Below are 56,570 nucleotides of genomic sequence, written 5' to 3'. Positions count from 1 at the left end.
GAGGGATGCGTAATGCCCAATATTCGGTTTACGGAGAAGCCGCTAAGTGACTGGATGCGTGGTGATGCTGCGGATTCGGAGATTGTCATTAGCAGCCGGGTAAGAATTGCGCGTAACTTGCAGCATCTGCCTTTTCCCATGCTTGCTACCAATCAGCAGTCGGCAGAAGCACTTCAGCGCTTGACGGATATCCTTCAGTATGATGATTTAGGCGGTTTTGGTACTTTTCATACGTTGAAAATATCCGAGTTGGATGAGATCGACAAGCAGGTGCTGGTTGAGAAGCATTTGATTAGTCCTAATTTGGCGAACGAATCTCGTAACGGTGCTGTCTTAATTAGCGATGATGAATCGGTTAGTGTTATGATAAACGAAGAGGATCATCTGCGTATCCAGTGCTTATATCCGGGATGTCAGGTTAGAGAAGCTTGGGAACGCGCTATGGTTATTGATGATGCATTTGAAGCGCATGTTGATTATGCATTTGATGATCGGAGAGGTTTTCTAACCAGTTGTCCAACGAATGTCGGCACAGGTATGAGAGCTTCGGTGATGATGCATTTGCCCGCATTAGTCATGACTCATCAAATCAATCGTATATTGTCTGCTGTTTCACAGGTAGGTCTTACAGTTCGCGGCATTTACGGTGAAGGCAGCGAAGCGGTCGGAAATTTGTTTCAGGTGTCTAATCAGATTACACTGGGACAAACCGAAGCGGAGATTATTGAGAATCTACATGGCGTGGTGCTACAAATTATTGAGCACGAGCGTTCTGCCAGAGAAAGGCTAATGAATGAATCTATGCTGCGAATTACAGATCGGGTGATGCGTTCATTCGGTATTTTGTCGTATGCAGCAGTATTGGATTCCAAGGAGGCTGCACAGCGGCTGTCTGATGTACGTCTTGGCGTAGATTTGGGAATTTTGGAGCGTCCTTCCACCGCAGCGATGAATGAGCTGAATGTGATGACACAACCCGGGTTCCTGCAAAAAAGCTTTGGGGATAAAATGAATACCGAAGAGCGCGATATGTACCGGGCGAAGCTGATCCGGCAAAAATTAGGCACAACCCTTTAATATATAAAATGATCTGAAATACACACTGTGGAGGTGCAGGATATATGATGTTTGGAAGATTTACGGAACGTGCACAGAAAGTGCTTGCTTTGGCTCAGGAAGAAGCAGTTCGATTGGGACACAACAACATTGGTACAGAGCACATTTTGCTAGGCCTCATTCGTGAAGGTGAAGGAATAGCAGCGAAAGCCTTAATCGGTTTGGGCCTGGGACTGGAAAAAATCCAGGATGAAGTGGAAACGTTGATTGGACGCGGTCAAGAGCAACCGACGAACATTGCCTATACTCCACGTGCCAAAAAAGTCATCGAACTGTCTATGGATGAAGCCCGCAAACTGGGCCATACCTATGTAGGTACAGAACATATTTTGCTGGGTCTTATTCGTGAAGGCGAAGGCGTAGCAGCACGGGTACTGAATAACCTGGGCATCAGTCTGAACAAAGCGCGTCAGCAAGTGCTTCAATTGCTCGGCAGCAGCGAGGCTGTTTCCAGCCATCACGGTGCTCCAGCTAATGTCAGCACGCCAACCCTGGACAGTCTGGCACGCGATCTGACGGCATCTGCGAAGGAAAACAACCTGGACCCTGTTATTGGGCGTAGCAAGGAAATTGAACGCGTAATTCAGGTGCTCAGCCGCCGTACAAAGAACAATCCGGTTCTGATTGGTGAGCCTGGGGTAGGTAAAACGGCGATTGCCGAAGGATTGGCTCAAAAAATCATAGCGAATGAGATTCCCGAAACGTTGCGCGACAAGCGCGTAATGACACTGGATATGGGCTCTGTGGTAGCAGGCACCAAGTATCGTGGCGAATTCGAGGATCGTTTGAAAAAGATTATGGACGAGATTCGTCAAGCGGGTAATATCGTGTTGTTCATTGACGAGCTGCATACGCTGATTGGTGCTGGTGGAGCGGAAGGCGCAATTGATGCGTCCAACATCCTGAAACCTGCTCTGGCACGTGGCGAGCTGCAATGCATCGGTGCGACCACGCTGGATGAATACCGCAAATATATTGAGAAAGATGCTGCTTTGGAGCGTCGCTTTCAACCCATTACAGTGGATCAACCTTCTCCAGAAGAGGCGATTCAAATTCTGTATGGTCTGCGTGACCGTTACGAAGCGCATCACCGTGTAAAGATCACAGATGAAGCTATTGAAGCGGCCGTAAAATTGTCAGATCGTTATATCACCGACCGCTTCCTTCCAGATAAGGCTATTGATCTTATTGATGAAGCGGGCTCCAAAGTAAGGCTGAATTCTTACACTGTACCGCCAAACCTGAAACAGCTGGAAAACCGTCTGGAAGATATCCGGAAGGAAAAGGATTCAGCGGTACAAAGTCAGGAGTTTGAAAAAGCGGCAGCCCTGCGCGATACAGAGCAAAAAATCCGCGAAGAGCTAGACGTGACGAAAAACCAATGGAAAGAACAACAGGGGCGTACAGATTCTGAAGTTACCCCAGAGGATATCGCTCAAGTCGTTGCAATCTGGACAGGTGTTCCAGTCAGCAAGCTGAAAGAGGAAGAAACACACCGCTTGTTGAATATGGAAGAGTTGCTGCATGAGCGGGTAATTGGACAGGACGAAGCAGTTAAGGCAGTAAGCCGGGCGATTCGCCGGGCACGTGCCGGACTGAAAGATCCGAAGCGTCCAATTGGGTCCTTTATTTTCCTCGGTCCAACTGGGGTTGGCAAAACAGAGTTGGCACGCGCCTTGGCTGAATCCATGTTTGGAGATGAAAATGCGGTTATCCGTATTGATATGTCTGAATATATGGAGAAACACTCAACGTCTCGTCTGGTAGGAGCGCCTCCAGGGTACGTTGGATATGAGGAAGGCGGTCAACTGACCGAGAAGGTACGTCGTAAGCCTTACTCTGTTGTATTGCTGGATGAAATTGAAAAAGCACACCCAGAAGTATTCAATATTCTTCTGCAAGTACTGGAAGATGGTCGTCTGACAGATTCCAAAGGTCGTGTCGTTGATTTCCGTAATACACTCATCATCCTAACATCAAATGTTGGTGCACAGGCGATTAAACGTAACTCCACGCTTGGTTTTACAGCTGTAGTGGACGCTGGAGCGGATTACGATAATATGAAGGGCAAAGTGATGGATGAATTGAAGAAAAGTTTCCGTCCTGAGTTCTTGAACCGGATTGATGAAATTATCGTTTTCCATTCTCTCGAAGAAAAACATATTGCTGAAATTGTGTCACTCATGTCTGAGGAGCTGCGTAAGCGCCTGAATGAGTATGAAGTGGACTTCGAGTTGACAGACAATGCTAAAAAATTCCTTGCCAAGGAAGGCTTTGATCCAGCGTATGGTGCGCGTCCATTGCGTCGTGCAATCCAGAAGCATATTGAAGATCGCCTGTCCGAGGAACTATTGACTGGCAACATCACTAAAGGTGACTCTCTTTTCATTGATGAGGAGAACGGTGCATTGACTGTAACGAAAAAGGATAATGTATCTGCCAAGTCCTAAGGCAGTTTACTAAATAAATAGTAGAAAAGGGTGTCTCGCAGGCTGGAAAGCTATTGCGAAGACACCCTTTTTGTGTATAAAACACGGTGAAAAGGTTGGGTAAATGCTTTGGGAAAGTTTGTGATATTGCTTTACGTCCGCCAAGCTTCAATGGTAAACTTTTATTGTTACAGCTCTTTCTGGGCTGTATGAACATAAATTTGACATCATCGTCGTCAATAAGGAGCCAAGGAACAAAGTATGGCTAAAGTGAAAACTAAGTTTTCCTGTACGGAATGTGGATATGAATCGCCCAAATGGTACGGAAAATGTCCTGGATGCCAGGCATGGAATTCCATGGTCGAAGAAACGGAAAGCGTTGTAAAAACTCAAGGAATGGGGTCTTCCCTTCTTACTCATAGCACAAAAGACAAGCCACTCCCTATTATAGAGGTGGAGAGTGGCAAAGAAACACGAATTTTGACGGGGATTGGCGAATTGAATCGAGTACTCGGTGGAGGTGTGGTGCCGGGTTCACTCGTTTTGGTGGGCGGTGATCCGGGAATCGGTAAATCTACGCTTATGCTGCAAACATCTAATGAGCTGGCTTTAACTGGTTTAAAGGTGCTGTACGTGTCTGGTGAGGAATCTGTCCGTCAAACGAAACTACGTGCAGATCGACTCGGTGCCTTGTCCCCCAGCCTATACGTATTATGTGAGACGAATTTGGAGACGATTGAAGAAGCGGTGGACAGCTTGAAGCCGGAGTTTTTGGTCATCGACTCGATACAGACTGTATATTTGCCTGAGGTGACGAGTGCACCAGGTAGTGTGGCTCAGGTGCGGGAATGTACTTCACGCTTTATGCGAATTGCCAAGGGGCTAGGTATTGCTACGGTACTGGTAGGGCATGTGACCAAGGAAGGTGCCATTGCAGGTCCGCGTTTGTTGGAACATATGGTTGATTGTGTGCTTTATTTTGAAGGAGAGCGTCATCATACGTATCGGCTTTTGCGTGCAGTTAAAAATCGTTTTGGTTCTACAAATGAAATTGGTATTTTTGAAATGGCTGAAAGCGGTTTGCGTGAGGTATCCAATCCTTCCGAGTTGTTTCTGTCTGAACGCCCACTAGGGGTGGCGGGTTCTACTGTTGTAGCCAGTATGGAAGGAACCCGGCCTGTATTGGTTGAACTGCAAGCATTGATTGCAGCTACGCATTTTCCATCTCCACGCCGGATGGGCACAGGAGTCGATCATCATCGAATGGGATTAATCATAGCCGTGCTAGAAAAGCGGATGGGCATGTTTTTGCAAAACCAGGACGCTTATCTCAACGTAGCCGGAGGTGTAAAGTTGGATGAACCGGCGGTAGATTTGGCTATAGCTGTGAGTATTGCTTCCAGCTTTAGAGATGCTCCTACAAAGCCGTATGATGTGATTTTTGGCGAGGTGGGACTGACAGGTGAGGTGCGCGCGGTATCCCGAGCAGAACAGCGAGTACGAGAAGCGGAGAAACTAGGTTTCAAACGGGTGATCATGCCGGAGAAAAGCTTGAAGGGTTGGACACATCCGAAAGGGATACAAATTATAGGAGTAGGAACGGTGGCAGATGCACTAGCAGCCGCATTAGATTAGGGGGCATTGAGAATGAAAGAAGCGAGCCAACTGGATAAAATGAACGATTTGCTGCGGCTTGTGGCACCGGGAACTCCCTTTCGCGACGGGTTGGAAAACGTTTTGCGTGCCAAAACGGGTGCTCTTCTGGTCGTTGGCTATAGCCCAGAAGTTATGGAAGTCGTGGATGGCGGTTTCTCCATCAATTGTGATTTTTCACCGAACTATTTATATGAGTTGGCTAAAATGGACGGCGCAATCATATTAAGCGAGGATTTAAAACGAATTTTATATGCCAATACGCAACTGATTCCGGACTCCTCCATTTCTTCAATTGAAACAGGAATTCGGCACCGGACAGCAGAACGAGTTGCAAAGCAGACTGGCAAATTAGTTGTGTCTATTTCCCAGCGGCGTAATATTATTACCTTGTATCAGGGGACATTACGGTATGCGCTCAAGGAAATCGGGGTTATTTTAACGAAAGCCAATCAGGCTATTCAGACGTTAGAAAAATATAGATCTGTGTTGGGGCAAGCCTCTACGAATTTGACAGCATCTGAATTTGAAGAGCTGGTTACCATGCCGGAGGTCGTTAATGTCATCCAACGGATCGAAATGGTGCTGCGCATCAAAATGGAGATCAAACGATTTATTAACGAGCTCGGAAATGAGGGCCGTCTAATTAGTATGCAGATGGAAGAGCTTGTCAGCAATATTGAGGAAGAAGCATGGTTGTTGTATAAGGATTATGCCAAAGACGATAGCGACGAAAAGATTCGTGAAATTATATTGGGACTCAAACGTTCTACGGACGACGAATTGTTGGATGTGAATCATATTGTACGTTTACTAGGCTACCCTTCTTCAGCTGCGACATCAGAGGAGTATATTGCTGCACGCGGCTATCGGGTACTGAACAAGATACCGCGTTTACCGAATGTGATTATTCATAATCTGGTAGAGCGGTTTGGACGTTTTCCACATGTCATCACAGCAACGATAGAAGAACTGGATGAAGTGGATGGTATTGGAGAGGTTCGTGCGCGTACGATTAAAGAAGGTCTTAAACGTTTGCAGGAACAAGTTTTCATTGACAGGCAAATGTAAATGTAATACAGTGAAAGGATTATAATGGAACAATTCATACATTGAGGTGAAGAGATGATTACCAAATCAATTCCGAACTTGTGTACCTTAGGTAACTTGTTTCTCGGAATGATCGCCATTTTATTGGCTGTAGACGGAAAATACAGTCTTGCCGCTATTATGGTTATTGTCGCCATGTTGTTGGACGGACTGGATGGAAGAATGGCCCGGGTCCTGAATGCCCAAAGCGAATTCGGTAAAGAACTGGACTCCTTATCAGATATGATATCTTTTGGTGTTGCTCCCGCAGTTATTATGTACATGGTTGCTTTTCATGATGCGAATTCGGCTCTCGCTTGGACGGTTACTGCCATTTTCCCGATGTGCGGAGCGTTGCGTTTGGCTCGATTTAACGTACGTCCTGGTGTACCAGGTTATTTTACGGGTCTACCAATTCCGGCAGCAGGTGGCGTATTAGCCACTTTGTCCTTATTCCATAACGATATTTCTTTGTTATACATGTCGATTGCCATGTTGCTGGTCTCTTATTTGATGGTCAGCTCCATGAAATATCCAAATTTTAAAAAGGTTGGCCTCCCGAAAAAAGCAATTTGGGTGGCTCCATGGGTCGTAATTGCAGCGGTGGTGTTGGCTGTTAAATTCCCTGACCAGCTGTCGAAGCTGATTTTTGTGCCACTGGTGCTGTATGCATTGTATGGTATGAGGCTGAACATTCGTAAACTATCACGCAGACGTGGGCGTGATCGGGATCGTTCCAGTCAGGAAGAACAGGACGATCAATATCGTCATTCACAGCGGTAGTATCAAGCAAGTATAAGCATTTATTTCCTTGAATTATTTCAAGGAGATAAATGCTTTTTTTATGCATAAAAAGTGAAAACACAGGGTTAGTTATGTGGGAAATGGATCATACTGGTAAGAGAAATGCTATGTATCCAATAAATAGCAGACTAATGAAAAGAAAATAAAGGAGGTATAGAGATTCAATGTGGAGAAAGGCTATTTTAACTTTTACAGGATTGTGCGGAGCATGGTTTGGCTATACGTTATACCAGCGGGTAGGGGGCATTGTATCGTGGATGCCAGAATGGTTGAGTGATGGGTCTTTACCGGGAATGGTTGTTTGGATGATGGCGGGAGCAGTGTTATTTATGGCCGGGTGCTCATTCGCAGGAGCATCCGTGGCGAACCGGTTGCAACAGGGCATTGAAGGCTTGGTACGAATTCCGATGAACGAGATGATGGCAGGTGTGATTGGTTTAGCGGTGGGATTGATACTTTCCTTAGCAGTCTATCCGCTTTTTTCATGGTTGGGGGCCCCGGGTCAACTTATCCAGACGGCTGTTACCGTGATATGTGGATATGTGGGATTAATGGTTGGACTAGAAAAGCGGGACGAGCTGTCATCCTTTTGGAGTTCTGGCTTTTTTGGTCGGGGAACGGGTGCAGAAGAACGCAAGCTGGAGGAACATAAAATTTTGGACACCAGCGTCATTATAGATGGGCGTATTGCAGATATCTGCAAGACAGGTTTTATTGAAGGAACGATTGTGATTCCTGAATTTGTGTTAGAGGAGCTTCAGCATATTGCAGATTCATCAGATTTACTTAAGCGTAATCGTGGACGACGGGGCCTGGATATTTTGAATAAAATCCAAAAAGAGCTGGATGTGAATGTGCTCATTTACGAAGGTGATTTTGAGGAAATTTCAGAGGTTGACAGTAAGTTGGTCAAGCTGGCAAAGGTGTTACAGGGTAAAGTTGTAACTAACGATTTTAACCTGAATAAAGTATGCGAACTGCAAGGTGTATCAGTGCTGAATATTAACGATTTGGCGAATGCAGTGAAGCCTGTCGTACTACCCGGTGAGGAAATTATGGTGCAGATTATTAAAGACGGCAAGGAGCATGGGCAGGGTGTAGCCTATCTGGATGATGGTACGATGATTGTTGTGGAAGGCGGACGTGACTATATTGGCTCTCTTATGGAGGTGCTGGTCACGAGTGTACTTCAGACCTCTGCCGGACGTATGATCTTTGCCAAACCGAAATTATTGGAAAAAGCTCAATAAACGCGGTATGATGAAGTAGATGTGTTATCATACGGATCGTCCAAGTGCGATCAGGGCAGGAGTTATTTGAATGAACAATCGGGTAGGAGTTGTCATTGTGGCAGCAGGGCGCGGCTCCCGTATGGGGACGCAGGAGAGCAAGCAATTTCTGCTTTTGCGGGACAAGCCCATCTTCATACATACACTTGAAATATTCGCAGCTATGCCCGAAGTGGATGAAATGGTGATGGTGACTGGGACAGCAGATGTGGAACGCTGCCGAGATTGGATTCATCAATACAAAATCGGTAAAAATGTACGGGTGGTAGCTGGTGGCAGTGAACGCCAGCATTCGGTCTATCGCGGTCTGCGCCACTTACAAGCGGATTGGGTGATGGTGCATGATGGTGTGCGTCCACTCATTCAACCTGAGCTTGTACGTTCATGCCTTGAGGCAGCCCAGCGTACTGGTGCTTCTGTAGCGGCAGTACCTGTAAAGGATACGGTCAAGCAAGTGAACGGGGATGGTATCATTACAGCAACGCCGGATCGCCGAAGTCTGTGGAGTATTCAAACGCCACAGACTTTTCGTCTTTCCGATCTGCTGCGAGCCTATGAGGAAGCGGAGCAGTCGAGATTCTTGGGAACAGATGATTCTATGCTGATAGAGCGGCTAGGCATTCCGGTTACTGTCGTTCAAGGCAGCTACAAGAACATCAAAATTACTACACCGGAGGATTTGGATATGGCGGCGCTATGGGTGAAAACAGAGGGAGAGGATATCAAATGATCAGAGTGGGACAGGGATTTGACGTCCACCAGCTGGTGGAAGGAAGGCCATGCATCATCGGAGGTGTGAATATTCCGTATGAAAAAGGTTTATTGGGCCATTCCGATGCAGACGTACTGCTGCATGCCATTAGCGATGCTATCCTGGGCGCGCTTGGCTTGGGAGACATCGGGAAGCATTTTCCGGATAATGACCCAGAATTTAAGGATGCTGACAGTCTTAAGCTACTGGAGCATGTGTGGGGGCTAGCTAAAGAGCGAGGATATCGCTTGGGGAATATCGATTCTACGATTATCGCACAAAAGCCCAAAATGGCATCGTATATTCCGCAGATGAATGAAGTCATCGCTCGGGCGCTGGAAGCAGAGGAGCTATCCCAGGTGAACGTCAAGGCGACCACGACAGAGCAACTCGGGTTTCCCGGCCGGGGTGAAGGAATCGCGGCTCAATCGGTTGTCTGTCTTATCAAGTAAATGCTATCATCTTGAGTAATTCAATTTGGAGGAGATTATATGAGCACGGAAGTTCGTGTACGTTATGCACCAAGCCCTACAGGGCATCTGCACATTGGAAATGCCAGAACGGCATTATTTAATTATTTGTTTGCCCGCAATCAAGGTGGGAAATTTATTATTCGAATCGAAGACACAGATGTGAAGCGCAATATTGAGGGCGGAGAAGAAAGCCAACTTAAATATTTGAAATGGTTGGGTATGGACTGGGATGAGAGCGTAGACGTGGGAGGAGAGTTTGGACCTTATCGTCAGACTGAACGCTTGGACATATATAAAACATACTGGCAGGATTTGCTGGATCGTGGTTTGGCTTACCGCTGTTACTGCACTGAAGAAGAGCTGGAGCGCGAGCGTGAAGAGCAGACGGCACGTGGGGAGACACCGCGCTATTCTGGAAAACATCGTGATCTAACAGAAGAACAGTGCCAGGCATTTGAAGCAGAGGGCCGTGTACCAAGTATTCGTTTTCGTGTACCGGAAGATCGTGAATATACGTTTGACGATATCGTTAAAGGACAAATTACGTTCAATTCCAAGGAAAGCGGCGATTTTGTTATCGTCAAAAAAGACGGTATTCCGACATATAACTTCGCTGTAGCAGTTGACGATTATTTGATGAAAATATCGCATGTACTACGGGGCGAAGACCATGTTTCCAATACACCGCGGCAGTTGATGATCTTTGAAGCTCTCGGGTGGGAACCGCCACGCTTCGGTCATATGACGCTGATTGTAGGTGAGGATCACAAAAAGCTCAGTAAACGTAACGAATCCATTATTCAGTTTATGGAGCAGTATGACAAGTTGGGCTATTTGCCAGAAGCTATATTCAACTTCATCGCACTGCTGGGTTGGTCCCCAGAAGGCGAAGAAGAGATCTATGATCGGGAACAACTGATTTCGATTTTCGATCCTAATCGTTTGTCCAAAAGTCCAGCTGTGTTTGATACAAATAAGCTTGCTTATTTGAACAATCACTATATTAAAAAGGCTGATCCTGAGCGAATTGCCAGCATGGCGATTCCACATCTCCAGACAGCGGGGCTGTTGCCTACTGAGCTGTCTGCGGAACAACTGGATTGGGCTAAGGCCCTTGTTCGCTTATACCAGGAACAGATGACATCTGCGTCCGATATTGTAACGTTGTCTGAGTTGTTTTTCCGTTCACATCTGGAACTGGATGCTGAAGCAGCAGCTGTATTGGCCGAAGAGCAGGTTCCTGAGGTACTTAGAGCTTTTGCAGGTAAAGTTGAAACGAGTGAGGAATTTACAGCTCCACAAATGGCTAAGCTGATCAAAGAAGTTCAAAAGGAAACCGGTTTTAAGGGGAAACAATTATTCATGCCGATTCGTGTGGCTCTTACAGGCCAAACGCATGGACGGGATCTGAATGAAACTATCTTTTTGCTTGGACGTGACAAGGTACTGGATCGTCTCAAGGCACAAATTAAAGGCTGATATTTCTTGTCAATTTGTTGTCTTTTCGCTATAATGACTCCATTGATACGGATTGATATTTACGTGTAAAGGCTGCGAACAGGAGAAGTACACTGCATAAGGGCATCTGCCAGAGAGGACGGTCGAGGGGAAACCCCAGGCTGAGAGCCGTCCAGTTGACCTGCGGAGGAAATGCGCCTGGGAGCCGTGCGCCCGAACCCTCATTAGCATCAAATGCTGATGTGACAAGGGCGTGCCGATTCGTTCCCGTTACAGGACGCCAAAGACGGATTATCTGCTTTTTATGCAGCAGATATGTTCGAAAGCAGAGTGGGACCACGTTCATGCGTCTCTGCAGCTTAGGCTGCGGAGGCGCTTTTTCTTTTTTATCAGACTCAGACTCGTTATAGATAGAAAAATGTCGAAGAGTGCTGGTGGATGCGAAAATTGGCGGAACGTGAAGTGTTGTGATGATGCGGCAAGGATATGAAGGGAATAGGAGGGCGACATGTTCAGACATTTCAAATCCGACATTCAGACTGTTTTGGATAATGATCCGGCCGCCCGGAGTAAGCTGGAGGTCATTTTTACGTATTCCGGTGTTCATGCCCTTTGGGCACACCGAATCGCACATTGGTTTTATTTGCGAAACTGGTGTACTCTAGCCCGTGTTATATCCCAGGTATCAAGGTTTATGACAGGCATTGAAATTCATCCTGGCGCTCGTATCGGAGATCGGCTGTTCATTGACCATGGCATGGGAGTTGTCATCGGGGAAACCTGTGAGATTGGCGACGATGTCGTATTGTATCAGGGGGTCACACTCGGCGGGACTGGGAAAGAGAAAGGTAAGCGCCATCCGACCATTGGGAATAATGTTGTTATCGGCTCTGGTGCGAAGATATTAGGCTCTTTCACGATTGGGGCACAATCCAACATTGGCTCTAACTCGGTTGTGCTCAAAGAAGTTCCACCAAACAGTACGGTGGTGGGCATCCCGGGGCGAGTTGTCAGACAGGATGGTAGGCGTCCAGACCGACTTAGTCATCAGTTGCCTGATCCGGTTGTGGATTCTATGCGAGAGCTTCAACGGGAAATAGAACGTTTGCGTGCAGAAATGTCTGATTTGAAGGATGGGCCAACCGCTCAGAAACATCAGGTGGCCCAAGAGAATAAATTAGAAAAATGATTTTCATGAGGGAGGAACATAACAATGCCGCTTCAAATTTATAATACAATGACGAGGAGTCGGGAGCCCTTTGTGCCACTGGAGCCTGGAAAGGTTAAAATGTATGTATGCGGACCTACCGTGTATGATTACATTCATATTGGTAATGCACGGCCTGTAATTGTATTTGACGTGGTGCGCAGCTACCTGGAGTATTTGGGCTATGATGTAAACTATGTGGTGAACTTTACAGATGTTGATGATAAACTAATCCGCAAAGCTAGGGAACTTGACATGAATGTTTCGGCAGTTGCTGAGAAATTTATTGCCGCCTACCATGAGGATCTGGCAGGATTGAATGTTCCTGCTGCCAGTATGAACCCTCGTGTAACAGAGAGCATGGATCTGATTATTGATTTTATTAAGGAATTGGTAGACAAAGACTATGCCTATGAGAATGATGGCGACGTGTTCTATCGGACCAAAAAGTTCAAAGATTACGGACAACTGTCAGGTCAAAATCTGGAAGAGCTTCAGTTCGGAATTCGTATCAATGTGGATGAACGCAAGGAAAATGCCGAGGACTTTGTACTCTGGAAGGCAGCGAAGCCGGGCGAAATTCATTGGTCGAGCCCTTGGGGAAATGGACGACCAGGCTGGCATATCGAATGCTCTGCTATGGCTCGCCATTATTTGGGGGATACACTGGATATTCATGGGGGCGGACAGGATCTGCAATTTCCGCATCATGAATGTGAATGCGCACAATCCGAAGTGATTACAGGTAAGCCATTATCTCGCTACTGGATGCATAACGGATATATTCGCATAGATAATGAAAAAATGTCGAAATCACTCGGTAATGGTATTTTGGTTAAAGATTTGCGCGCTCATCACAAGCCTGAGGCTATACGTTATTTTATGTTGTCGACGCATTACCGAAATCCGTTAAACTACAACCAAGAGACTATGAGTCAGGCGGAGAACAGTGTCGAACGGATCGCCAATGCAGTTGCCAATGTGAAGCATCGTTTAGCTAATGCGCTGAAAGGTAATGAGGGAGTATCGACGGAACTGCAAACGAAGCTCGACGGAATTTTGCAGCAGTTTGGCGAAAAAATGAATGATGATTTCAACACACCTGATGCGATTACTGCTGTATTCGATTGGGTTAGCGAAGCAAACCATTTGTTGCAACGAGATGTCGTACATCAGGCAGAATTACAAGCTGTATTGCATACCTTTCATTCGATGAATAACGTGCTTCGCATTTATTCGGAGCCGAGTGAAGAGTTGCTGGATGACGAAATTGAGCAGTTAATTGCTGAACGTGTCGAAGCTCGTAAGACCAAAAATTGGGGTAGAGCTGACGAAATTCGCGATCTGTTGGCTGCAAAAGGCATTGTGCTTGAAGATACGACGCAGGGGATGCGGTGGCGGCGAAAATGAATGAAAAGCCACTGAACTCAGGAGCATCGGAAGGTACGGGGAACTGGTTCCCGTACCCTGCGTCCAAGCCAGCACGTTTGATGCCCCCCATTGCACTAGCTTACATTGGTGATGCAGTGTACGAGGTAGCTGTCCGGCAATATTTGTTGGCACAGCCTAACCTGCGTCCAAATCATCTGCATCGGCGAGCCACAGGGCTAGTCTCCGCCAAGGCGCAGAGTCGCATGTTGGGGCTATTGGAAAATGTACTGACGGAAGAAGAACGCGATATTGTCCGACAAGGAAGAAATGCTAAATCAGGAAGTTTGCCCAAAAATGCTGATGTGCTTGAGTATCGGCACGCCACTGCACTGGAGGGGTTGATTGGATCTCTTTATTGTGATGGACATTTGGACAGATTAAGAGAGTTGATTACGTACGGAATTGCACAAATGGAAAATACAGGAAAATCATAAATGGGAATGGACTGGATGGAACAAGTATCAGCCGTTTCCCGGGAGGAAGCTAGAGATGGAAGAAGAATGGATTGCCGGTAAGCATTCGGTAACGGAGGCATTGCGTTCAGGCAGAACAATAAATAAAATTTGGATTGCGGATAATGCGCAAAAACATTTGACACTGCCGATTACAGCTGAGGCGAAAAAAGCAGGAATTATTGTTTTGCAGGTGGACAAGCGTAAGCTGGATCAAATGGTTCCGGGCATTCAACATCAGGGAGTGGTCGCGCAAGCTGCGCCTTTTGCCTATGTTGAAGTGGAAGAATTGCTCGCAACTGCTCGTGATAAGGGAGAAGAGCCGTTTTTGATTTTGCTGGATGAGATTGAAGACCCTCATAATTTGGGCTCCATCCTTCGTACAGCGGACTGTACTGGAGCGCATGGTGTTATTGTGCCGAAAAGGCGTTCTGCAGCTGTAACTGTAACGGTGTCCAAAACATCGGCAGGTGCTGTGGAGTACGTTCCGGTGGCGCGTGTAAACAATCTGGGACAAACCATTGATCGTCTTAAAGAAGAAGGTGTATGGGTAGTTGGCACGGATGTTACAGCGACAGACCCTGTCTTTGGGAATGGAGTATTCACGGGACCAGTAGCCATTGTCATTGGTAACGAAAATAAAGGTATGGGCCGTTTGATTCGTGAGAAATGCGATGTACTCGTCAAGCTGCCAATGGCGGGGCAAATTAATTCCCTTAATGCTTCTGTAGCTGCAGGTGTTGTCATGTACGAAGTATTGCGCGGACGACAGGCACGGGGCTAACGATATGGCTGACACGCGGGATGTTCTGCTTGTGGACGGTTACAACATGATTGGAGCCTGGCCCGAACTTTCCGCACTGGTACAATCTGGTATGCAGGAAGCGAGGGACAGACTTCTTGAACGACTGGCGGATCATCAGGCGTATTCCGGCAGAAGAGTCATCGTCGTATTTGATGCTTACAGGGTGCCAGGATTAGGTAAAACTTTTGCTCAGAGCAAAGTCCAGATTTATTTTACCAGAGAAAAAGAAACTGCTGATGAGTGCATCGAGCGATTGGTTCGGGAGCTGAGCAGTAAAAGAAGAAGTATTTACGTAGCGACAAGCGATCAGGTAGAGCAACATGTCGCATTTGGGCAAGGTGCACTTAGGGTGTCGGCGCGAGAATTACTGATCGAGATTGAGGAATCCGAAAGAGAAGTGCAGAAGCGAATCCAGCAGGATAGTGCTAAATTGTCCCGTAACTCGCTAGATGCCAAACTGAGCCCGGAGCTTCGAAAGTTGTTTGAACGATGGAGAAGAGAATAAACCAATAATTGGACGCCACTCCATTTTGAAACCATTGACAATTTTGTTAGCGCTCTTCTTTTTTAGGTTGTTGTGGTTGACGGTATCAGGTTACATCGCGTATACTTGTCGTATATTTGAGAGAGTAACGGGTACCTTGCGTTGCAGCCGGAGGGATTGTTAGTGAGTGTGGACCTCAAGGATATCATGTTGTCAAAGTTTGATTACAAAAATGATGAAGACATTGTCGGAGCAGTCCATGAAGGTGATGGGGAAGCGCTGGAGTTTCTGATCAACAAATACCGGAACTTTGTGCGGGCCAAGGCCAGATCCTACTTCCTGATTGGTGCTGATCGCGAGGATATTATTCAGGAGGGCATGATTGGTCTCTACAAATCCATTCGTGATTTTAAAGGAGACAAGCTTGCTTCGTTCAAGGCTTTCGCCGAGTTGTGCATTACACGACAGATTATTACGGCAATTAAGACGGCTACACGACAAAAGCACATTCCTCTGAACTCTTACGTGTCTCTGGACAAGCCCATCTATGATGAAGAGTCAGACCGGACGTTGCTCGATGTGATTTGCGGAACACAAGTAAGTGACCCTGAAGAGCTGATCATCAATCAGGAAGAATTTGTGGGCCTTGAGGACAAGATGTCCGAGATTCTGAGCGAACTGGAACGCAAGGTACTTATGTTGTATCTGGACGGACGTTCGTATCAGGAGATTGCAGAGGATCTTGACCGCCATGTGAAATCCATTGATAACGCGCTGCAACGGGTCAAGCGTAAACTTGAAAAGTATCTGGAAGTAAGAGATAGTTGAAAGTAGAGGCTGACAGGGAAAAAGGCTCGAGTCCGAGTCTTTTTTTATTCGTTATAGGTAGGCTATGCAGGTTTATAAGTGTTACAAATGATTTATACTAAAAAAGACGAATAATAGATATCGCCTTGATTTTTGAAGCGGCTTTTCAGAGAACAGTTTAAAAGGATGCACAGATGTTAAAATGCACCACAGTCGGGACTGCGAATTGTATGCAAACATTCGTTGACATGGAAAACCCCGTGTGATAAAGTGTTTTAGGTAGGCCTAAATTCGCGGTTTTTTTTAGGATCAATTATGAGACTTCCGGTGTTGGATGTCTTCGGGAGGTGCACATCATGCGGGTAATTATTACTTTGGCTTGTACAACATGCAAACAAAGAAATTACACAACGACGAAAAACAAGCGTAATCACCCCGACCGCATGGAGATGAAGAAATTCTGTAAGTCCTGTAACGAACAGACTTCTCATCGGGAAACCAGATAGTTTTTGGAGGTGTAGTCGGCGTGAAACGCAGTTTCAAGTCTCTGTTTTCCTTTTTCTCTGAAAGCTGGGCTGAACTCAAGAAGGTTCGCTGGCCCAATCGTAAAGAACTGACCAACTATACGCTGATTGTCATAGGGACAATTGCGTTCGTCACGATTTATTTTTGGGTTCTCGACATCGGCATTTCCGCTGTGATCGAAGCGATTATCTAGGAAGGGTTCCAGGTGGCTTGATATGGAAAAAAGATGGTACGTCGTTCATACCTATTCAGGGTATGAGAACAAAGTCAAAGCCAATTTGGAAAAACGCGTTGAGTCCATGGGCATGGAAGACAAGATATTCCGTGTTCTTGTTCCTATGGAAGAAGAACTGGTAACCAAGGACGGTAAGAAAAAAACCGTTATGCGTAAAGTCTACCCTGGTTATGTCTTAGTCGAAATGGTCCAAACCGACGACTCTTGGTATGTTGTACGCAACACACCAGGTGTTACGGGATTTGTAGGGTCAACAGGCTCGGGTTCCAAACCGACGCCATTGCTTCCAGAAGAAGTTGAACAGATTCTGAAGCATATGGGCATGGTAGAGCCGAAACCGAAGATTGAATTCGATGTTAAGGAATCCGTGCGAATTAAAGTTGGTCCTTTTGCGAATTTTGTGGGCTCCGTGGAAGAAATTTTGGTTGAGAAGAGCAAGCTTAAAGTTCACGTCAACATGTTTGGACGGGAAACCCCGCTTGAGTTGGATTATACTCAAGTGGAGAAAATATAGATTTTTCTTACAGGTTTCTTGTGGGAGGATCGATAGGTCCGTCTACCACTATTGAGTCAAGGAGGTGTCATCCATGGCAAAAAAGGTAATTAAAATGGTAAAACTGCAGATTCCTGCAGGGAAAGCTAATCCAGCGCCTCCAGTAGGTCCAGCTTTGGGTCAAGCAGGTGTCAACATCATGGCATTCTGTAAAGAGTTCAATGCTCGTACTGCTGATCAAGCAGGCCTGATTATTCCGGTTGAAATTTCGGTATTTGAGGATCGTTCTTTTACGTTCATCACCAAAACTCCACCGGCTGCTGTTCTGTTGAAAGTTGCTGCTAAAATCGAAAAAGGTTCCGGTGAACCGAATAAAACGAAAGTTGCAACTGTAAATCGCGCTGCTGTTCGTCAAATTGCAGAGCAAAAAATGCCTGACCTTAACGCAGCTTCCGTAGAATCGGCAATGCGTATGGTTGAAGGTACTGCTCGCAGCATGGGTATCACCATCGTAGATTAATTTTATTAATCTACGTGTGCCGGCAGTTTGACTGTCCGGCAAGTGTGGGAGGAATATCCGCTAATACCACATAAGGAGGAAAACATTATGGCTAAACATGGTAAGAAGTACCTGGAAGCTGCTAAGCTGATTGACAGCGAAGCAACTTACGAGCCTTTAGAAGCCGTTGAACTGGTGAAAAAGGCTGCGACTGCTAAATTCGACGAAACCGTTGAAGCTGCAGTTCGTCTGGGCGTAGATTCCCGTAAACAAGACCAGGCTGTTCGTGGTGTTGTTGTCCTGCCGCATGGTACGGGTAAAACACAACGCGTTCTGGTATTTGCAAAAGGTGACAAAGTGAAAGAAGCGGAAGCTGCTGGCGCTGATTTTGTTGGCGATCAAGATATGATCAACAAAATCCAACAAGGCTGGTTTGAATTCGACGTCTGCGTTGCGACACCTGATATGATGAGTGAGGTTGGTAAACTGGGTCGTTTGCTCGGTGGTAAAGGTTTGATGCCTAACCCTAAAGCAGGCACAGTTACTTTCGACGTTGCCAAGGCTGTTCAAGAAATTAAAGCCGGTAAAATCGAATACCGTCTCGACAAAGCCGGTCAAATTCATGCGCCAATCGGCAAAGCTTCCTTCAGTGCTGAACAGCTGAACGAGAACCTTAAAGCCTTGGTTGAAGCCTTGAACCGTGCGAAGCCAGCGGCTGCTAAAGGTGTATACCTGAAAAACATCGCTATTTCTTCGACTATGGGACCAAGTGCACGTGTGAACGCATCTGTTTACAGATAATATTTTGATTGACATGTTCAATCAAAATTGTTATTCTATAAAAGTTGTGAGTCCTTGTGACTGACCATTAAAGTTGAATATGCTTACCGTAGACAGTAGGTGCCTTAGGGCTTAATTTCCTACCGAGGTGTTATGATAGAACGTTTCATGTGACGGGCTTGTCCCGTCCATGTAGATTTATCAAGCCTTCGTACTCTACGGAGGCTTTTTTCATGCTTATGAAAGCAAGCTTTGTGAGATCACCAGATCGGGTGCTTCGAACAAAGCGGATAAATTGATCAGGAGGTGTACAGTTTGGCAAATGCAAAGGTGATTCAAGCAAAACAAGAAGCTGTTGAAGTTGTAGCTGCGAAATTGCGTGAGAGCGTAACGACTGTGGTTGCAGACTATCGCGGTCTGAATGTTGCCCAAGTAACTGAGCTGCGTAAGCAGCTTCGCGAAGCCGGAATCGAATTTCAAGTGCTGAAAAACACACTGCTCCGCCGTGCAACTGCGGCAGCAGAATTGACTGAACTGGACGCAGTATTGACAGGTCCTACTGCAATCGCGTTCGGCAAAGATGATGCAGTGTCTGCAGCTAAAATCTTGAACGATTTCGCTAAGAAGAACAATGCACTGGAACTGAAAGGTGCAGTTGTAGAAGGTCGCGTTATCGGTGTTGAGGAAATCAAAGCACTGGCAGAACTGCCATCCCGCGAAGGTCTCCTTTCCATGCTCCTCAGCGTGCTTCAAGCTCCTGTGCGCAACTTCGCGCTTGCAGTTAAAGCTGTTGCAGAAAAAGAAGAGCAAAGCGCATAAGTTAGGGATTAAACCTGCTGTATAGCAGTTGAGAACAAAAAAATACGAATTTAAATGGAGGTTCAACCATGAGTAAAGAGCAAATCTTGGAAGCAATTAAAGGTATGTCCGTATTGGAACTGAACGATCTCGTGAAAGCAATCGAAGAAGAATTCGGCGTAACTGCAGCAGCTCCAGTAGCTGTAGCAGGTGGCGCAGCAGGTGGCGCAGCTGAAGCTGAGCAATCCGAGTTCGACGTAATCTTGACAAGCGCTGGCGGTTCCAAAATCAACGTTATCAAAGCAGTTCGCGAAATCACAGGTCTTGGCCTGAAAGAAGCAAAAGAACTGGTTGACAACGCTCCAAAACCACTGAAAGAAAAAATCGCTAAAGAAGAAGCTGAATCCATTAAAGCAAAATTGGAAGAAGCAGGCGCTTCTGTAGAAGTGAAATAATTGACTGCTTTCTAGCAGACAATGAACTAAAACAAACCCCTTGAGGTGATCTTCAAGGGGTTTGTTGCTGTAAAACGGTAGTGCCAGCATGTCTGAAAGGTAATTGTAAAGGCTATGATGGTAGTACAACCGAAAGAGGTGGGCATGAATGGCTGATCATTACTACTCCAAGCGGCCAGAGACGGCGCATGAAAGACGGAGCCTGGAAACAGTGCTGCGGGGGCGGTCATACCGTTTTGTCAGCGATTCAGGCGTTTTTTCGAAGCAGGGCATTGATTATGGGAGTCGCGTGCTGATTGAAGCGATGCAGCTTCCTGCACAAGCCTCGGTATTAGATGTAGGATGCGGTTACGGGCCGATTGGTTTGGCGGCAGCCGCGCTTGTCCCAGAAGGACACGTCACAATGGTTGATATTAATGAGCGAGCCGTTCAACTAGCGATAGAGAATGCGGAACGTAATGGGGTTAAGAATGTCACCGTTAAGCAAAGCGATTTGTTTGCGGAAGTGAAGAATGAACGTTTTGACGTAATTTTGACGAATCCTCCTATACGTGCAGGAAAAGAAACAGTGCATACCATTTTTGAACTTGCTTATGAGCATTTAAATGAGGGTGGAACTTTGTGGGTAGTCATTCAGAAAAAGCAGGGGGCCCCTTCGGCGAGTGCTAAGATAGAGAGTCTTTTCGGTCATGTGGAGGAAGTTACAAAGGATAAGGGCTATCGAATTTTGAAGGCCAAAAAAAGTTTTTAAGAAAATGCAATAGGACCATTGACTTGAATCCTGGTCTGTGATATCATTATAAAATGTCAGTATTAGGATGCCCTCCATGGCTTTAGTTTGTTGAAATGTCAATAGATTTATGCGTAGTAGGTATAGTATTTATCGCTATTACGTATAATACAACCATTTTGGGCAAATCTACAAGTGATGAAGATCTTCCGGTAAGAGGATTCTGCAGATACGTTGCTCTTTTTTCGAATGCATTCGAGTAAGGGCTTTTCTGTATTTGTAAGATTGAATCTTCTGTATGTGTCTTATTATAAGGTCACAAACAGAGGTTCGCAATGTATTTTTAAAGTGAGTAGACATGAGGGGTGAGTTTAAGTTGGCAGGACATCTTGTTCAATATGGTCGACGCACTCGGCGCAGTTATGCACGTATTAATGAGGTACTCGAGGTTCCGAACCTGATTGAGATCCAACAAAAATCCTATGATTGGTTTTTGGAGGAAGGATTACGGGAAATGTTTCGGGATATTTCACCAATTCAAGATTTCACTGGAAATCTGATTTTGGAGTTTATCGACTATTCTCTCGGAGAACCCAAATATACCGTTGACGACGCAAAGGAACGCGACGTTACGTATGCAGCACCGCTTCGGGTAAAAGTCCGGCTTATTAATAAAGAGACCGGGGAAGTGAAAGAGCAGGAAGTATTCATGGGAGACTTCCCGCTGATGACTGAAACGGGTACGTTTATTATTAACGGTGCGGAACGGGTTATTGTCAGCCAGTTGGTTCGCTCTCCCAGCGTCTATTTCAGCACAAAAGTCGACAAGAATGCGAAAACAACATACACCGCAACGGTAATTCCTAACCGGGGGGCTTGGCTCGAACTGGAGATGGATGCGAAGGATATTATCTATGTCCGGATTGACCGTACCCGTAAAATTCCGGTTACGGTGTTGCTGCGTGCACTTGGCTTTGGCACTGATGCTGAGATTCTGGATTTGCTCGGCAATGACGAATATATCCGCAACACACTTGATAAAGACAATACGGATTCCACGGAGAAAGCGCTGATTGAAATTTATGAGCGTCTTCGCCCGGGTGAGCCACCTACACTGGATAACGCAAAGAGCTTGCTTGTTGCACGCTTCTTTGATCCAAAACGTTATGATCTGGCCAACGTAGGCCGTTACAAAATCAATAAAAAGCTTCACATCAAAAACCGTCTGTTCAATCAACGTCTTGCTGAGACATTGATTGATACAACAACTGGTGAAATTATCGCTGAAGCAGGACAAATGGTGGATCGTCGCCTGTTGGACGAGATTTTGGCCCAACTGGAGGAATCAGTAGGACACCGCACGTATCATGTTGCTAGCGGCGTGCTGGAAAGCAATGATATTCCACTTCAAACGATTGATGTATTCTCGCCAATTGAGGACGGTAAAGTAGTAAAATTGATTGCTAACGGAAATATTGATAAATCGGTTAAGAATATTACGCCTGCCGATATTATTTCCTCCATCAGTTATTTTATTAACTTGCTTCACGGTATCGGAAGTACGGACGATATTGACCATTTGGGTAACCGTCGTTTACGTTCTGTAGGTGAGTTGCTCCAAAACCAGTTCCGTATCGGTTTATCCCGTATGGAACGCGTGGTGCGTGAAAGAATGTCGATTCAGGATGCTAATGTAATTACGCCACAAGCGTTGATTAACATACGTCCAGTAATTGCTTCGATTAAAGAGTTTTTTGGTAGCTCGCAGCTGTCACAGTTTATGGATCAGACAAACCCGCTTGCTGAATTAACGCACAAACGTCGTCTGTCCGCACTCGGACCCGGCGGTTTGACGCGTGAACGCGCAGGCATGGAAGTGCGTGACGTCCATCCAAGTCACTACGGCCGTATGTGTCCTATCGAGACACCAGAGGGACCAAACATTGGTTTGATCAACTCTTTGTCCACATTTGCACGTATCAACGAGTACGGATTTATCGAAGCTCCTTATCGTTGGGTAGATCCGAAAACCGGAAAAGTTACAGACCAGATTGATTACCTGACTGCTGATGAAGAAGATAACTACATCGTAGCTCAGGCGAACGCGGAATTGACGGAGGAAAACACCTTTAAGGATGAGGTCGTCATTGTCCGTTATAACAAACAGTCTGATAACATTATTCCAATGGCTAGTAGCCGTGTCGATTACATGGACGTATCACCTAAACAGGTCGTATCAGTTGCGACAGCACTGATTCCGTTTCTGGAGAATGATGACTCTAACCGCGCATTGATGGGTTCCAACATGCAACGTCAGGCTGTCCCACTTTTGATTCCAAAGTCTCCATTGGTCGGAACAGGAATGGAGCACAAGTCTGCAAAAGATTCTGGTGTTTGCATTGTATCCAAATACAACGGAGTTATCGAACGCTCTTCGGCTAACGAAATTTGGTTGCGTCGTATCGAAACTGTAGATGGTGCTGAAGTGAAGGGCGACATTGTTAAGTATAAATTACACAAATTCATGCGATCTAACCAAGGAACTTGCATTAACCAACGTCCGATTGTGAACAGAGGAGATATTGTCAAAGTTGGCGATATTCTTGCGGATGGTCCATCTACAGAGATGGGTGAGTTGGCGTTGGGACGTAACGTTGTCGTTGCCTTCATGACTTGGGAAGGTTACAACTACGAGGATGCGATCCTGCTGAGTGAGAAACTGGTCAAGGAGGATGTATACACCTCGATCCATATTGAGGAATACGAATCCGAGGCTCGTGACACGAAACTTGGACCTGAAGAAATCACTCGTGACATTCCAAATGTCGGTGAAGAGGCGCTTCGCAACTTGGATGAGCGTGGAATCATTCGTATTGGTGCCGAAATCGGTGCAGGTGACATTCTTGTTGGTAAAGTTACACCTAAAGGTGTGACTGAATTGACAGCTGAAGAACGTCTCTTACACGCAATCTTTGGTGAGAAGGCACGCGAGGTTCGCGATACTTCTTTGAGAGTTCCTCACGGAACAGATGGGATTGTTGTAGATGTAAAGGTGTTTACACGTGAAAATGGCGATGAACTGCCACCAGGTGTAAATCAGTTGGTTCGTGTATATATTGCTCAAAAACGTAAAATCTCCGAAGGCGATAAAATGGCTGGACGTCACGGTAACAAGGGTGTCGTTGCCCGTATTTTGCCTGAAGAAGATATGCCGTTCCTGCCGGATGGCACACCAGTACAGGTCGTTCTGAACCCGCTGGGGGTACCTTCACGGATGAACATCGGACAGGTGCTTGAAGTCCATCTGGGTATGGCTGCAATGCGTCTTGGTATTCATGTGGCAACTCCAGTATTCGATGGTGCCAAGGAGTATGACGTGTTCGATACAATGGAAGAGGCAGGCATGCAGCGTAATGGTAAGACTGTGTTGTATGACGGACGTACGGGTGATCGTTTTGAACGTGAAGTTACTGTCGGTGTCATGCACATGATCAAACTGGCGCACATGGTCGATGATAAAATCCATGCTCGTTCTACAGGTCCTTACTCTCTCGTTACGCAGCAACCATTGGGTGGTAAAGCTCAATTCGGTGGACAGCGCTTCGGGGAGATGGAAGTATGGGCATTGGAAGCCTACGGCGCGGCGTACACGCTTCAGGAAATTTTGACTGTGAAATCCGATGATGTGGTTGGACGTGTTAAAACTTACGAATCCATTGTCAAAGGTGAAAATGTACCTGAACCGGGTGTTCCAGAATCATTTAAGGTCTTGATCAAAGAGCTGCAAAGCTTGGGTATGGACGTGAAGATTCTGTCTGAAGACGAACAAGAGATCGAAATGAGAGAGCTTGATGATGAGGATGACACAAGCGGCGATAAGCTGAGTTTGAATCTGGAAGGCTCTGAGGTTGGCGTAGAGTAGTTTGACTGCTAACTGACTCATATCAGCTTTGTTATATACCTTGATCCATTCTAGGATGGATCAGGTTTCTTGATACCGCCCGGTGCTGCTGGGCGGTATCAAACCTAAAAACTCAGGATTTGGTTAAGGAGGGTTGCTCCTTGTTGGACGTTAACAATTTCGAATATATGAAAATCGGGCTTGCTTCCCCCGAAAAGATTCGTTCTTGGTCCCGCGGAGAAGTCAAAAAACCGGAGACGATTAACTATCGTACGCTTAAACCGGAAAAAGAAGGACTATTTTGCGAGAAAATTTTCGGACCTACGAAAGACTGGGAATGTCATTGCGGTAAGTACAAACGTGTACGCTATAAAGGTGTTGTCTGTGACCGTTGTGGAGTAGAAGTTACTCGCGCTAAGGTTCGCCGTGAGCGTATGGGCCATATTGAGTTGGCTGCTCCTGTATCGCACATTTGGTACTTCAAAGGCATTCCAAGTCGTATGGGTCTTGCTCTTGATATGTCTCCAAGATCTCTGGAAGAGATCATTTACTTCGCATCTTATGTTGTAACCGATCCAGGAGATACGCCTTTGGAGAAAAAACAACTCCTGTCCGAAAAAGAATACCGTAGCTACCGTGAGAAATACGGCTATGGCTTCCAGGCAGGTATGGGTGCTGAAGCGGTTAAAAAGCTTCTTCAAGATTTGGATATAGACAAAGAGTTAGAATTTTTGAAAGAAGAGCTGCGTACAGCTCAAGGACAACGTCGTAACCGTGCGATCAAACGCCTTGAAGTTATTGAGGCCTTCCGTAACTCAGGCAACCAACCGGATTGGATGATCATGGACGTACTTCCTGTTATTCCTCCTGAGCTTCGTCCAATGGTACAGTTGGATGGTGGTCGTTTCGCTACCTCTGACCTTAACGACTTGTATCGTCGTGTTATTAACCGTAATAACCGTCTGAAACGTCTGTTAGATCTAGGTGCGCCAGATATTATCGTACAAAATGAAAAACGGATGTTGCAGGAAGCTGTTGACGCTTTGATTGATAATGGTCGTCGTGGTCGTCCTGTTACAGGTCCAGGTAACCGTCCTTTGAAATCCCTCAGCCACATGCTGAAAGGTAAACAAGGACGTTTCCGTCAAAACTTGCTCGGAAAACGTGTTGACTACTCTGGTCGTTCCGTTATCGTTGTAGGTCCGTACTTGAAAATGTATCAATGCGGTTTGCCAAAAGAAATGGCGTTGGAACTGTTCAAACCTTTTGTTATGAAAGAACTGGTGAACAAAGGTTTGGCGCACAATATCAAGAGCGCGAAACGTAAAGTAGAGCGTGTGAGTGCAGAAGTATGGGATGTGCTGGAAGAAGTAATCAAGGAGCATCCGGTTCTTCTGAACCGTGCCCCTACGTTGCATAGACTCGGTATCCAGGCGTTCGAACCGATTTTGGTTGAAGGTCGTGCGATTCGTCTGCATCCGCTCGTATGTACTGCATATAATGCCGACTTTGACGGTGACCAAATGGCTGTTCACGTTCCGTTGTCTGCGGAAGCCCAAGCTGAAGCTCGTTTGCTTATGCTAGCATCCGGCAACATTTTGAATCCGAAAGACGGCAAGCCAGTTGTTACACCTTCCCAGGATATGGTTCTTGGTTCTTTCTATCTGACTATGGATAACAAAGAAGAAGAAGGAAGTAATATGATCCTTCGCAACATGAATGAAGCTATATCGGCTTACCAACGTGGTACAGCTGGACTTCATGCTCGTGTAGCTATTCCGGTTAAAGCTTTGAATAAAACGAGCTTTACGGAAAAACAACAGGAAGCGATGTTGATCACAACGGTTGGTAAAATTATCTTTAATGAAATTTTCCCGGCAAGCTTCCCGTACATCAATGATGCTACCCGTGCGAACCTGCTTTATGGTACTGCGGAGGAGTTCTTTGTTTACGAGAAGGGTGTAAATCTTACAGAAGCCATTCAAAACGCTCCGCAAGCTAGCGGGGTAGGCAAGGATTACCTTGGTAATATCATTGCCCGTTGTTTTGAGACTTACCATACAACAGAAACAGCTGTAATTCTGGATAAAATCAAGCAGCTTGGCTTTACGTATTCCACTCGTGCAGGGGTAACGGTTGCTGTATCGGACGTAATCGTGCCGGTGGAAAAACAAGAGATTCTTAAGGGATCCGAAGACAAAGCGCAAGTTGTAACGAATCAGTACCGTCGTGGTCTGATTACGAATGAAGAACGCTATGACCGGATTATCGATATTTGGTCTAAAGCGAAAGATGATATTACTGAAGTATTGATGAAGTCCATGGATCGCTACAACTCCATCATGATGATGGTGGACTCCAAAGCGCGGGGTAACAAATCACAGATTACTCAGCTCGGCGGTATGCGTGGTCTGATGGCGAATCCATCCGGACGTATTATCGAACTCCCAATCAAATCAAACTTCCGTGAAGGTCTGACAGTACTCGAGTACTTCATCTCCACTCACGGAGCGCGTAAAGGTTTGGCGGATACTGCCCTTCGTACGGCTGACTCGGGTTACCTGACTCGTCGTCTCGTAGATGTCGCACAGGATGTTATCGTGCGTGAAGAAGACTGCGGAACGGATAAAGGCTTCACAGTAAGTCGTATCCAGGATGGTAAAGAAGTAATTGAAGATCTCTATGACCGTCTGGAAGGTCGCTATTGCTTTGAAACGGTACGTCATCCTGAGACTGGCGAGATTTTGGCTAGACGTAACGAATTGATTGACTCCGACAAAGCTGAAGCGATTGTTAAAGCTGGCGTACACAAAGTTCAAATACGTTCTGTATTAAGTTGCCGTGCTAAACATGGCGTCTGCAAGAAATGTTACGGTCGCAATCTGGCGACTGGTAAACACGTTGAGATTGGTGAAGCAGTTGGTATCATCGCTGCACAATCCATCGGTGAGCCGGGAACACAGCTTACTATGCGTACGTTCCACACAGGCGGCGTAGCGGGTGACGATATTACACAAGGTTTGCCTCGTATCCAGGAGCTTTTTGAAGCGCGTAATCCTAAAGGTCAGGCAACGATTAGTGAAATTGACGGTACAGTTAAAGAAGTTCGTGAAGGTAAAGACCGCCGTGAGATCGACATTCAGGGTGAAGCTGAAACGAAAACATACTCAGTAACGTATGGTTCCCGCCTGCGCGTAAGCGAAGGTATGACTGTTGAAGCTGGGGACGAACTGACGGATGGTTCAATTGATCCTAAAGAAATGCTGCGTATTAAAGGTATTCGCGGGGTACAGAACTATATCCTTCAGGAAGTTCAACGCGTATACCGGAACCAGGGCGTAGAAATCAACGACAAGCACGTAGAAGTTATGATTCGTCAAATGTTGCGTAAAATCCGTATCATTGATGCGGGCGACACAATCTTACTTCCAGGCTCCTTTGTTGATGTCCATGAGTATGAAAATGCGAACAAGATAGCGATTCTCAGCGGCCAAGAACCAGCGGTAGCTAAGCCAGTACTGCTCGGTATTACCAAGGCATCTCTGGAAACTGACTCCTTCTTGTCAGCAGCATCCTTCCAGGAAACTACTCGTGTCCTGACTGATGCAGCTATTAAAGGCAAGGTTGATCAGCTGCTTGGACTGAAAGAGAACGTAATTATTGGTAAATTGATTCCTGCGGGAACAGGCATGAACCGTTACCGTAGCGTGAAATTTGCCCAGCCGGAAGAGGGGCAGTCTCCATCTGAGGAGCTCGAACCAATTTCGGCAGAGTAATACAAAAATAGTATGATTACCGGAACACCGCTGACATAAGCTTTGTATAAAAGCTGCAGTAGACGGTGCTCCGGTGCTTTTTTCAAAAATGAATCGTGTTATTCTGTTTAAATGAATTATGGTTTATATTTGTCTTGACATTACTTATAGTCAATGCTAATATAGCAAAGGTGCGTGAGCAGCCTATATGCTATTGGGTCTTTTCGGAGGAATGAGATATGTCTAAAGAACAGGGACTGCAAGATGCTCATGTCAAAATCGGTACCAAACAAACCATTCGTATGGTAGAATTGGGCTTTGCCTCAGAAGTATATGTGGCAGAAGACGCAGATCAGCGTCTCACTTCCAACATCATTGCTTTGTGCAACAAGCAAGGAGTCAAAGTGACTCTCGTAGACACAATGAAAAATCTCGGAGCTGCATGTGGGATTGAAGTGGGAGCCGCAATGGCTGCTATCGTAAAACAATAGGGTAAGGAACGTTTTTGTCTAAGGAATCGTTATTCTTGGCGGCAAAGACTTTTCATTTGTTCTTTTATGAACCGCCTGGGTCTGTGGGCTTAGATAAGGTTTGTAAAGTAACAGCAAAAATTGAGGAAGGGGGTGGCAACCAACATGCCAACTATTAACCAACTGGTTCGTAAAGGACGTCAAGCCAAAATCGAGAAATCGAAATCACCGGCTTTGCAAAAAGGTTTTAATGCCTTGAAACGTGAAGCTACCGACATCAGTGCCCCGCAAAAACGCGGAGTGTGCACTCGTGTAGGTACTATGACTCCGAAAAAACCAAACTCCGCACTTCGTAAATATGCTCGTGTTCGCTTGACGAACCGTGTAGAGGTGACTGCTTACATTCCAGGTATTGGACATAACCTTCAAGAACACAGCGTAGTGCTGATTCGCGGCGGTCGTGTAAAAGACCTTCCGGGTGTGCGTTACCATATCGTTCGCGGTGCTTTGGATACTGCAGGCGTAAACAACCGCATGCAAGCTCGTTCCAAATACGGCGCAAAACGCCCTAAAGCTAAAAAATCCTAATGAATATAAACCGCGTATGTCGGTTTAACATGTAAGAAAGGGGGATATCCATGCCACGCAAAGGTCCAGTTACCAAAAGAGACGTGTTGCCAGATCCGGTATACAACAGCAAGTTGGTTACCCGCTTGATCAATCGCATCATGCTCGACGGAAAACGAGGCGTTGCTCAAAGCATTCTGTACAATGCGTTCAAGCTTATCCAAGAACGTACGGGGAATGACCCGATGGAAGTTTTTGAAGCAGCTATCAAGAATATCATGCCAGTCCTGGAAGTTAAAGCACGCCGTGTCGGCGGTGCCAACTACCAAGTACCAATCGAGGTAAAACCAGAAAGACGTACGTCCCTGGGATTACGTTGGCTCGTAAACTACTCCCGCAACCGCGGTGAGAAAACCATGGAAGAGCGTTTGGCGGCTGAAATTATCGATGCTTCCAACAACACAGGCGCTTCCGTGAAAAAACGTGAAGACACGCACAAAATGGCTGAAGCGAACAAAGCGTTTGCTCACTATCGTTGGTAGGATTCAGCTCAAAAAAATAACTTCAATTTTGAAGGGAGACCCATTTCATGGCAAGAGAGTTCTCCTTGAAAAATACACGTAATATCGGGATCATGGCTCATATTGACGCGGGTAAAACCACAACAACAGAGCGGATCTTGTTCTACACAGGCCGTACGCACAAAATCGGTGAAGTTCACGAAGGCGCTGCGACAATGGACTGGATGGAACAAGAACAAGAGCGCGGAATCACGATTACTTCCGCTGCGACGACCGCTGCCTGGAAAGGTCATCGCGTCAATATCATCGACACCCCGGGGCACGTTGACTTCACTGTTGAAGTTGAACGTTCCCTTCGTGTATTGGACGGAGCAGTTGGTGTTTTCAGTGCGAAAGAAGGCGTTGAGCCTCAGTCCGAAACCGTATGGAGACAGGCTGATCGCTACGGCGTTCCACGGATCGCATATGTAAACAAAATGGATATCATTGGTGCCGACTTCCTGAATGTTGTCTCTGACATGCGTGATCGCCTTCAAGCGAACGCAGTTGCGATTCAATTGCCAATCGGCGCAGAAAATGATTTTACTGGTATTATCGATATCGTTGAACAAAAAGCTCATATGTACAAAGATGATCTTGGTCAAGATATCGAAGAAGTAGAAGTTCCTGCGGAATTCAAAGATCAAGTTGAAGAACTTCGTAATGAATTGATCGAGAAGGTTGCTGAACTGGACGAAGAATTGACAATGAAATACCTGGAAGGCGAAGAAATTTCGGTTGCCGAAATTAAAGCCGCTCTCCGTAAAGGTGTTGTAGAAGTTAAAATCTTCCCAGTTATCTGTGGATCTTCTTACCGCAATAAAGGTGTTCAGCTGATGTTGGATGCTGTTCTCGACTATTTGCCGGCTCCTATTGATGTGCCAAGTATTCAAGGGCATTTGGAAGACGGTACGGAAGTTGAACGTCACTCTTCCGATGAAGAGCCATTCTCCGCATTGGCATTCAAAATCATGACGGATCCTTACGTTGGTAAGTTGACATTCTTCCGCGTATACTCCGGTGTTCTTCAATCCGGTTCTTACGTATTGAATGCAACAAAAGGTAAACGCGAACGTATCGGACGTATTCTTCAAATGCATGCGAACAGTCGTCAAGAAATCACTGTAGTTTACTCTGGTGATATTGCGGCTGCCGTAGGTTTGAAAGATACAGGTACAGGTGATACACTGTGTGATGAGAAGAGTCCTGTTATTCTCGAGTCCATGAACTTCCCTGATCCGGTTATCGAAATCGCGGTTGAGCCTAAAACCAAAGCTGACCAAGATAAAATGTCTGTAGCTCTCGGTAAGTTGACTGAAGAGGATCCGACTCTTCGCGCTCATACTAACGAAGAAACAGGTCAAACCATCTTGGCGGGTATGGGTGAGCTTCACTTGGACATCATCATTGACCGTATGCGTCGTGAGTTCAAGGTAGAAACAAATGTGGGTAAACCACAGGTTGCTTACCGTGAAACGTTCCGTGCTCCAGCACGTGTCGAAGGTAAATTCGTTCGTCAGTCCGGTGGTCGTGGTCAATATGGTCACGTATGGGTTGAGTTCGAACCGCTTGAGCCAGGTACTGGTAGTCAATTCGAAAGTAAGGTAGTCGGCGGCTCTGTTCCTAGAGAGTACATCGCTCCTGCTCTTGCTGGTATTGAGGAACAAATGAAAAACGGCGTTATCGCAGGCTTCCCGCTTGTGGACGTTAAAGCTACAATCGTGGACGGATCATACCATGATGTCGATTCCAATGAAATGGCATTTAAAATTGCCGGATCAATGGCGCTGAAAGCAGCGAAAGATAAATGTAAACCAGTATTGCTCGAGCCGATTATGAAAGTTGAAGTAACGGTTCCTGAGGAATATATGGGTGACGTAATGGGTATGTTGAACTCCCGTCGTGGTCGGATTGAAGGTATGGATTCCCGCAGTGGAGCTCAAATCATTCGTGCGAAGGTGCCTTTGTCCGAAATGTTCGGATACTCGACTACACTTCGCTCCGGTACACAAGGACGCGGTGTGTTCTCCATGGAACTTTCTCATTATGAAGAAGTTCCGAAGAGCATTGCTGAAGAGATCGTTGCCAAAACCAAAGGCGGCGAGTAATACAATGTATCAGCTGACCGGTATGCTCTGGGTTTTACCAAAAGGGCATCTGGCAGCCTAAAATAATACAAGTTATTGAGGAGGAATTGTTCAAATGGCAAAGGCTAAGTTTGAGCGTAACAAACCGCACGTTAATATCGGTACTATTGGTCACGTCGATCATGGTAAAACTACTTTGACTGCTGCAATCACAACTGTATTGTCCAAAACTTACGGTGGTGCTGCTGTAGCATTCGATCAAATCGATAAAGCTCCAGAAGAGCGCGAACGCGGTATCACAATCTCCACTGCACACGTGGAGTATGAAACACCTAACCGTCACTATGCACACGTTGACTGCCCAGGTCACGCCGACTATGTTAAAAACATGATCACTGGCGCTGCACAAATGGACGGAGCGATTCTGGTTGTATCTGCAGCTGACGGCCCAATGCCGCAAACTCGCGAGCACATCCTGTTGTCCCGCCAAGTTGGTGTTCCTTATATCGTTGTATTCTTGAACAAATGCGACATGGTTGAAGACGAAGAGTTGCTGGAATTGGTTGAAATGGAAGTTCGCGACTTGCTGAGCGAGTATGACTTCCCAGGCGACGACACTCCAATCACTCGTGGTTCCGCTCGTGAAGCACTGCAAAACCCAGATGGCGACTGGGCTAAGAAAATCGTTGAAATGTTCGAAACAATCGACACTTACATCCCAACTCCAGAACGCGACACTGACAAGCCTTTCCTTATGCCTGTCGAGGACGTATTCTCCATCACTGGTCGTGGTACAGTTGCTACAGGCCGTGTAGAGCGTGGTACAGTTAAAGTGGGCGACGAAATCGAAATCATCGGTATTCAAGAAGAATCCCGTAAATCCGTAGTAACAGGCGTAGAAATGTTCCGTAAATTGCTTGATTCCGCTCAAGCTGGTGACAACATCGGCGCACTGCTTCGCGGTGTAGATCGTGCACAAATCGAGCGCGGCCAAGTATTGGCTAAACCAGGTTCTGTTAACCCACATACAGAATTTTCTGCTCAAATCTACGTTTTGACTAAAGAAGAAGGCGGACGTCACAAACCTTTCTTCACTGGTTACCGTCCACAGTTCTACTTCCGTACAACTGACGTAACTGGAATCATTACTTTGCCAGAAGGTTCCGAAATGGTAATGCCTGGTGATAACATCACGGTTACTGTTCAACTGATCAACCCGATCGCTATCGAAGAAGGAACTAAGTTCTCTATTCGTGAAGGCGGACGTACAGTTGGCGCTGGTGCCGTAGCAACAATCTCCAAATAAGAAGGCTTTTGCCTTTAAATAGAGCAACAGTGTACTGGAACGAGTAACGTTGTATTGGAACGAAGCTTAACGAGCCCCTGCCCTGGTGCGGGGGCTTTTCTCTTGAAAAAATCGCGAGCTGCGAGCACAATTGTATCTTTTGAAAATAAGATGCATTGTTTTTTCGTTTTTGCTTGCAATAGGCAGAACTATTCGATATAATAACTAATGTTGTTTGTGACTGTGCGATGATGTGAGAGGTTACTGACACACCCGGCCCCTTTGCCATGGGAGGGCTGTCGGAAAATTTTCACGGAGTATGTCCGATACCAAATTGGGCGATAGAAGGAGGGACTAAAATGGCAAAGCAAAAAATTCGTATCCGTTTGAAAGCTTACGATCATAGAATTCTTGATCAATCCGCTGAGAAAATTGTTGAAACAGCAAAACGTTCGGGCGCAGGTGTATCCGGGCCAATTCCGCTGCCAACTGAAAAACAAATCATTACTATTCTCCGTGCGGTACACAAGTACAAGGATTCCCGGGAGCAGTTCGAAATGCGCACACACAAGCGTTTGATCGACATTGTTAACCCGACTCCACAAACTGTGGATGCCTTGATGCGCTTGGACCTGCCGTCCGGTGTAGATATCGAAATTAAATTGTAATATGTAATTAGGAAAAGAAATGAGGTGTCAACATGAAAGGTATCTTAGGAAAAAAACTCGGAATGACTCAAGTGTTTACCCCTGAAGGTAACGTACTTGCTGTTACGGTTATCGAAGCAGGTCCTTGTGTTGTTCTGCAAAAGAAAGATCTGGAAAACGATGGATACGAAGCTATCCAACTCGGTTTCTCTGATAAAAAAGAAAAAAGATCCAACAAACCTGAAGCAGGACATGCGAAAAAAGCAAATACTGCACCTAAGCGCTACGTTCGTGAACTTCGTGGCATCGACCTTGCTGCGTACGAGGTTGGCCAAGAACTGAAGGCTGATGTCTTCACAGAAGGCGAGTTCGTTGACGTAACAGGTATTTCTAAAGGTAAAGGTTTTGCCGGCGTTATCAAACGTTGGGGACAAAGCCGCGGACCAATGGCACACGGCTCGCGTTACCACAGAGGTCCAGGTTCTATGGGTTCCATTCAAGCTAACCGCGTTCCTAAAGGTAAACACCTGCCAGGACACATGGGGCATGAAACGGTAACTATCCAACGTCTTGAAGTTGTTAAGATCGATACAGAACGTAATGTGTTGCTCGTGAAAGGTTCCATTCCAGGACCTAAAAATAGCTTCGTTAAAGTATTAGAAACGGTGAAAAAATAAACAACTGAAGAAAGGAGGAACACGAAATGCCAAAAGTAGCACTATTTAATATTAGCGGCAGCCAAGTTGGTGAAATTGAATTGAACGACGCAGTGTTCGGTATCGAGCCGAATAAGCACGTTCTTCATGACGCTGTTGTTATGCAATTGGCTTCCCTGCGTCAAGGTACTCACAAAGTAAAAGGACGTTCTGAAGTACGTGGTGGCGGACGTAAACCTTGGAAACAAAAAGGTACTGGCCGCGCTCGTCAAGGTTCGATCCGTGCACCGCAATGGGTTGGTGGCGGTACTGTATTTGGTCCGACTCCACGCAGCTATGCATACAAATTGCCTAAGAAAGTTCGTCGTCTGGCGATCAAATCGGCGTTGTCATCCAAAGTGATTGAGAATGAAATTATCGTATTGGACGCTCTTACACTGAACGGACCTAAAACGAAAGAATTCGCAGCCATTTTGAATAACCTTAAAGCTGATCGTAAAGCATTGATCGTAGCTCCTAGCTATGATGATAATGTAGCACTGTCCGCTCGTAATATTCCTGGTGTGAAGTTTGTAGCCGCAGATGGCATTAATGTTCTTGATGTGCTCGGACACGACAAACTGATCATTACGAAGGAAGCAGTTCAGAAGGTAGAGGAGGTGCTCGCGTAATGAAGGATCCTCGTGATATTATCAAACGTCCGGTTATCACCGAACGTACGGCTGGTATGATGAATGACTTGAAATACGTTTTCGAGGTTGACATTCGTTCTAACAAAGTCGAAGTTAAAAAAGCAATCGAAGCCATTTTTAACGTGAAAGTAAGTAACGTAAATACGCTTCGTGTTCCTGCAAAACCAAAACGCTACGGACGTCATTCCGGCTATACGAGCGAGTGGAAGAAAGCGTTCGTAACGCTGAGCAAAGACAGTAAGCCGCTTGAGTTTTTTGAAACGGTATAATTGAAACTGTAAAGTAAGGAGGGAAACTCAGTGCCAATTAAAAAGTATAAACCAACGTCCCCGGCCAGACGTGCTATGTCTGTATCTACTTTCGAGGAGATTACAACTAATCAGCCCGAGAAATCGTTGCTGGCACCTCTGAGCAAGCAAGCTGGACGCAATAACCAAGGTAAAATTACGGTTCGTCATCATGGCGGCGGACACAAACGTAAGTACCGTATTATTGACTTCAAACGTAACAAAGATGGAATACCGGGCCGCGTTGCTACGATCGAATATGATCCAAACCGTACGTCCAACATCGCACTTATCCACTATGTGGATGGTGAAAAACGTTACATCATCGCTCCTAAAGGTCTGAAAGTAGGAGACGAAGTGGTATCCGGTGCAGGTTCCGATATTAAAATCGGTAACTCTTTGCCATTGGAAAACATTCCAGTAGGTACGGTTATCCACAACATCGAATTGAAACCGGGTAAAGGTGGCCAACTCGTTCGTGCCGCTGGTACGGAAGCCCAACTTCTTGGTAAAGAAGAAAAGTATGTTACAATTCGTTTGACTTCTGGTGAAGTTCGCCGCATTCTGAAAGTTTGCCGCGCGACAATCGGTTCTGTAGGTAACGAAGACCATGAACTGGTGAAAATCGGTAAAGCTGGTCGTAGTCGCTGGTTGGGACAACGTCCTGAAGTTCGCGGTGTTGTAATGAACCCTAACGATCACCCACACGGTGGTGGTGAAGGTCGCGCTCCAATCGGACGTAAATCTCCAATGTCTCCATGGGGTAAACCAACCCTTGGTTACAAGACACGTAAAAAAGGTAAAGCATCTGATAAGTACATCGTTCGTCGTCGTACTAAGTAATAAAACGTGCGCTTAAGTCGCACGTTAACATATTAAGGAACGACTACGTTTTAACGAAGGGAGGATTCATAAATGGGTCGCAGTCTCAAAAAAGGACCATTCATTGATGGTTACCTGTTGAAAAAAGTAGAGGTTTTGAACGAGTCGGAGAAAAAAGTGGTAATCAAAACTTGGTCCCGTCGCTCTACGATTTTCCCGCAATTTATCGGACATACGTTTGGTGTATACGATGGCCGTAAACACGTGCCAGTATACGTAACGGAAGATATGGTCGGACACAAATTGGGCGAATTTGCTCCAACACGTACGTACAAAGGCCATACGGATGACGATAAGAAAACAAGAAGATAATCAACACAGCGTAGTGTTTGAGAGGAGGTAAACTCAATGGAAGCAAAAGCACATGCTAAATCCGTACGGATTTCTGCTCGCAAAGTGAAACTTGTTATCGATTTGATTCGCGGTAAGCAGGTTGGTGAGGCGATTGCAATTCTTCGTCACACTCCAAAGTCCGCTTCTCCAGTCGTTGAGAAATTGTTGAATTCTGCGATTGCAAATGCAGATCACAACTACTCTTTGGACGTAAATAAATTGGTAGTATCTCAGGTTTTTGTAAACCAAGGTCCTACAATGAAACGATTCCGCCCGCGTGCAATGGGTCGTGCAAGCCGTATTAACAAACGCACCAGTCATATTACTCTGGTGGTATCTGAAAAATAAGGAGGGAAAACGTGTGGGCCAAAAGGTAAATCCCGTCGGACTCCGAATCGGTATTATCCGTGATTGGGAATCCAAATGGTATGCAGGCAAAGATTTCGGTGATCTTTTGCTGGAAGACGTTAGAATTCGTGAACATCTGAAAAAAAGATTGAAAGACTCCGCTGTATCCCGTGTTGAAATCGAGAGAGCAGCTAACCGTGTCAATGTAACGATTCACACTGCGAAACCAGGTATGGTTATCGGTAAGGGTGGTTCCGAAGTTGAAAATCTGCGTAATGAAATTACTAAAATCGCAGGCGGTAAAAAGGTGCACATCAATATTTCTGAAATTAAAAATCCTGAACTGGACGCAATCTTGGTTGCTGAAAGCATTGCACAACAATTGGAACGTCGTGTTTCTTTCCGTCGTGCTTTGAAACAAGCGATTCAAAGAACTATGCGTTCCGGAGCAAAAGGAATTAAAACTCAAGTAGGCGGACGTCTTGGCGGTGCCGAAATCGCTCGTTCCGAAGGGTACAGCGAAGGAACTGTTCCACTGCATACGCTTCGTGCCGACATTGACTATGGTACAGCGGAAGCTCATACTACTTACGGCCGTCTTGGCGTAAAAGTATGGATCTATCGTGGAGAGGTTCTTCCTCCAGCTAAGAAACAAGCTCCTCAGGAAGGAGGCAACTAATCATGTTGGTACCAAAACGCGTAAAACATCGTAAACAACAACGTGGTCATATGAAGGGTCGTGCAAAAGGCGGTACTACACTGAACTTTGGTGAGTACGGTTTGCAAGCTACTGAACCTGCATGGATTACTAACCGTCAAATCGAAGCTGCTCGTATTGCGATGACTCGTTACATCAAACGTGGTGGTAAGGTTTGGATTAAAATTTTCCCTGATAAACCAATTACTCAGAAGCCTCTTGAGGTTCGTATGGGTAGTGGTAAAGGTAACGTAGAAAAATGGGTTGCAGTAGTGAAACCAGGCAAGATTATGTTTGAACTTGCTGGTGTTCCGGAAGAGATTGCTCGTGAAGCAATGCGTCTTGCCGCTCACAAACTGCCAATCAAAACTAAGTTTGTGAAACGTGAAGAATTGGGTGGTGAAGCAAATGAAGGCTAGTGAATTCCGCAACCTAACCACTGCTGAAATCGAACAAAAGATCTCCGGTTTTAAAGAAGAACTTTTTAACCTTCGTTTTCAACTCGCTACCGGTCAGCTTGATAACCCGACTCGGATCGGCGCTGTGCGTAAGGAAATTGCTCGTGCTAAAACTGTGATCCGTGAAAGAGAACTTGGGATTAGCTAAGATATCAGACCGGGTGGAAAATCCGCCTGTAATTAGGAAGGAGGCCAACAATGAGCGAACGTAATGCCCGTAAAGTATTAGTCGGTAAAGTAGTCAGCGACAAAATGGATAAAACGATTGTGATTGCTGTAGAAACTTACAAAAAACATGATCTCTACCATAAACGCATTAAAGTAACTAAGAAATTCAAAGCTCATGATGAAAACAACACTGCACAAATCGGTGATACTGTTAAAATCATGGAAACTCGCCCTCTGTCCAAAGACAAAAACTGGAGACTGGTCGAAATCGTTGAAAAAGCTGTTATAATCTAATGTAGTGTAGTTTTTCCGAAAGGAGGATAAATAAATGATTCAACCATTTACACGTTTGACTGTAGCTGACAATTCCGGCGCGAAGGAACTGATGTGTATCCGTGTGCTCGGTGGTACGGGACGTCGTACAGCTCAAATTGGTGACCTGATCGTTTGTTCCGTAAAACAAGCAACACCAGGCGGCGTTGTCAAAAAGGGTGATGTAGTAAGAGCGGTTGTTGTTCGTACTAAACGTTCTATCCGCCGTAAAGACGGTTCCTACATCGGATTTGACGAGAACGCAGCAGTGGTCGTTAAAGAAGACAAGAGCCCACGTGGTACTCGTATTTTCGGACCAGTTGCTCGCGAACTTCGTGACAAGGACTTCATGAAAATCGTTTCCTTGGCTCCGGAAGTGATCTAAACTCACCTTAAAATGTGCCCGTAGGAGGTGTACGAAATGCCAAAAGTGAAAAAAGTTCTGGAATCCCATAACAACAAGCTGCACGTCAAAAAAGACGACACTGTTCTGGTGATTACAGGTAAAGATAAAGGTAAAAAAGGTCGCGTTATCGCTGCCTACCCTCGTCAAAACCGTGTGCTTGTGGAAGGTGTTAACATGATTAAAAAACACCAAAAGCCTAATCAGCTGAATCCACAAGGCGGCATCATCGAGAAAGAAGCTCCGATTCACGTTTCCAACGTTATGCACATTGATCCGAAGAGCGGAAAAGTAACCCGTGTTGGTTACAAAGTTTTGGACAACGGAAAAAAAGTGCGCATTGCAAAACGTTCTGGCGAAGTGATCGACTAATTATTTTTTAAAGAAAGGAGGTATATGATTCATGGCTACAACAAGAATGAAAGAACGTTTCTTGAAAGAAATCACTCCTGCCTTGATGCAGAAGTTCAACTATACAACAGTGATGCAAGTGCCTAAAATCGAGAAAGTTGTAATCAACATGGGTGTTGGCGACGCAGTCCAAAACTCCAAAGTGCTTGATTCAGCTCTCAACGACATGCAGCTGATCGCTGGTCAAAAGCCAGTAATCACTCGCGCGAAAAAATCTATCGCAGGTTTTAAATTGCGTGAAAACATGCCAATCGGTGTAAAGGTAACACTTCGTGGCGAGCGTATGTATTATTTCTTGGACAAATTGTTCAACATTACTCTTCCTCGCGTACGTGACTTCCATGGTGTATCAACAAAAGCTTTCGACGGACGTGGTAACTACACGCTTGGTCTGAAAGAACAGTTGATCTTCCCGGAAATCGAGTATGATCAAGTTGATAAAGTTCGTGGTATGGACATCGTTATCGTAACGACTGCCAAAACTGACGAAGAGTCCCGTGAGCTTCTGACTCAGCTGGGCATGCCTTTCGCAAAATAATGTTGGCATAACGTTTCGGGCGTCTGATTTTAAAGACACCCTGTTCTCCGAAACTATTTAGGAGGTGTCAGGCTAAGTGGCAAAAACTTCGATGAAAGTCAAACAACAACGCGCACCAAAGTTTAAAGTTCGTGCTTACACTCGTTGCGAGCGTTGTGGTCGTCCACATTCGGTACTGCAAAAGTTTAAGATCTGCAGAATTTGCTTCCGTGAATTAGCTTATAAAGGCCAGATTCCTGGCGTGAAAAAAGCAAGCTGGTAAAAAGTCCTGTTTGGGAAGGAGGTTTATACACAATGACTATGTCTGATCCAATTGCAGATATGCTTACTCGTATTCGTAACGCGAACACAGTTCGTCACGAAACAGTAGAAATGCCTGCATCTACAATGAAAAAACAAATCGCCGACATCCTGAAACGTGAAGGATTCATTCGTGATGCGGAATTTGTTGAAGATAGCAAACAAGGGATCATCCGTATTTTCTTGAAATACGGTGCGAACAACGAGCGTGTTATCACAGGTTTGAAAAGAATCAGTAAACCAGGTCTTCGCGTTTACACGAAGAGCAATGAGATTCCACGCGTACTGGGTGGACTCGGGATCGCAATCATTTCAACATCCAAAGGTATCATGACCGACAAAGAAGCACGTCAGTCTAAAGCCGGCGGAGAAGTTGTTTGCTACGTTTGGTAAGATAACGTTTAAAAGATAGGAGGTGCAACAGATATGTCCCGTATTGGTCGTAAACCAATCACAGTACCAAGTGGTGTTGACGTGACTTTGAACAACACAGCGATCACAGTTAAAGGTCCTAAAGGAACATTGACTCGTGAGCTTCATAAAGACATGTCCGTTACTGTGGAAAACAATGAAATTAATGTAGTTCGTCCTTCGGACAACAAACTTCACCGCTCTTTGCATGGAACAACCCGCAGCGTTGTCAGCAACATGGTAAGTGGTGTAACTGAAGGATTTTCAAAATCTCTGGAGCTGGTTGGGGTCGGATATCGTGCAAGCAAATCCGGAGATAAAATCGTTCTGAACGTTGGATATTCTCATCCGGTTGAAATCACACCGGAAGCGGGCATCGAATTCGAAGTTCCTTCGAACACTAAAATCATCGTTCGCGGAATTGATAAAGAGCGTGTAGGTGCCTACGCTGCTAAAATTCGTTCCGTTCGTGAACCTGAACCGTACAAAGGTAAAGGGATTAAATACGAAGGCGAGCGCATCATCCGTAAAGAAGGTAAAGCCGGTAAGAAGAAATAAGTTTCTTACCGACTTTGTGCGGTCTTTCTGCTGGAAAGACTTCGTACTTCTTTTTTACCCAGTGCGTCTTAGTATAAAGATTTAAAAGGCAAACTGAAGGGAGTGAAAACTTGAGATGATTACAAAACAAGATAAAAATAAAGCACGTGTCAGAAGACATCTGCGTGTACGTAAGAAAATCGAAGGTACGGCTGTACGTCCTCGTTTGAACGTATTCCGCTCTTCCAAGCATATCTACGCACAACTGATTGATGATGTAGCTGGTGTAACATTGGTATCTGCATCCACTATGGATAAAGAACTGAGCAGTGAAATCAAAAACGGCGGTAGTGTAGAAGCAGCTCGTAAGGTTGGCGAACTCGTTGCTAAACGTGCGAAAGAAAAAGGTCATGCTAACATCGTATTTGACCGTGGTGGATACTTGTATCATGGACGGATTCAAGCTTTGGCTGATGCAGCTCGCGAAGCAGGCCTTGAATTCTAAGACATTTCTCAAAAGGAGGTTAACGACTTGCGTGTAGATCCGAATACTTTGGAACTGACTGAAAGAGTAGTAAATATTAATCGTGTAGCTAAAGTTGTCAAAGGCGGACGCCGTTTCAGCTTCAGCGCTCTGGTAGTAGTGGGCGACGGCAACGGCTGGGTAGGCGCTGGAATCGGTAAAGCTGGCGAAGTACCTGATGCAATTCGCAAAGGTATTGAAGATGCTAAGAAAAACCTGGTTCACGTTCCACTCGTAGGAACAACAATTCCTCACCTTGTTACAGGTAAGTTCGGTGCTGGCCGGGTTCTGTTGAAACCGGCATCGGAAGGTACTGGAGTTATCGCTGGCGGTCCGGTTCGTGCTGTACTGGAACTTGCTGGTGTAGGTGATATCTTGACAAAATCTTTGGGTTCTTCGAATTCCATGAATATGGTCAATGCGACTTTGGAAGGTTTGTCCCGTTTGAAACGCGCTGAAGAAGTTGCAAAATTGCGCGGCAAATCCATCGAAGAGCTGCTGGGCTAAGGAGGGAATATCATGGCGAAATTAGAAATTACCCTCGTTCGTTCGTTGATCGGCCGTCCTGGTAATCAGAGAACGACTGTTAAAACGCTCGGCTTGCGTAAAATCAACCATAAAGTAGTTCAACCCGACAATGCAGCTATTCGCGGGATGATTAATCAAGTTAGCCATTTGGTTTCTGTTAAAGAAATTGAGGCTTAAGAAATAAAGTATTTTAACAATAATCAAGGAGGTGCAACGAACGATGAAGTTACATGAGCTTTCCCCAGCTCCAGGCTCCCGCAAAGAACGTAAACGTTTGGGTCGTGGTCCTAGTAGTGGTACGGGTAAAACTTCTGGTCGTGGTCATAAAGGTCAAAACGCTCGTTCCGGCGGTGGTGTACGTCCGGGCTTCGAGGGTGGTCAAAACCCACTGTATCGTCGCTTGCCTAAACGCGGTTTCGTAAATCCTACTCGTAAAGAGTATGCGGTTTTGAATATCGAAGATTTGAACAGTTTTGCAGCGGGTACAGAAGTAAGCCCTGAGTTTTTGCTGAACAATGGCATTGTGAAAAACGCCAAATCCGGAATTAAAATTCTGGGTAACGGTGAAATCACTGTGAAATTGACAGTTAAAGCGAACAAGTTCTCTCAATCTGCGGTAGAGAAAATTGAAGCTGCCGGCGGTAAAACCGAGGTGATCTAATGTTCAAGACCCTGAAAAATATATGGCGGGTTGAGGATCTTAGAACCCGAATCCTGTTCACCCTGTTTATACTCTTTGTATATCGTATTGGCTCCTTCGTGCCGGTTCCCGGCGTGAACAAGCAAGTCTTTACTTCTCAGGATCAAGCAGGAAGCGAGTTGTTTGGACTCCTTAACACCTTCTCAGGGGGCGCATTGTATCAGTTTTCGATCTTCGCCCTCGGGATTATGCCATATATTACAGCGTCCATCATTGTACAGTTGCTGTCAATGGACGTGATTCCGAAACTTGCGGAATGGGCTAAACAAGGAGAGCATGGTAAAAAGAAGTTGGCTCAAATTACGCGTTATGGTACGGTAATACTTGGCCTGATTCAAGCATTCGGAACGTCGATTGGCTTTAATCGACTGTACGGTGCAGCGATGATTCCAGGAGCCACTTTTGCAGATTATCTGGTCATTGCCATTGTGCTTACAGCAGGAACTACGTTCCTTATGTGGCTCGGTGAGCAAATTACCGAAAAGGGAATCGGCAATGGTATCTCTATTGTTATCTTCGCAGGGATTGCGGCGGGTATTCCAAGACATATTCGGACGGTTGTAGAATCTCAGTTTATTCAGGCGGATCAGCTGTTTATGAATATTCTGAAGGCAATTATAATTGCTCTGGTGATTGTTCTGATTATTGTTGGTGTTATCTACATCCAGCAAGGTATTCGGAAAATCCCGGTACAATACGCGAAACGTGTAGTTGGCAACAAAATGTACGGTGGCCAGAATACGCATATTCCGATGAAAATTAATGCGGCAGGCGTTATTCCGGTAATCTTTGCGGTATCATTGCTGCAATTCCCGACAATTATTGCGAGTTTCTGGGCAGATCATGTTTGGGCTAAGTGGGTTACCACTTACTTGTATTATGACAAGCCGCTGGGCATGGTTTTGTATGTCGTAATGATTATCGGTTTCACATTCTTCTATACCTTTGTACAGATGAATCCGCAGCAAATGGCCGACAATATGAAGAAAAACGGCGGTTATATTCCGGGAATTCGTCCGGGTAAAGCCACGGAGAAATACTTGACACGAGTAATGTCACGTTTGACAATGACAGGAGCTTTGTTTCTGGCAGTCATATCCGTTTTGCCGGTATTCTTCGGTTCGCTTTCGGGCTTGCCTCGTTCCGTGCAAATTGGCGGTACTTCATTGCTCATCATCATTGGTGTAGCATTGGATACAATGAAGCAAATCGAAAGCCAACTGATCAAACGCCATTACAAAGGCTTCATCAACAAATAGGCAATAGGTACCGGCTTAGGATGTTCGCATGCTTACCGGCACCTTTTGTGCTGTTTCTTGTGTAGGGGTCGTCTTGAGGAGTGACAGATTGTGAATATTTTGATCATGGGCCCTCCGGGGGCTGGTAAAGGTACACAAGCAGATGTCATTGTGAAGGAATTCGGCATTCCTCATATCTCGACAGGTGATGCTTTTCGCCTAGCGATGAAACAGGGAACACCTATTGGCATTAAAGCTAAAGAATATATCGACAAGGGTGAACTTGTTCCGGATGACGTAACAATCGGCATCGTTGAAGAACGGCTGCAACAGCCAGATTGCAAGAAAGGGTTCTTGCTGGACGGTTTTCCAAGAACTTTGGCTCAGGCTGAAGCCTTGGATCAAATTTTGGGTCGTTTGAATACGAAGCTAGATGACGTTATTAACTTGAAAGTGGATAGTGACAACTTGTTGGCACGAATCACAGGACGGCGGGTTTGTAAAACCTGCGGAACTAGCTATCATATTGTCTTTAATCCTCCTAAGGTTGAAGGCATTTGCGACAAAGACGGTGGGGAACTCTATCAGCGTCCTGACGATAATGAAGATAGCGTAAGAACACGACTTGACGAATATAGTAATAAAACAGCACCACTCCTCACGTTTTATGAGAACCAGAATCTTCTGCGTCATATCGACGGAGAACAGGATATTGATGTGGTTTCCCAAAATATCGTGTCCTTGTTGCGGGGTTAGCTGTAATGATCATTTGCAAGTCGGGGGCGGAATCAAGCTTTATGAGGAAAGCTGAGAGAATAGTTACGGAAACGGATCATTTCTTGGCAGGACACATCGAGCCCGGTATTACGACCGGTGAACTTGATCATTTAGCTGATCGGTATATTCGCAGTCAGGGAGCTGTGCCGTCTTTTAAAGGTTATAACGGTTTTCCTGCTAGCATTTGCGCTTCAGTCAACGAACAACTGGTGCACGGATTTCCCGGCAAACGCAAGTTAAACAAAGGCGATATCATCGCGAAAACTCGCCAGTTTACAATGTCGCATGCCATTCGGCAATATATTGAGAATCCAAACCGTGGTATTCCTGAGCAGGGGCCGAGGCTGAAAACCGGCATTGTGCTGGCTATTGAATCTATGATTCAAATAGGTTCTCACCATGTAGGGACGCTGGAAGACAACTGGACGGTCGTTACGATGAACGTAACCTCATGTGCTCATAACGAGCAAGCGGTGACGTGCGAAACGGGCGGCATGGACATTTTCACGAAACTGAGTGCGTAGGTGATTGGAATGATTCAGCAAGGAAACCTGCAAATCGGTCAGCTGGTGAAGATTCTGAAAGGCAGAGGTGCCGGACAGATTGCGGTTGTCGTTTCAGTAGCAGATAGCAGGTTTGTATATATTGCGGATGGGGATAAACGAAAGTTTGATCAAGCGAAGAAGAAAAATGTTCTTCATTTGGTGCCTCAGCCAAAGATTAGTAGCGAGATTGTAAACAGTTTAAACGAAAGCGGTCGGGTGACGAATGGAAAGCTGCGCCATGCAGTGAAAACTTTCCTGGATTCGTCCGAATACCAAGCTGAAGAGAAAGGAGACTGACTTTGGCCAAAGAAGATGTCATTGAGGTTGAAGGTACGGTAATCGAGCCACTGCCGAACGCTACGTTCAAGGTAGAGCTGGAGAACGGTCATCAAATTCTTGCTCATGTTTCCGGAAAGCTGCGGATGCACTTTATCCGTATTTTGACAGGCGACAAGGTGGTTGTACAGTTATCGCCTTACGATTTAACCAAAGGCCGTATAACGTACCGCAAGTAATTCATGCAGGTTTTTATTAAACGTATATCATTTAAAAAAACTTGTTTTGCTCGGCAAAACGATGTGAATGTTCACGAAGCGAGTTTTACCAGGGTAAAGCTTGGAGGAGGTAATCAACATGAAGGTAAGACCTTCTGTAAAACCTATTTGCGAAAAATGCAAAGTCATTCGCCGCAAAGGGAATGTAATGGTTATTTGCGAAAATCCGAAACACAAACAAAAACAAGGTTAATAGAAGGGGGTGTAGCGTAAAATGGCTCGTATAGCTGGTGTGGATTTGCCACGTGACAAACGCGTTGAGATCGCCTTGACTTACATTTTCGGAATCGGTAAAACGACTTCTCAGAAAATCTTGAAGGAAACAGGCATCAGTGCAAACACGCGTGTTCGTGATTTGACTGAAGATGAAGTGAGCAAATTACGTGAAACGATCGACAAAGAAGTTAAAGTAGAAGGCGATCTGCGTCGTGAAATTTCCTTGAATATTAAACGTCTGACTGAGATTGGCTGCTACCGTGGTGTTCGTCACCGTCGTGGGTTGCCTGTTCGCGGACAACGTACTAAAACTAATGCTCGTACGCGTAAAGGTCCTCGTCGGACTGTAGCGAACAAAAAGAAATAAGAAGGGAGGATAACATTCAATGGCTAAACCGAAAAAAGTTGTACGTACAAAACGCCGTGACCGTAAAAATATCGAGACTGGCGTGGCACACATCCGTTCCACGTTCAACAACACGATCGTTACGATCACAGATCCACACGGTAACGCAATCTCTTGGGCCAGCTCAGGCGGCATGGGATTCCGTGGTTCCCGTAAATCTACTCCATTCGCAGCGCAAATGGCCGCAGAAACTGCTGCTAAAGCTGCTATGGAACACGGCATGAAAACTGTCGAAGTCATGGTTAAAGGACCTGGTGCAGGTCGCGAAGCAGCAATCCGCTCTTTGCAAGCTGCTGGTTTGGAAGTTAACCTGATCAAAGACGTAACTCCGGTACCTCATAACGGATGCCGTCCTCCAAAACGTCGTCGCGTCTAATGAGATTTCTCCTCTGCGTGTAGTATAGATCCGGCACAAACTGCCAAGAATGGATGTTTAGGTATACTGCATGATAGACTATGGATAAGGTGAATGTTTCATATAGGAGCGACGTTTTGAAGGAGGGATATTGCAGTGATAGAAATCGAAAAGCCGAAAATTGAGACGGTTGACGTCAATGATGATGGCACCTATGGAAAATTCGTAGTAGAACCGCTGGAACGCGGATACGGTACGACGCTTGGAAACTCGCTTCGCCGTATTCTGTTATCCTCGTTACCGGGGGCAGCAGTCACATCGGTTCAAATCGATGGGGTTCTGCACGAGTTTGCAACGGTTCCCGGTGTGAAGGAAGACGTAACGGAGATCATTCTGAACTTGAAAGCTTTATCGCTTAAAATCCACTCGGATGAAGAGAAAGTACTCGAAATCGATGCGGAAGGCGAAGGAGTTGTAACGGCAGGAGATATCCGTGCGGATAGTGATGTGGAAATTCTTAATCCGGATCTTCACATTGCTACGCTCGGACCGGGTTCGAGACTTCACATGCGTATTTTTGCCAATCGCGGTCGCGGTTACGTTAAGCAGGATCGGAACAAACGTGATGACCAGCCGATCGGCGTCATTCCCGTCGACTCCATCTACACTCCGATTGCACGCGTGAACTACGGCGTAGAAAATACGCGTGTCGGCCAGGTTACGAATTATGACAAGCTGACACTTGAGGTTTGGACTGACGGAAGTATTCGTCCCGAGGAAGCAGTGAGCCTTGGAGCCAAAATTTTGACCGAGCATGTGATGTTGTTCGTGGGTCTCACGGACGAGGCTAAAGATGCTGAAATTATGGTTGAAAAAGAAGAAGACAAGAAAGAAAAAGTTCTTGAAATGACGATCGAAGAGCTGGATCTCTCCGTCCGTTCCTATAACTGCCTTAAGCGCGCTGGTATCAATACGGTACAAGAACTCACGACTAAATCTGAAGAAGATATGATGAAGGTCCGTAACTTGGGTCGCAAATCTTTGGAAGAAGTACAAGAGAAGCTTGAGGAACTTGGTTTAGGACTTCGTACGGAAGAATAGTACAGCGACGTTTTTGTGAAGGAGGGGAAATTACATGGCATACCAAAAATTGGGCCGTAACTCCAGTGCCCGTAAAGCTTTGTTTCGTGATTTGGTAACCGATCTGTTCTTGTATGAGCGTATCCAAACTACTGAGGCTAAAGCAAAAGAAGTTCGTTCTATTGCTGAAAAACTGATCACCAAAGCGAAAAAAGGAGATCTGCACGCACGTCGTCAAGTGGCTGCGTTCGTTCGCCGTGAAACTTTGGATGGTGAGCAGGATGCAATCCAAAAGCTGTTTAGCGAATTGGCTACACGTTACACTGAGCGTCCAGGTGGATACACTCGTATCTTGAAATTGGGACCTCGTCGTGGCGACGCCGCTCCAATGGTATATCTGGAATTGGTTGACCGCGCGTAAACAGGCGAAGATGAGGGAAGGGTGGACAGAATCGGCTTGATTCTGAACAACCCTTTTTTTCTCTTGGAGGAGTCCTTGAGGGACTTCTCCTTTGTTATGTTCGGTTATTCCTTGTAAGGCCAGAGACTACCCCTATAAAGGTGTGAGAAGCATGCGGAACTTGTGCATGAAGGTGAACTATGACGGAACCCACTATGATGGCTTTCAGACGCAGCCTAACGGTAACACCATTCAGGACTGCCTTGAACATGCTATCTACTCATTGACGGGCGAGCGTCTTAAAATTACAGGCTCAGGCCGTACAGATGCAGGTGTACATGCATACGGGCAGGTATTCAATTTTCACACTGAATCGCCGATTCCAATACAGCGCTGGTGTCTGGCACTTAATGCCTGGTTGCCTCGTGATATCATCGTTACGGATGCGAGAGAGGTGCCAATGTCCTTTCATGCACGCCGCATGGCGAAGCGGAAGACATATCGGTACAGTATTAATGCGAACCGGTTTCCGGACATCTTTCACCGTCGTACACAGGCCCATCATCCAACGAGTTTGGATGTAAGAGCGATGGAGGAAGGGTTGGCTCATTTAGTTGGCACCTTTGATTATACTTCGTTCGCATCTCGACGTTCCCAAAAGACGAATCATGTTCGCACTATTTACGAAGCCTATATGACAGTAGACCATTCCTTTTCACGTCCGGGCTCGGATGATCAGGGAATTATCCATACTTATATTACAGGTAGCGGATTTTTGCAGCACATGGTTCGGATTATTATGGGGACTTTGCTGGAAGTGGGAGAAGGCAAAAAATCGTCGGATGATATTCCTTCCATTTTGGAGGCGAAAAATCGTTCAAAGGCTGGACCTACGGCCGTCGGACACGCTTTAACTCTCTGGAATGTAGAGTACGACAAAAACATCAAAAAACATTGATTTTACTCTTGCGGAATTGATGGTTATCCTGTAATATAAAAGTTGTGTTTTCTTAATGGCTTTCCCACAGCCCCAATTAAGATAATCACTTTAAAGTAACATCTAATCCATCAATAATGCAGCAACTTAACGAACGAAGATAAATGATGATTTCTGTTAACGAACTTAAGGAGGATACTTTTCATGCGTACTACGTATATGGCGAAGCCAAATGAAGTTGAGCGCAACTGGCACATCATTGATGCCGAAGGCAAAACGCTCGGTCGTCTGGCAAGCGAAGCGGCTGCGTTGATTCGCGGCAAACACAAGCCACAATTTACACCACATGTGGACACAGGTGATTTTGTTGTTGTAATCAATGCGGAAAAAATCGTATTGACCGGTAAAAAAATGGAGAACAAGAAATACTACCGTCACTCCCTGCATCCGGGTGGTCTGAAAGTAACGGTTGCACAAGAAATGGTTAAGAACAAGCCTGAGCGTATGTTGGAATTGGCTGTTCACGGTATGCTTCCTAAAACTCGTCAAGGCGAGAAAATGAAGCTGAGACTTAAAGCTTACAGAGGCACTGAGCATCCACATGCAGCACAAAAACCTGAAGTTTACGAACTTCGCGGATAATTAAAAGGGAGGACAGTTTCATGGCACAAGTACAATACTATGGGACAGGTCGTCGTAAACATTCGGTAGCTCGTGTTCGTCTCGTACCGGGTGAAGGACGCATTGTCATCAATAAGCGTGATATTAATGAATATTTCGGTTTGGAAACTCTCAAACTGATCGTAAAACAACCACTGAACCTGACAGAAACAGTTGGTAGCTATGACGTACTCGTTATCGCTCATGGTGGTGGTATCTCTGGTCAAGCCGGCGCAATTCGCCACGGTATTTCCCGTGCTTTGTTGAAAGCAGATCCGGAATTCCGTCCAGCTTTGAAAAAAGCAGGCTTCTTGACTCGTGACCCACGTATGAAAGAACGTAAAAAATACGGTCTCAAAGCTGCTCGTCGTGCACCACAGTTCTCGAAACGTTAATATTTCGAATACAGAAGAACCTTTTCCTTATGGAAAGGGTTCTTTTTTTAATTTCCTAATCATTACCCACATGTGGATAAGTAGACCTAGTTTAAAGCTATGAGTTTCGGCATGTTTCAGCGAATACATAAATAACCGCATGCAAATGCACGGAAAACGAGAAGTTATCCACGAAGGAATTGAAGATGATATTGTTATACACAAATACAGTTTGCTATTTCAACGTAGTTTATTCTGTAATGTTTATAACCTGTGACTAAATATATTGTCCGGCAATTTAGTTTAGCCTGGTCTTAATATTCTCTGCTAAGTGCTGTTTCGCGAGGGTACTTTGCTTTCACCTGTTTATGTAAAGTTCTCGTTGATATGTTCTGGGAGCACTGTCTATGCCTCTTGTAGAGCTGTTTTGGGCGCAGCAGGGATACAGCAAGGAATACCTCTTTTTATTTGTGTGTACTGAGCAGAAGGACGATCCTTAACCTAACTGTCGGCTGCCTAGGCTGCTGCAATTGCAACGGCGATGAACTTGTTGCTGGTAATAGAAATAGTCTACACAGCAATCGCCACAAACTATAAACAGGAGCACTATGCATTGTCCGACTGTTTACCCTCATAAAATCGCTCCTCATTGATGACAGCTTTAAAAAGACTTCCAGAGCGATAAGAGCCTTGTTTGTGTCCAGTGGATCAATTGTTCGGTAATTGCCTCTACAAGCGCTATAGGATTGGATAGAGGCATAATAAGAATTCACCGCGGAGTCATTTCTTTTATAATTTCCACAATGAAGGTATCGCTGACGCCAGAGCTCCTGAATAGTATAGTGTTTTCATCTGGCTAAAAATTCGGGTAAATGCTATTTCGCTTTTACCCTCTTCTGAACTTATCCACATACGGACTTCATCTTTTGAATGCAGAATAAGAATTCTGAAGCTAAAGGTATTTTCAAATCCCTCAGTTGGCGTCCTTCGATAATCTTAGATTCAGAAACGATGCTTGTTATCTTCTATAGATAGTTTTGCATGATCAAGTAACCCAAAGCTGTTCAGTATTACCGATGGCTGCCTCGCACTGGGCACAGGATTAGGATACGCTGCTCCTAGTTGACTCTAAAGCATTTTACTCAGAAAATCCGCAAGCAGACGTTAAGTACAAAAAAACATTTTGGCTATCAAATCATTCAACCAAGTGATTTTACGTAGCATGATAGGTTGTCAAAAAAATGCTTATCCGTACGTTCGGTTTGCTCTTCCAAAGTCACCATAGGGAATATTCCTTCAAGGACCAAACTACTTCCATATGTTGTTGTATAAGAAAGGCCTTTTTTTAAAAGCGTACTGTTAGTACATCTTTGTCTTCGACAGGGTGGAGAACAAGCCATCTTTCTTGACGGAAAAAATCCCTAATTCAAGCATACTTTCAGCTACAATAGTTACCTTTAGTAACCAAAGAGCCTATGGACCATTCTCAAATGTTTGGTATAAGAATATTTTATATAAAGTCAATGAACTTGGTTGGATACGCAAGAAAGCATTAAAGAATGCTGACAGAACAACATTCCTACAAGTTTGGGTGGATAAATGCTTGCATCAGGACATTTTGCCTTGGATTGACAATGATTAAGAAAGTTTTATACTGTATTTAATCTTATTAGTTTAGTCGGTATTGGAGTGACACTATTTATGAATCTTCATATGGAGGCGCATTGATAATGAATTTATTGGAGAAAGAAGCGTTGATTAGAGTCAAGGCAATTGAACTGGAAGATGCTACGCCAGAGGAAATTATCCAGTATGCTGTTCTTACATTTCCCAATCTTACCTTTGCTTGTAGCTTCGGAGCAGAAGATGTAGTACTAGTAGACATGCTTCAAAAAATTAGCCCTTCCACCGACATTTTTTACTTGGACACCGACTTTCATTTTCAAGAAACTTACGATACGCGAGATCAGATGAAGGCCAGGTACAACTTGGATTTTGTTAGAGTCTCTCCCTTAATTACTCCCGAAGAGCAAGCGGCTAAACATGGAGAGGAACTGTGGAAAACAGATCCTAACACATGTTGTGGTATACGCAAAGTTGAGCCGCTGACACGCATTTTGTCACAATACGATGCATGGATTACCGGTATTCGCCGCGATCAGGCCCCTACTCGTGCGAATTCAAAAAAGATAGAGTATGATGAAAAGTTTGGACTCGTTAAATTTAACCCCTTGGCAAGCTGGACATCCGAGGATGTATGGAACTATATCCGCACTCATGAAGTGCTGTATAATCCATTGCATGACCGCAATTATCCAAGTATCGGTTGTGAGCAATGTACCCGTGAGGTCCTACCAGGTGAAGATCCTCGTGCAGGTCGCTGGTCTGGCAATGAGAAAACGGAGTGCGGGCTCCATCAATAAAATGATATTCAGGTAGCTATGAGTCATATTTATGAAGAAGAAGGGAAGTGCATTATGACTGCAATTCTTCCGCATGGCGGAACACTTGTTGATAAAATCATTACAGGACCGAAGCAAAAAGCACTTTTGCAGGCCGCAGAGGAATTGTTTCCTATCCGTGTAAACTCATGGACCATTTCTGATCTGGATTTGATTGGAGTGGGGGCTTTCTCTCCTTTGACGGGGTTTATGAATGAATCTGACTATAGGTCAGTGGTAACAGATATGCGTCTTGCCGATGGTACAGTCTGGAGTATTCCCATTACTCTTGCAGTTGCAGAAAGTATAGCCAGTGAATTGAAATTAGGTCAGCAGGTGGCTTTAGTGGGGGAAACAGACGGTACCATTTATGCTGTACTTAATATTGAAAGTATTTATCAGGTAGATCAGGCTGAGGAAGCCAGAAGAGTATTCAAGACGGATGACCCGGCTCATCCTGGCGTAAACAAACTGTTAGATCGACCTGCTACGTATGTTGGTGGATCTGTGCAAGTGCTGAATCGGCCGGAGGCCACACAATTTAGTGAGTTTTACTATACACCATCACAGACACGCGACTATTTTGCAGAAAAAGGCTGGAAAACAGTGGTCGGTTTTCAAACACGAAATCCGGTACACCGAGCACATGAGTACATCCAAAAAAGCGCGATGGAGATTGTGGATGCATTGTTTCTAAACCCACTCGTTGGTGAAACCAAGTCAGATGACGTTCCGGCAGATGTGCGTATGAAGAGCTATCTGGTGCTGCTGGACAATTATTATCCGGCTGATCGGACTTTTCTGGGGGTATTTCCTGCTGCCATGCGATACGCGGGCCCTAGAGAGGCCATTTTTCATGCTATTGTGCGAAAGAACTATGGCTGCACCCATTTTATTGTTGGAAGGGATCATGCTGGTGTAGGAGACTATTATGGTACCTACGAGGCACAGGAAATTTTCAGGCACTTTACACCTGAAGAGCTGGGGATTACTCCATTGTTCTTTGAACACAGCTTTTATTGCACCCGATGTGGAAACATGGCTTCAAGTAAAACATGCCCACATCCCAAGGAGCAACATTTAACGCTCTCGGGCACCAAGGTACGGGAATTGTTGCGCTCTGGGGTTTGCCCGCCACCTGAATTTACACGACCGGAGGTTGCTCAAGTGCTGATTGAAGGTATGAAAGAATTTGTTCATGCCTGAGTTGTACTATCTACACGCCTCGTCCCATATAGATTATTAGTATCTGTATAGGACGGAGGCGTTTTGTTATGCAAAAAAATAATCGTAAAAACGAGGTTACACTGTGGATTCGCTATCGGACGTTGCAAAAAATGCTGTTGGGCTGTTGTCTCGCCGTTCTATTTATTACGCTGGCATTGTATGAGATACCTGCTTCGAGAGCTTGGACCCATTGGAGTTTACCCCTTACAGGTAAAGTAATTGCCATAGATGCTGGACACGGAGGGCCTGATGGAGGGGCGGTTAGCAAAGAAGGGATTATTGAAAAGGATATTAATCTGGCAATCGCTTTTTATTTGCGGGATTATTTACAGCAAGCAGGTGCTGTTGTTGTCATGACACGTGAGGATGACCGTGACCTGGCGCAGCAAGAAACGAAAGGTTATTCCAAAAGAAAAACGGAGGATTTGAAGCAGCGTGTGCGTATAATTGAGGAGCAGAAAGCAGACCTCTTTCTAAGTATTCATATGAACAGTATCCCGTCGAGCCGTTGGAGTGGAGCCCAGACCTTTTACGTACCTAACCATGCAGATAACGAGAATTTGGCGTCTTTAATTCAGGAAGAGATCAAACGTAACTTGGAAAATACGGACAGAGTGGCTAAGACCGTGAACACAGTTTATTTATTGAAAGCTCTCAAAATGCCATCAGCCCTTGTTGAAGTCGGATTTTTGTCCCATCCAGAGGAGGCCAGACGACTAAGTGACGTGAACTATCAAAGACAGGTGGCGGCGTCCATATATAAGGGGATTTTGCGTTACTGTGCCGGGGAAAAGGGGATCTCACCAGCACCTGAGGCCAGATAGTGGTATACTGTAAGTGTTTACCACTCCGTAAATTCATCAAAGCAGAGGTGCTGATAAATCATGCAATCAAGAGAGCAAGTTATAGAGTTACTTCAACAAGTGCGGGAGCCTTATACAGGACGCCGTCTAGTCGATCTCCATTTTATTCGGGATGTGGTTGTTAAAGAGGATCGTGTATCCTTGACCGCTATTAGTCTTAATAACCAGGAAGAGACGCTTGCAGAACTGGAGCGGGAAATCCGGCAGACTTTAGAAGAGGCGGGATTAAGCCACGTCCATATTCGTATTCGTGAGGCATCTGAGCATGAAAAGTCCGCAATTCAAGCTGGGGAGAATACCGAGGACGCCGCTGACCCGGTTTTGACCAAAGGACATGCTGTCGGTATGGAAGAACATGAGCTGCTTAACCCAGCATCTGGCGTCCGGTTTATTGCTATTGCAAGCGGAAAAGGTGGTGTCGGAAAATCGACAGTAGCTGTAAATTTGGCTGCTGCTTTAGCTAGACAGGGGAAGCGTGTGGGTTTAATTGATGCGGATATCTATGGATTCAGTGTGCCGGATATGATTGGAGTAGAGGATGTGCCTTCGGTCGAAGAGGGTATCATTCAGCCAGTGGAGCGATTTGGTATCAAAATCATGTCAATGGGCTTCTTTGTCAGAGAGAATAACCCGGTGATCTGGAGAGGTCCCATGCTAGGGAGAATGCTCAGACAGTTTTTTAGTGATGTCGAATGGGGAAAGCTGGACTATATGATTCTCGATTTACCACCAGGCACTGGCGATGTAGCGCTTGACGTACATCAAATGATTCCGCAGAGTGAAGAAATCATTGTTACTACTCCACATGCGACGGCGGCTTTTGTAGCTGCACGTGCAGGCGCAATGGCGCTTCAAACGGATCATAAGGTCATCGGTGTTGTGGAGAACATGTCTTATTATGTGTCCTCCACTGGAGAAAAGGACTATGTTTTTGGGCGAGGAGGAGGGGCTATGCTGGCAGACACTCTTCATACAAAACTTCTTGCTCAAATTCCGCTGGGTATTCCAGATAATCATCCGTCAGAAGCCGACTTTTCTCCATCAGTATATAAATCCGAGTCGGCGACAGGAGCCATTTACAATGATATTGCTGCTCAAATTATGATCTTGCATACGAAATCTAAATAAAGAAAAAAGGCTGGTTTTTAAACCAGCCTATTTTATGTTAATTTTGTTTAAGACGACACCGCGTTAATGTTGTATAATATAGGTAACTATTGTAGAACGGATGGTGTTGATATGCTACGCTCCAACCGCGAAAAACAACAATCCTACGAA

Annotated in this window: 68 protein-coding genes and 1 other annotated feature; all 68 genes read left to right on the top strand. The window is 45.4% G+C overall.

Translation table 11 applies throughout. The features are described 5' to 3' along the window. Positions 1-12: 12 nt before the first annotated feature. The 68 genes from ACWA2B_RS26080 to ACWA2B_RS25745 all read left to right on the top strand — a co-directional run bounded on the left by ACWA2B_RS26080 (position 13) and on the right by ACWA2B_RS25745 (position 56,420). Entirely contained in the window at positions 13-1,077 is a 1,065-nt protein-coding gene (locus ACWA2B_RS26080) for a protein arginine kinase (protein WP_029514505.1), read from the top strand. Between the two features lie 44 nt (positions 1,078-1,121). Next, the gene (gene clpC / locus ACWA2B_RS26075; protein ID WP_023990572.1) at positions 1,122-3,566 is read left to right on the top strand and encodes an ATP-dependent protease ATP-binding subunit ClpC; all 2,445 of its coding nucleotides are present in this window, start codon (positions 1,122-1,124) and stop codon (positions 3,564-3,566) included. Between the two features lie 240 nt (positions 3,567-3,806). Continuing rightward, on the top strand, positions 3,807-5,180 hold the full coding sequence (gene radA / locus ACWA2B_RS26070) for a DNA repair protein RadA (protein WP_013312184.1): 1,374 nt from the start codon (positions 3,807-3,809) through the stop codon (positions 5,178-5,180). A 12-nt stretch (positions 5,181-5,192) separates the two neighbouring features. Continuing rightward, on the top strand, positions 5,193-6,269 hold the full coding sequence (disA, locus tag ACWA2B_RS26065) for a DNA integrity scanning diadenylate cyclase DisA (RefSeq protein WP_013312183.1): 1,077 nt from the start codon (positions 5,193-5,195) through the stop codon (positions 6,267-6,269). Between the two features lie 54 nt (positions 6,270-6,323). Further along, on the top strand, positions 6,324-7,070 hold the full coding sequence (gene pssA, locus ACWA2B_RS26060) for a CDP-diacylglycerol--serine O-phosphatidyltransferase (protein WP_029514503.1): 747 nt from the start codon (positions 6,324-6,326) through the stop codon (positions 7,068-7,070). A gap of 185 nt (positions 7,071-7,255) precedes the next feature. After that, the gene (locus ACWA2B_RS26055) at positions 7,256-8,341 is read left to right on the top strand and encodes a PIN/TRAM domain-containing protein (protein ID WP_029514502.1); all 1,086 of its coding nucleotides are present in this window, start codon (positions 7,256-7,258) and stop codon (positions 8,339-8,341) included. A gap of 70 nt (positions 8,342-8,411) precedes the next feature. Beyond that, positions 8,412-9,110: a 2-C-methyl-D-erythritol 4-phosphate cytidylyltransferase gene (ispD, locus tag ACWA2B_RS26050; protein WP_029514501.1), complete on the top strand. Its 699-nt coding sequence runs from the start codon at positions 8,412-8,414 to the stop codon at positions 9,108-9,110. Continuing rightward, positions 9,107-9,583, top strand: coding sequence for a 2-C-methyl-D-erythritol 2,4-cyclodiphosphate synthase (ispF, locus tag ACWA2B_RS26045; protein ID WP_025723806.1), 477 nt, complete (start codon positions 9,107-9,109; stop codon positions 9,581-9,583). Before ispD ends, ispF begins: the two co-directional genes overlap by 4 nt. Positions 9,584-9,622: 39 nt before the next feature. After that, positions 9,623-11,083: a glutamate--tRNA ligase gene (gltX, locus tag ACWA2B_RS26040; protein WP_029514500.1), complete on the top strand. Its 1,461-nt coding sequence runs from the start codon at positions 9,623-9,625 to the stop codon at positions 11,081-11,083. 487 nt (positions 11,084-11,570) lie between these two features. Next, positions 11,571-12,251 (top strand): serine O-acetyltransferase, encoded by a 681-nt coding sequence (gene cysE / locus ACWA2B_RS26035; RefSeq protein ID WP_039274948.1) that lies wholly within the window; start codon positions 11,571-11,573, stop codon positions 12,249-12,251. A gap of 24 nt (positions 12,252-12,275) precedes the next feature. After that, positions 12,276-13,679: a cysteine--tRNA ligase gene (gene cysS / locus ACWA2B_RS26030; RefSeq protein WP_209950197.1), complete on the top strand. Its 1,404-nt coding sequence runs from the start codon at positions 12,276-12,278 to the stop codon at positions 13,677-13,679. Next, the gene (locus ACWA2B_RS26025; protein ID WP_449292799.1) at positions 13,676-14,134 is read left to right on the top strand and encodes a Mini-ribonuclease 3; all 459 of its coding nucleotides are present in this window, start codon (positions 13,676-13,678) and stop codon (positions 14,132-14,134) included. The genes cysS and ACWA2B_RS26025 overlap by 4 nt, the downstream gene beginning before the upstream one ends. Before the next feature lie 55 nt (positions 14,135-14,189). After that, positions 14,190-14,936, top strand: a complete 747-nt coding sequence (rlmB, locus tag ACWA2B_RS26020; protein WP_013312173.1) for a 23S rRNA (guanosine(2251)-2'-O)-methyltransferase RlmB — start codon at positions 14,190-14,192, stop codon at positions 14,934-14,936. A gap of 4 nt (positions 14,937-14,940) precedes the next feature. After that, positions 14,941-15,462: an NYN domain-containing protein gene (locus ACWA2B_RS26015; RefSeq protein WP_007432599.1), complete on the top strand. Its 522-nt coding sequence runs from the start codon at positions 14,941-14,943 to the stop codon at positions 15,460-15,462. Between the two features lie 162 nt (positions 15,463-15,624). Continuing rightward, the gene (gene sigH / locus ACWA2B_RS26010) at positions 15,625-16,269 is read left to right on the top strand and encodes an RNA polymerase sporulation sigma factor SigH (protein ID WP_016324748.1); all 645 of its coding nucleotides are present in this window, start codon (positions 15,625-15,627) and stop codon (positions 16,267-16,269) included. A gap of 335 nt (positions 16,270-16,604) precedes the next feature. Next, positions 16,605-16,754, top strand: coding sequence for a 50S ribosomal protein L33 (rpmG, locus tag ACWA2B_RS26005; protein ID WP_023990562.1), 150 nt, complete (start codon positions 16,605-16,607; stop codon positions 16,752-16,754). A 20-nt stretch (positions 16,755-16,774) separates the two neighbouring features. Then, entirely contained in the window at positions 16,775-16,966 is a 192-nt protein-coding gene (gene secE / locus ACWA2B_RS26000; protein WP_013312170.1) for a preprotein translocase subunit SecE, read from the top strand. A gap of 22 nt (positions 16,967-16,988) precedes the next feature. After that, positions 16,989-17,522, top strand: coding sequence for a transcription termination/antitermination protein NusG (gene nusG, locus ACWA2B_RS25995; protein ID WP_007432596.1), 534 nt, complete (start codon positions 16,989-16,991; stop codon positions 17,520-17,522). A 73-nt stretch (positions 17,523-17,595) separates the two neighbouring features. Beyond that, positions 17,596-18,021 carry a 50S ribosomal protein L11 gene (rplK, locus tag ACWA2B_RS25990; RefSeq protein ID WP_007432595.1) on the top strand — a complete coding sequence of 142 codons (426 nt, stop codon included), beginning with the start codon at positions 17,596-17,598 and terminating at the stop codon, positions 18,019-18,021. A gap of 87 nt (positions 18,022-18,108) precedes the next feature. Continuing rightward, entirely contained in the window at positions 18,109-18,801 is a 693-nt protein-coding gene (gene rplA / locus ACWA2B_RS25985; RefSeq protein ID WP_013312169.1) for a 50S ribosomal protein L1, read from the top strand. Between the two features lie 68 nt (positions 18,802-18,869). After that, positions 18,870-19,021 (top strand) — a sequence feature (ribosomal protein L10 leader region). Positions 19,022-19,095: 74 nt separating this feature from the next. Continuing rightward, entirely contained in the window at positions 19,096-19,599 is a 504-nt protein-coding gene (rplJ, locus tag ACWA2B_RS25980; RefSeq protein ID WP_013312168.1) for a 50S ribosomal protein L10, read from the top strand. A gap of 68 nt (positions 19,600-19,667) precedes the next feature. Then, entirely contained in the window at positions 19,668-20,033 is a 366-nt protein-coding gene (gene rplL / locus ACWA2B_RS25975; protein WP_029514495.1) for a 50S ribosomal protein L7/L12, read from the top strand. Positions 20,034-20,181: 148 nt separating this feature from the next. Then, the gene (locus ACWA2B_RS25970) at positions 20,182-20,784 is read left to right on the top strand and encodes a class I SAM-dependent methyltransferase (RefSeq protein ID WP_029514494.1); all 603 of its coding nucleotides are present in this window, start codon (positions 20,182-20,184) and stop codon (positions 20,782-20,784) included. Positions 20,785-21,139: 355 nt separating this feature from the next. Continuing rightward, positions 21,140-24,685 (top strand): DNA-directed RNA polymerase subunit beta, encoded by a 3,546-nt coding sequence (gene rpoB, locus ACWA2B_RS25965; protein ID WP_029514493.1) that lies wholly within the window; start codon positions 21,140-21,142, stop codon positions 24,683-24,685. Between the two features lie 140 nt (positions 24,686-24,825). Further along, entirely contained in the window at positions 24,826-28,440 is a 3,615-nt protein-coding gene (gene rpoC, locus ACWA2B_RS25960; protein ID WP_029514492.1) for a DNA-directed RNA polymerase subunit beta', read from the top strand. Positions 28,441-28,658: 218 nt separating this feature from the next. Then, the gene (locus ACWA2B_RS25955; RefSeq protein ID WP_007432588.1) at positions 28,659-28,910 is read left to right on the top strand and encodes a ribosomal L7Ae/L30e/S12e/Gadd45 family protein; all 252 of its coding nucleotides are present in this window, start codon (positions 28,659-28,661) and stop codon (positions 28,908-28,910) included. A 144-nt stretch (positions 28,911-29,054) separates the two neighbouring features. Next, complete coding sequence (rpsL, locus tag ACWA2B_RS25950; RefSeq protein ID WP_007432587.1) at positions 29,055-29,477, top strand: 30S ribosomal protein S12; 423 nt, start codon at positions 29,055-29,057, stop codon at positions 29,475-29,477. Positions 29,478-29,527: 50 nt separating this feature from the next. Beyond that, entirely contained in the window at positions 29,528-29,998 is a 471-nt protein-coding gene (gene rpsG / locus ACWA2B_RS25945) for a 30S ribosomal protein S7 (RefSeq protein WP_007432586.1), read from the top strand. A gap of 47 nt (positions 29,999-30,045) precedes the next feature. Further along, positions 30,046-32,124: an elongation factor G gene (fusA, locus tag ACWA2B_RS25940; protein WP_029514491.1), complete on the top strand. Its 2,079-nt coding sequence runs from the start codon at positions 30,046-30,048 to the stop codon at positions 32,122-32,124. Positions 32,125-32,218: 94 nt separating this feature from the next. Next, on the top strand, positions 32,219-33,409 hold the full coding sequence (gene tuf, locus ACWA2B_RS25935; protein ID WP_023990558.1) for an elongation factor Tu: 1,191 nt from the start codon (positions 32,219-32,221) through the stop codon (positions 33,407-33,409). Positions 33,410-33,747: 338 nt separating this feature from the next. Continuing rightward, positions 33,748-34,056, top strand: a complete 309-nt coding sequence (gene rpsJ, locus ACWA2B_RS25930) for a 30S ribosomal protein S10 (RefSeq protein WP_005544556.1) — start codon at positions 33,748-33,750, stop codon at positions 34,054-34,056. Positions 34,057-34,088: 32 nt separating this feature from the next. Continuing rightward, positions 34,089-34,712: a 50S ribosomal protein L3 gene (rplC, locus tag ACWA2B_RS25925; protein WP_013312161.1), complete on the top strand. Its 624-nt coding sequence runs from the start codon at positions 34,089-34,091 to the stop codon at positions 34,710-34,712. 26 nt (positions 34,713-34,738) lie between these two features. Next, complete coding sequence (gene rplD, locus ACWA2B_RS25920; protein WP_013312160.1) at positions 34,739-35,362, top strand: 50S ribosomal protein L4; 624 nt, start codon at positions 34,739-34,741, stop codon at positions 35,360-35,362. Next, positions 35,362-35,652 (top strand): 50S ribosomal protein L23, encoded by a 291-nt coding sequence (gene rplW / locus ACWA2B_RS25915; RefSeq protein WP_013312159.1) that lies wholly within the window; start codon positions 35,362-35,364, stop codon positions 35,650-35,652. Before rplD ends, rplW begins: the two co-directional genes overlap by 1 nt. A 30-nt stretch (positions 35,653-35,682) precedes the next feature. After that, on the top strand, positions 35,683-36,513 hold the full coding sequence (gene rplB, locus ACWA2B_RS25910) for a 50S ribosomal protein L2 (protein ID WP_029514490.1): 831 nt from the start codon (positions 35,683-35,685) through the stop codon (positions 36,511-36,513). A gap of 72 nt (positions 36,514-36,585) precedes the next feature. Further along, positions 36,586-36,864 carry a 30S ribosomal protein S19 gene (gene rpsS, locus ACWA2B_RS25905; protein ID WP_029514489.1) on the top strand — a complete coding sequence of 93 codons (279 nt, stop codon included), beginning with the start codon at positions 36,586-36,588 and terminating at the stop codon, positions 36,862-36,864. A 36-nt stretch (positions 36,865-36,900) separates the two neighbouring features. Continuing rightward, positions 36,901-37,233 carry a 50S ribosomal protein L22 gene (rplV, locus tag ACWA2B_RS25900; RefSeq protein ID WP_013312157.1) on the top strand — a complete coding sequence of 111 codons (333 nt, stop codon included), beginning with the start codon at positions 36,901-36,903 and terminating at the stop codon, positions 37,231-37,233. Between the two features lie 13 nt (positions 37,234-37,246). Then, positions 37,247-37,912, top strand: coding sequence for a 30S ribosomal protein S3 (gene rpsC / locus ACWA2B_RS25895; RefSeq protein ID WP_013312156.1), 666 nt, complete (start codon positions 37,247-37,249; stop codon positions 37,910-37,912). A gap of 2 nt (positions 37,913-37,914) precedes the next feature. After that, positions 37,915-38,349 carry a 50S ribosomal protein L16 gene (gene rplP, locus ACWA2B_RS25890; protein WP_007432576.1) on the top strand — a complete coding sequence of 145 codons (435 nt, stop codon included), beginning with the start codon at positions 37,915-37,917 and terminating at the stop codon, positions 38,347-38,349. Next, positions 38,339-38,536 carry a 50S ribosomal protein L29 gene (gene rpmC / locus ACWA2B_RS25885; protein ID WP_007432575.1) on the top strand — a complete coding sequence of 66 codons (198 nt, stop codon included), beginning with the start codon at positions 38,339-38,341 and terminating at the stop codon, positions 38,534-38,536. Before rplP ends, rpmC begins: the two co-directional genes overlap by 11 nt. Positions 38,537-38,586: 50 nt before the next feature. Beyond that, positions 38,587-38,850 carry a 30S ribosomal protein S17 gene (gene rpsQ, locus ACWA2B_RS25880; protein ID WP_007432574.1) on the top strand — a complete coding sequence of 88 codons (264 nt, stop codon included), beginning with the start codon at positions 38,587-38,589 and terminating at the stop codon, positions 38,848-38,850. Between the two features lie 34 nt (positions 38,851-38,884). Continuing rightward, on the top strand, positions 38,885-39,253 hold the full coding sequence (rplN, locus tag ACWA2B_RS25875; RefSeq protein WP_007432573.1) for a 50S ribosomal protein L14: 369 nt from the start codon (positions 38,885-38,887) through the stop codon (positions 39,251-39,253). A gap of 36 nt (positions 39,254-39,289) precedes the next feature. Continuing rightward, on the top strand, positions 39,290-39,643 hold the full coding sequence (gene rplX / locus ACWA2B_RS25870) for a 50S ribosomal protein L24 (RefSeq protein ID WP_013312155.1): 354 nt from the start codon (positions 39,290-39,292) through the stop codon (positions 39,641-39,643). A gap of 31 nt (positions 39,644-39,674) precedes the next feature. Beyond that, on the top strand, positions 39,675-40,220 hold the full coding sequence (rplE, locus tag ACWA2B_RS25865) for a 50S ribosomal protein L5 (protein WP_007432571.1): 546 nt from the start codon (positions 39,675-39,677) through the stop codon (positions 40,218-40,220). A 76-nt stretch (positions 40,221-40,296) separates the two neighbouring features. Then, positions 40,297-40,482, top strand: coding sequence for a type Z 30S ribosomal protein S14 (locus tag ACWA2B_RS25860; protein ID WP_010348808.1), 186 nt, complete (start codon positions 40,297-40,299; stop codon positions 40,480-40,482). A 32-nt stretch (positions 40,483-40,514) separates the two neighbouring features. Beyond that, the gene (gene rpsH, locus ACWA2B_RS25855) at positions 40,515-40,913 is read left to right on the top strand and encodes a 30S ribosomal protein S8 (protein WP_007432570.1); all 399 of its coding nucleotides are present in this window, start codon (positions 40,515-40,517) and stop codon (positions 40,911-40,913) included. A gap of 33 nt (positions 40,914-40,946) precedes the next feature. Continuing rightward, the gene (rplF, locus tag ACWA2B_RS25850) at positions 40,947-41,489 is read left to right on the top strand and encodes a 50S ribosomal protein L6 (RefSeq protein WP_029514488.1); all 543 of its coding nucleotides are present in this window, start codon (positions 40,947-40,949) and stop codon (positions 41,487-41,489) included. Between the two features lie 115 nt (positions 41,490-41,604). Next, positions 41,605-41,973 (top strand): 50S ribosomal protein L18, encoded by a 369-nt coding sequence (rplR, locus tag ACWA2B_RS25845; RefSeq protein ID WP_007432568.1) that lies wholly within the window; start codon positions 41,605-41,607, stop codon positions 41,971-41,973. 27 nt (positions 41,974-42,000) lie between these two features. Next, positions 42,001-42,498 carry a 30S ribosomal protein S5 gene (gene rpsE / locus ACWA2B_RS25840; RefSeq protein ID WP_013312151.1) on the top strand — a complete coding sequence of 166 codons (498 nt, stop codon included), beginning with the start codon at positions 42,001-42,003 and terminating at the stop codon, positions 42,496-42,498. 12 nt (positions 42,499-42,510) lie between these two features. Further along, a complete protein-coding gene (gene rpmD, locus ACWA2B_RS25835; RefSeq protein ID WP_013312150.1) occupies positions 42,511-42,696 on the top strand; it encodes a 50S ribosomal protein L30 in 186 nt (61 codons plus the stop codon). 43 nt (positions 42,697-42,739) lie between these two features. Next, positions 42,740-43,180 carry a 50S ribosomal protein L15 gene (gene rplO / locus ACWA2B_RS25830; RefSeq protein ID WP_013312149.1) on the top strand — a complete coding sequence of 147 codons (441 nt, stop codon included), beginning with the start codon at positions 42,740-42,742 and terminating at the stop codon, positions 43,178-43,180. Continuing rightward, on the top strand, positions 43,180-44,478 hold the full coding sequence (gene secY / locus ACWA2B_RS25825) for a preprotein translocase subunit SecY (protein WP_013312148.1): 1,299 nt from the start codon (positions 43,180-43,182) through the stop codon (positions 44,476-44,478). The genes rplO and secY overlap by 1 nt, the downstream gene beginning before the upstream one ends. A gap of 90 nt (positions 44,479-44,568) precedes the next feature. After that, positions 44,569-45,213, top strand: coding sequence for an adenylate kinase (locus tag ACWA2B_RS25820; protein WP_029514486.1), 645 nt, complete (start codon positions 44,569-44,571; stop codon positions 45,211-45,213). A gap of 5 nt (positions 45,214-45,218) precedes the next feature. After that, positions 45,219-45,758: a M24 family metallopeptidase gene (locus ACWA2B_RS25815; protein ID WP_069011496.1), complete on the top strand. Its 540-nt coding sequence runs from the start codon at positions 45,219-45,221 to the stop codon at positions 45,756-45,758. 9 nt (positions 45,759-45,767) lie between these two features. Next, positions 45,768-46,076: a KOW domain-containing RNA-binding protein gene (locus ACWA2B_RS25810; protein WP_013312145.1), complete on the top strand. Its 309-nt coding sequence runs from the start codon at positions 45,768-45,770 to the stop codon at positions 46,074-46,076. A gap of 2 nt (positions 46,077-46,078) precedes the next feature. Further along, positions 46,079-46,294 carry a translation initiation factor IF-1 gene (gene infA / locus ACWA2B_RS25805; protein WP_006212898.1) on the top strand — a complete coding sequence of 72 codons (216 nt, stop codon included), beginning with the start codon at positions 46,079-46,081 and terminating at the stop codon, positions 46,292-46,294. Between the two features lie 118 nt (positions 46,295-46,412). Then, positions 46,413-46,526: a 50S ribosomal protein L36 gene (gene rpmJ / locus ACWA2B_RS25800; protein WP_003333770.1), complete on the top strand. Its 114-nt coding sequence runs from the start codon at positions 46,413-46,415 to the stop codon at positions 46,524-46,526. Positions 46,527-46,547: 21 nt separating this feature from the next. Continuing rightward, positions 46,548-46,916, top strand: coding sequence for a 30S ribosomal protein S13 (gene rpsM / locus ACWA2B_RS25795; RefSeq protein WP_007432560.1), 369 nt, complete (start codon positions 46,548-46,550; stop codon positions 46,914-46,916). A gap of 19 nt (positions 46,917-46,935) precedes the next feature. Beyond that, positions 46,936-47,331, top strand: coding sequence for a 30S ribosomal protein S11 (gene rpsK, locus ACWA2B_RS25790; RefSeq protein ID WP_013312144.1), 396 nt, complete (start codon positions 46,936-46,938; stop codon positions 47,329-47,331). A gap of 135 nt (positions 47,332-47,466) precedes the next feature. Further along, complete coding sequence (locus ACWA2B_RS25785) at positions 47,467-48,411, top strand: DNA-directed RNA polymerase subunit alpha (protein ID WP_007432558.1); 945 nt, start codon at positions 47,467-47,469, stop codon at positions 48,409-48,411. Positions 48,412-48,445: 34 nt separating this feature from the next. After that, entirely contained in the window at positions 48,446-48,811 is a 366-nt protein-coding gene (gene rplQ / locus ACWA2B_RS25780; RefSeq protein WP_013312143.1) for a 50S ribosomal protein L17, read from the top strand. A gap of 151 nt (positions 48,812-48,962) precedes the next feature. After that, positions 48,963-49,748: a tRNA pseudouridine(38-40) synthase TruA gene (gene truA / locus ACWA2B_RS25775; protein WP_209950201.1), complete on the top strand. Its 786-nt coding sequence runs from the start codon at positions 48,963-48,965 to the stop codon at positions 49,746-49,748. A gap of 183 nt (positions 49,749-49,931) precedes the next feature. Next, positions 49,932-50,369 carry a 50S ribosomal protein L13 gene (gene rplM, locus ACWA2B_RS25770; RefSeq protein ID WP_013312141.1) on the top strand — a complete coding sequence of 146 codons (438 nt, stop codon included), beginning with the start codon at positions 49,932-49,934 and terminating at the stop codon, positions 50,367-50,369. Between the two features lie 20 nt (positions 50,370-50,389). Beyond that, positions 50,390-50,782, top strand: a complete 393-nt coding sequence (rpsI, locus tag ACWA2B_RS25765) for a 30S ribosomal protein S9 (protein ID WP_013312140.1) — start codon at positions 50,390-50,392, stop codon at positions 50,780-50,782. Between the two features lie 1,709 nt (positions 50,783-52,491). Then, positions 52,492-53,184 carry a phosphoadenylyl-sulfate reductase gene (locus tag ACWA2B_RS25760; protein ID WP_029514483.1) on the top strand — a complete coding sequence of 231 codons (693 nt, stop codon included), beginning with the start codon at positions 52,492-52,494 and terminating at the stop codon, positions 53,182-53,184. Between the two features lie 54 nt (positions 53,185-53,238). Further along, positions 53,239-54,408 (top strand): sulfate adenylyltransferase, encoded by a 1,170-nt coding sequence (sat, locus tag ACWA2B_RS25755; protein ID WP_029514482.1) that lies wholly within the window; start codon positions 53,239-53,241, stop codon positions 54,406-54,408. 68 nt (positions 54,409-54,476) lie between these two features. Then, positions 54,477-55,253 (top strand): N-acetylmuramoyl-L-alanine amidase CwlD, encoded by a 777-nt coding sequence (gene cwlD, locus ACWA2B_RS25750; RefSeq protein WP_029514481.1) that lies wholly within the window; start codon positions 54,477-54,479, stop codon positions 55,251-55,253. A 60-nt stretch (positions 55,254-55,313) separates the two neighbouring features. Continuing rightward, the gene (locus ACWA2B_RS25745; protein WP_318628397.1) at positions 55,314-56,420 is read left to right on the top strand and encodes an Mrp/NBP35 family ATP-binding protein; all 1,107 of its coding nucleotides are present in this window, start codon (positions 55,314-55,316) and stop codon (positions 56,418-56,420) included. Positions 56,421-56,570 lie beyond the last annotated feature (150 nt).

This window comes from Paenibacillus sp. CMM36 (assembly GCF_053570945.1).
The sequence above is the reverse complement of the archived record's forward strand: the minus strand, read 5'-3'. Positions and strand labels throughout refer to the sequence as shown.

Excerpts from the sequence above, each read along its gene's own strand:
- ACWA2B_RS26080 (WP_029514505.1), top strand. The coding sequence starts at position 13 with ATGCCCAATATTCGGTTTACGGAGAAGCCGCTAAGTGACTGGATGCGT.
- clpC (WP_023990572.1), top strand. The coding sequence starts at position 1,122 with ATGATGTTTGGAAGATTTACGGAACGTGCACAGAAAGTGCTTGCTTTG.
- radA (WP_013312184.1), top strand. The coding sequence starts at position 3,807 with ATGGCTAAAGTGAAAACTAAGTTTTCCTGTACGGAATGTGGATATGAA.
- disA (WP_013312183.1), top strand. The coding sequence starts at position 5,193 with ATGAAAGAAGCGAGCCAACTGGATAAAATGAACGATTTGCTGCGGCTT.
- pssA (WP_029514503.1), top strand. The coding sequence starts at position 6,324 with ATGATTACCAAATCAATTCCGAACTTGTGTACCTTAGGTAACTTGTTT.
- ACWA2B_RS26055 (WP_029514502.1), top strand. The coding sequence starts at position 7,256 with ATGTGGAGAAAGGCTATTTTAACTTTTACAGGATTGTGCGGAGCATGG.
- ispD (WP_029514501.1), top strand. The coding sequence starts at position 8,412 with ATGAACAATCGGGTAGGAGTTGTCATTGTGGCAGCAGGGCGCGGCTCC.
- ispF (WP_025723806.1), top strand. The coding sequence starts at position 9,107 with ATGATCAGAGTGGGACAGGGATTTGACGTCCACCAGCTGGTGGAAGGA.
- gltX (WP_029514500.1), top strand. The coding sequence starts at position 9,623 with ATGAGCACGGAAGTTCGTGTACGTTATGCACCAAGCCCTACAGGGCAT.
- cysE (WP_039274948.1), top strand. The coding sequence starts at position 11,571 with ATGTTCAGACATTTCAAATCCGACATTCAGACTGTTTTGGATAATGAT.
- cysS (WP_209950197.1), top strand. The coding sequence starts at position 12,276 with ATGCCGCTTCAAATTTATAATACAATGACGAGGAGTCGGGAGCCCTTT.
- ACWA2B_RS26025 (WP_449292799.1), top strand. The coding sequence starts at position 13,676 with ATGAATGAAAAGCCACTGAACTCAGGAGCATCGGAAGGTACGGGGAAC.
- rlmB (WP_013312173.1), top strand. The coding sequence starts at position 14,190 with ATGGAAGAAGAATGGATTGCCGGTAAGCATTCGGTAACGGAGGCATTG.
- ACWA2B_RS26015 (WP_007432599.1), top strand. The coding sequence starts at position 14,941 with ATGGCTGACACGCGGGATGTTCTGCTTGTGGACGGTTACAACATGATT.
- rpmG (WP_023990562.1), top strand. The coding sequence starts at position 16,605 with ATGCGGGTAATTATTACTTTGGCTTGTACAACATGCAAACAAAGAAAT.
- nusG (WP_007432596.1), top strand. The coding sequence starts at position 16,989 with ATGGAAAAAAGATGGTACGTCGTTCATACCTATTCAGGGTATGAGAAC.
- rplK (WP_007432595.1), top strand. The coding sequence starts at position 17,596 with ATGGCAAAAAAGGTAATTAAAATGGTAAAACTGCAGATTCCTGCAGGG.
- rplA (WP_013312169.1), top strand. The coding sequence starts at position 18,109 with ATGGCTAAACATGGTAAGAAGTACCTGGAAGCTGCTAAGCTGATTGAC.
- rplL (WP_029514495.1), top strand. The coding sequence starts at position 19,668 with ATGAGTAAAGAGCAAATCTTGGAAGCAATTAAAGGTATGTCCGTATTG.
- ACWA2B_RS25970 (WP_029514494.1), top strand. The coding sequence starts at position 20,182 with ATGGCTGATCATTACTACTCCAAGCGGCCAGAGACGGCGCATGAAAGA.
- ACWA2B_RS25955 (WP_007432588.1), top strand. The coding sequence starts at position 28,659 with ATGTCTAAAGAACAGGGACTGCAAGATGCTCATGTCAAAATCGGTACC.
- rpsL (WP_007432587.1), top strand. The coding sequence starts at position 29,055 with ATGCCAACTATTAACCAACTGGTTCGTAAAGGACGTCAAGCCAAAATC.
- rpsG (WP_007432586.1), top strand. The coding sequence starts at position 29,528 with ATGCCACGCAAAGGTCCAGTTACCAAAAGAGACGTGTTGCCAGATCCG.
- fusA (WP_029514491.1), top strand. The coding sequence starts at position 30,046 with ATGGCAAGAGAGTTCTCCTTGAAAAATACACGTAATATCGGGATCATG.
- tuf (WP_023990558.1), top strand. The coding sequence starts at position 32,219 with ATGGCAAAGGCTAAGTTTGAGCGTAACAAACCGCACGTTAATATCGGT.
- rpsJ (WP_005544556.1), top strand. The coding sequence starts at position 33,748 with ATGGCAAAGCAAAAAATTCGTATCCGTTTGAAAGCTTACGATCATAGA.
- rplC (WP_013312161.1), top strand. The coding sequence starts at position 34,089 with ATGAAAGGTATCTTAGGAAAAAAACTCGGAATGACTCAAGTGTTTACC.
- rplD (WP_013312160.1), top strand. The coding sequence starts at position 34,739 with ATGCCAAAAGTAGCACTATTTAATATTAGCGGCAGCCAAGTTGGTGAA.
- rplW (WP_013312159.1), top strand. The coding sequence starts at position 35,362 with ATGAAGGATCCTCGTGATATTATCAAACGTCCGGTTATCACCGAACGT.
- rpsS (WP_029514489.1), top strand. The coding sequence starts at position 36,586 with ATGGGTCGCAGTCTCAAAAAAGGACCATTCATTGATGGTTACCTGTTG.
- rplV (WP_013312157.1), top strand. The coding sequence starts at position 36,901 with ATGGAAGCAAAAGCACATGCTAAATCCGTACGGATTTCTGCTCGCAAA.
- rplP (WP_007432576.1), top strand. The coding sequence starts at position 37,915 with ATGTTGGTACCAAAACGCGTAAAACATCGTAAACAACAACGTGGTCAT.
- rpmC (WP_007432575.1), top strand. The coding sequence starts at position 38,339 with ATGAAGGCTAGTGAATTCCGCAACCTAACCACTGCTGAAATCGAACAA.
- rpsQ (WP_007432574.1), top strand. The coding sequence starts at position 38,587 with ATGAGCGAACGTAATGCCCGTAAAGTATTAGTCGGTAAAGTAGTCAGC.
- rplN (WP_007432573.1), top strand. The coding sequence starts at position 38,885 with ATGATTCAACCATTTACACGTTTGACTGTAGCTGACAATTCCGGCGCG.
- rplX (WP_013312155.1), top strand. The coding sequence starts at position 39,290 with ATGCCAAAAGTGAAAAAAGTTCTGGAATCCCATAACAACAAGCTGCAC.
- rplE (WP_007432571.1), top strand. The coding sequence starts at position 39,675 with ATGGCTACAACAAGAATGAAAGAACGTTTCTTGAAAGAAATCACTCCT.
- rpsH (WP_007432570.1), top strand. The coding sequence starts at position 40,515 with ATGACTATGTCTGATCCAATTGCAGATATGCTTACTCGTATTCGTAAC.
- rplF (WP_029514488.1), top strand. The coding sequence starts at position 40,947 with ATGTCCCGTATTGGTCGTAAACCAATCACAGTACCAAGTGGTGTTGAC.
- rplR (WP_007432568.1), top strand. The coding sequence starts at position 41,605 with ATGATTACAAAACAAGATAAAAATAAAGCACGTGTCAGAAGACATCTG.
- rpmD (WP_013312150.1), top strand. The coding sequence starts at position 42,511 with ATGGCGAAATTAGAAATTACCCTCGTTCGTTCGTTGATCGGCCGTCCT.
- rplO (WP_013312149.1), top strand. The coding sequence starts at position 42,740 with ATGAAGTTACATGAGCTTTCCCCAGCTCCAGGCTCCCGCAAAGAACGT.
- secY (WP_013312148.1), top strand. The coding sequence starts at position 43,180 with ATGTTCAAGACCCTGAAAAATATATGGCGGGTTGAGGATCTTAGAACC.
- ACWA2B_RS25815 (WP_069011496.1), top strand. The coding sequence starts at position 45,219 with ATGATCATTTGCAAGTCGGGGGCGGAATCAAGCTTTATGAGGAAAGCT.
- ACWA2B_RS25810 (WP_013312145.1), top strand. The coding sequence starts at position 45,768 with ATGATTCAGCAAGGAAACCTGCAAATCGGTCAGCTGGTGAAGATTCTG.
- rpmJ (WP_003333770.1), top strand. The coding sequence starts at position 46,413 with ATGAAGGTAAGACCTTCTGTAAAACCTATTTGCGAAAAATGCAAAGTC.
- rpsM (WP_007432560.1), top strand. The coding sequence starts at position 46,548 with ATGGCTCGTATAGCTGGTGTGGATTTGCCACGTGACAAACGCGTTGAG.
- rpsK (WP_013312144.1), top strand. The coding sequence starts at position 46,936 with ATGGCTAAACCGAAAAAAGTTGTACGTACAAAACGCCGTGACCGTAAA.
- rplQ (WP_013312143.1), top strand. The coding sequence starts at position 48,446 with ATGGCATACCAAAAATTGGGCCGTAACTCCAGTGCCCGTAAAGCTTTG.
- truA (WP_209950201.1), top strand. The coding sequence starts at position 48,963 with ATGCGGAACTTGTGCATGAAGGTGAACTATGACGGAACCCACTATGAT.
- rplM (WP_013312141.1), top strand. The coding sequence starts at position 49,932 with ATGCGTACTACGTATATGGCGAAGCCAAATGAAGTTGAGCGCAACTGG.
- rpsI (WP_013312140.1), top strand. The coding sequence starts at position 50,390 with ATGGCACAAGTACAATACTATGGGACAGGTCGTCGTAAACATTCGGTA.
- ACWA2B_RS25760 (WP_029514483.1), top strand. The coding sequence starts at position 52,492 with ATGAATTTATTGGAGAAAGAAGCGTTGATTAGAGTCAAGGCAATTGAA.
- sat (WP_029514482.1), top strand. The coding sequence starts at position 53,239 with ATGACTGCAATTCTTCCGCATGGCGGAACACTTGTTGATAAAATCATT.
- cwlD (WP_029514481.1), top strand. The coding sequence starts at position 54,477 with ATGCAAAAAAATAATCGTAAAAACGAGGTTACACTGTGGATTCGCTAT.
- ACWA2B_RS25745 (WP_318628397.1), top strand. The coding sequence starts at position 55,314 with ATGCAATCAAGAGAGCAAGTTATAGAGTTACTTCAACAAGTGCGGGAG.